Below are 57,671 nucleotides of genomic sequence, written 5' to 3'. Positions count from 1 at the left end.
GGACTACACGAGCTTAGGCTGACGGGCGCACAGCCACCGCATGCCGCCGTACGCCAAGATGGAGGGTGTGAGCAGCCACGTGAGTCCTGACGCCGAACGCATGGGCGCGGACGCCCTGCTGGTGCTGCCCACCTACAACGAGCGCGCCTCGCTCGGCGATGTGGTCGCGAGGCTGCTCCGGGTGGCACCGGCTCTGCGGATCCTGATCGTCGACGACGCGAGCCCCGATGGCACGGGAGCCCTCGCCGATCGACTCGCAGCTGCCGACGAGCGGATCTCCGTCCTGCACCGAGAAGACAAGCTCGGCCTCGGAACGGCCTACGTCGCCGGTTTCCGCCGCGCCATCACTGACGGCTATCAGCGCGTCATCGAGATGGACGCGGACGGCTCTCACCTCCCCGAGGAGCTCCCCCGCCTCCTCGCATCGAACGCCGACCTCGTCATTGGGTCGCGCTGGATCCCCGGCGGCCGCATCGTCGGCTGGCCGCGATACCGGCGCGCCATCTCGCGCACGGGAACCGCAGTCGCCCGGGTCGCGCTGCGCTCGAGGCTGCGCGATATCACCAGCGGGTATCGCGTCTTCCGCGTGGACGCCCTGTCAGGGCTCGAGCTCGAAGAGATCACGTCGCGCGGGTACGGGTTCCAGGTCGAACTCGCGTGGACCCTCGAGCGCACGGGGCACCAGCTCGCCGAAGTGCCGATCACCTTCGTGGAGCGGGCGAGCGGTCACTCCAAGATGACCATCGGGATCGTCTGGGAGGCGCTCGTCGGCGTGCTCGCGTGGGGCGTCGCGCTCAGGCTCGGCGCCAAGGGGATGCGGGGCGCACGCGAACCTCGATAGGTTGGAGGTCATCCAGGGGAGGAACCGAATGATCCAGGTACACGGAGTGTCGCGGAGTTTCGGTGATCGCCTGGTGCTCGACGATGTCGGTTTCGACGTCGCGGGCGGACGCATGACCGGGTTCGTCGGCGGCAACGGTGCGGGCAAAACCACCACCATGCGCATCATCCTCGGCGTCCTGTCGGCCGACCGGGGCTCGGTGCGGTTCGACGGCCGCGAGATCAGCAGGCAGGATCGCGCCCGCTTCGGCTACATGCCAGAGGAGCGGGGGCTGTACCCCAAGATGCAGGTGCTCGAGCAACTCGCCTACCTCGGGCGGCTCCACGGCATGACAGCCCACGCCGCGACGAAGTCGGCCTCAGAACTCCTCGAACGACTCGGTCTCGCTGAGCGCGGGCGCGACACCCTCGAGAGCCTCTCGCTCGGCAACCAGCAGCGGGCACAGATCGCCGCTGCCCTCGTCCACGATCCCGTCGCGCTGGTCCTCGACGAGCCCTTCTCCGGCCTCGACCCGATGGCCGTCGAGGTCGTGCTCGGCGTACTGCGGGACTACGCCGATCGCGGTGCACCGGTCCTCTTCTCCTCGCATCAGCTCGACATCGTGGAGCGCCTCTGCGACGACGTGGTCGTCATCGGAGACGGACGGATCCTCGCCGCGGGGTCGCGGGAAGACCTGCGCGCCGACCACTCGGACCATGAGTTCGAGATCGTGTTCGACGCGAGCGGGGTCCACGGCGACGCCGACGCGAGCGCCGTCACCTCCTGGATCGCCGACGTGCCAGGCGTCGACCTCCGGTCGTCATCGACCCCGCTCACGACGAGGTTCGCCGCGGACTCCGATGACGCCGCCCAGCGCGTCCTGACGGAAGCGGTGCAGCGATCCTCAGCGGGTACCGGCGCTGCCGTCCGCAGTTTCAGCCCGGTCACTCCGACCCTCGCTCAGATATTCAGGGAGGTCGTGCAGTGAACGCGAACCAGGACACGGGGAACTCGTCGGCGCCGGCGTCACCGGGGTCTTCGCTGCCGGAAGGTGCGACCGCGCCGACCGCGGCGCGCGCCATGTGGATCATCGGTCAGCGCGAGATCACCACCCGACTCCGCAGCAAGGCCTTCATCGTCTCGATGTCGATCCTCATCTTCGTCATCCTCGCCGGGGTCGTCGGCGGAGGGATCGCCTCGCAGATCGTCGGCGACGAACCCGCATCCACCAGCGTCGCCATGGTTCCCGACGACAGCGCCACCGTCGATGCCGCCCCGCTCGATGCCGCCGCGCTCGAAGCCGGAGGGTTCGCGGTCACCGAGGTGGCCGACCGGAGCGCCGCCGAACAGCTCGTGCAGGACGAGGAGGTCGACGCCGCCGTCGTGCCCGGCGGCGGCAGCGGCGTCGGGCTCACCGTCATCGCGCTCTCCGAGCCCCCTGCCGACCTTGTGCAGGCACTCTCCTCAGCGCCCACCGTCGAGCTGCTCGGCACCCCCGACGACGACGGCGGATTCAATGTGCTGGGGTACCTCGTGGCCATGGGCTTCGGCATGGTCTTCTACGTCAGCGCACTCACCTTCGGCACGACGATCGCGCAGAGCGTCGTCGAGGAGAAGCAGACCCGCATCGTCGAGATCCTGCTCGCGACGGTCCCGGCACGGATCCTGCTCGCCGGCAAGCTGCTCGGCAACAGCATCCTCGCCATCGGCACCGTCGTGGTCACCCTCGTCCTCGTCGCAATCGCGATGTTCGCCACCGGGCAGGAGATCCTCCTCGGAGACCTCGGGTCGTCGCTCCTCTGGTTCCCGGTCCTCTTCGCGTTCGGATTCGTGCTGCTCGCGACCATGTACGCCGGGGCCGCCTCCCTCGTGTCGAGACAGGAGGACATCGGGTCGGTCACGAGCCCGGTCATGATGCTCGTCATGATCCCGTTCTTCCTCGTCATCTTCTTCTTCGACAACGAGCGCGTGCTCGCGATCATGAGCTACATCCCCTTCTCCGCGCCGGTCGGCATGCCGGTGCGCTTGTTCATGGGCGGGGCCGACTGGTGGGAACCGTTCGTGTCGCTGGCCATCGTCCTCGTGACGATCCTGCTGCTCGTCGGGGTCAGCTCGCGCATCTACAGCAACTCCATCCTCCGCACCGGAGCCCGCGTCTCGCTCAAGGACGCCGTCAAGGGCTAGCTGCGCCGCGACGGGTGGGGACTGTGCAAGAGTAGTCCTCATGCATTCGACCGCCCCCGCGCGCCCCGATCGGACGGCGCGCATCGCCGTCACCGTGTTCCCCCTCCTGGTGCTCATCGCCGGGATCATCGGTTTCGCGCTCCCCGGCCCCTCGTCAACACTCGGTCCGGCGGTTCCGTGGCTGCTCGGCGCGATCATGTTCTGCATGGGCCTCACGCTCACGCTCCCCGACTTCGCACGCATCGCGAAGCGGCCATGGATGGTGCTGGTCGGCGTAGTGCTGCAGTACGGGATCATGCCGTTTCTCGCCTGGGTCATCGCTCTCACGCTGCAGCTGCCCCCCGAGCTGGCGGCCGGCGTGATCCTCGTCGGGTGCGCGCCCGGCGGCACCGCATCAAACGTCGTCACCTACCTCTCGCGCGGAGACACCGCCCTGTCGGTGACGGTGACCACCTGCTCGACGCTGCTCGCGCCGATCGCGACGCCCCTGCTCACGCTCTGGATCGCGGGGGCGATCCTCGAGGTGCCGTTCCAGCCGATGATGATCTCGATCCTCCAGACGGTACTCATCCCCGTCATCGGCGGCATCGTCGTGCGCCTCGTTTTCCGCTCGCTGATCGTGAAGATCCAGGGGGTGTTCCCCTGGCTGTCGACCATCGCGATCTCGCTCATCGTCGCAGCAGTCGTTGCCGGAAGCGCTGACCAGATCGCGCAGGCAGGCCTCATCGTCTTCGTCGCCGTAGTACTGCACAATGGTCTCGGCCTGCTGCTCGGGTACCTCGTCGCGTGGTCGATGCGCATGACCCAGCGGGAGCGCCGCGCCATCAGCGTCGAGGTCGGTATGCAGAACTCAGGGCTCGCCGCCTCGCTCGCCGCCGCCCACTTCTCGCCGCTCGCTGCACTGCCCGCCGCCGTCTTTTCGGTGTGGCACAACCTGTCCGGCGCGGTCTTCGCCATGATCATGGGCCGCAAGCCGATCACCGACGAGCCGAACGAGAACCCGCGCTAGCCTCCCCCCTCTCTGCCCTCTGCCCCTTCCCCGAGATTGCACTTCGTTCGCTTTCACGCGACTTGAAAGGTGACCTGGTGCAGTCTCGGCGGAGGGCCGGTCCGGTTCTCGCGCGAGGCTCGGCAAGATGTCCCGCAGCCATTCGTCACCAGTCGCCTGGCGCGAGCGACACGCGGCGTGTTATCCACACGTTCCGCCTTCGGCTCGGCTTGGCAGCTCCTCCGCCAGAGCATGGAGGAATGCCTCGTCCGCTCACGCCCCTCCCCGAAGATCTGCCGTTCGCGTTCACCACCGCCGAAGGACGCGAACTCGGTCTCGGAACACCTGCACTCCGCCATCGGCGGTTCGAACGCCCGTTTCGCGGAACTCGGGTGCTCGCCGATGCTGAACGTGCGGAACTCTCGAGATCGCAGCACATCGAGTTTCTCGCGAGGTGCTACGCCCCGAAACTCCGACAGGGAGAGGTGTTCAGCCACGTCACGGCCCTGGTGCTTCTGGGATGTCCCGTGCGATCCTCCCCTGTGCTGCACGTCACGTCTCCGCGCCCGCTGACCCCGCCTCGGGCGTTGGGTGTTCGGGGGCACAGCACGAGTTCGACACTCGACGTGGTCGAGGGGAGCTCGCGACTACCTATCTCCGCTCCTGCCCAGGCACTGCAACAGGCAGCTGCGTTGCTCTCGGTCCGCGAACTCGTGGTCGCGATCGACTTCCTCATCACCGACCAACGAACGAATCACGACACGCACTTGGGGGCTCCGCCGCGGATTGCCGAGCTCTCCGAAGTTGCGCGTACCCCGACTCGCGGAGTCCGGAATCTTCGCCGAGCGCTCGGTCTCGCACGCGTCGGGTCTGGTTCGCGGATGGAAACGCTCCTGCGCCTGATACTCGCAGACGTTCACCTCGACCATCACTTCATGCTGCAGCAAGATATCTTCGATGAGCACGGGTGGATCGGTCGATTCGATCTCGTCTGCGAGTCCCGACGACTCATTGTGGAGTACGACGGAGAACAACATCGAACGCACCGAGCGCAGTACGTGCGTGATGAGTACCGTCTCGACCGGGTGCGCGAGGCGGGTTATCGGGTGCTGCGCTTCCGCGCAGACGATGTGCTCCGAGCGCCGCTCGCAGTCGCGCGCCGAGTTGCGGAGGCCATTCGTACCTGATCGTTTCCCCGTCCCTCGCCGAGCCTGCAGTTCGGAGGGGTTCAATCGCCGCGAAGCGACACTTTGCGCTACCTCGGCGCGGGGTCGCGGGACGGCCGGACCCCCGGGGGGGGGGGGGGGACGGGCGGGGACAGAGGGCGGGGGCGGAGGGCGCTGTCGCGCGCACGGGGCCGGACGCGCGAGCGGGGGCCCGGAACCCGGACCCCCGCTGCGAGCCGCTCACCTGAGCAACGCGTCCTCGGCGAGAGGCGCTTCCTCTCGCCGAGCGTGATCACTCCTCGGCGAGGGCGATGACGCCGTAGTTCCAGCCCTTCCGGCGGTAGACCACGCTGGCCTTGTCGGTCTCGGCGTCGACGAAGAGGAAGAAGTCGTGGCCGACGAGCTCCATCTGATCGACCGCAGCGTCCACGGTCATCCGCTCAGACGGGAACTCCTTCTTCCGGATCACGACCGGGCTGTACTGCTCCTCCTGCGACTCCCCGGTCGCGGGAGGGGTATCGCCATTGGCGATGGCCTCGAGCGTCTCCACCGAGGCGGGGGTGATATCGACCCCTTCGAAGTCATTGGCGGCGACCTCGCTCAACGAGGGGAGGGCGCGGCCCTTGTGCACCTTGCGACGATCCTTGGCGCGGCGGATGCGTTCGAGCACGCGCCCATAGGCGAGGTCGAATGCCGAGTACTTGTCGCCTCCGGAGGATTCGGCCCGAATCACGGGGCCTGGTCCGACGACCGTGATCTCCACACGGTCACCGTTCTGCGGGCTGCGCTCGCTGAGCCGGGAGACTCGCACCTCAAACGCTTGAGCCTTCGGCAGGAGCCCCGCCACCTTCTCCGTCTTCGATCCCACGTAGTTCTCGAAACGATCGGTAATCCCGACGTTCCGCCCGCGGATGTTCACGTCCATGGTGACCTCCCTTGTGAGTCAGGCGAGTGCGCCAAAGCGGCGCATCCTCACGCCTTTCGAAAACCATACTCCCTCCGCGCGCACGCTTTCCAGTCGATTTCTCCGGCGGCATCATCTCGCCGATCCGGAGCCCGATCCGGCATCCGCGTCGCGCGTGTCGCGGCGCTCCACCCGGCAGATCGCGACCGCTGCGAAGACCTCCGCTCCTGCCTCGCGCACGGCCTCGCACGCGGCGGCGATCGTCGCGCCGGTGGTCACGACGTCGTCGACGATCACCACTCTCCTTCCACTCAGGCGCCGTCGCGCAGCGCTCCTGATGGCGATCCTCTGGGCGTTGCGCACTCGCTGGGAGGACGTGAGCCCGACCTGACCCGTGCGCCCGGCGAGCGGACGAAGGGCCCGCAGAGGCCGCCTCGGCAGGAGGAATGCCGTGCTCGTGCCCTCGGCACGTTCGCCTCCCCCTGCGTCACCCCGACCGGAGCGCAGCTGCCGCAGGGTGTGGCGCAGAATCTCCTCGACGTGCCGGTAGCCGCGCTGTCTGACGCGTGCGCTGCGGGACGGGACGCACACGATCAGCGGCGCACAGGCCGAACGATCGACAGAGGCTGAACGACCCGCAGACGCCGAACGGTCGGCAGACGCCGCGTCACCGTCACAGGCTTCGGCTGCGGCGAGCGCCTCAGACAACGGCCGCGCGAGGAGCGGCCCGAGTCGTCGGGCGAACCCCACCCGTCCGGCATGCTTCAGCGCGATGAGGAGTTCTCGTGGCATGCCGACGTAGGGCGCGGCTGCGAAGAGCGGCACGATCGGAGGAGGCCGCGCGGTGCCTGCGGCGCCGGCTCCCTCCGGCACGCTCCCGCACAGCAGCGGAGTCGAGGCGGCCCGTCTGGCGAGCGCCGCTCCGCACGCGTCGCAGAGGTCGCGGTCAGGCGCCCCACACCCCACGCACTCCGTGGGCCAGAGCAGGGCGAGGAGATCGAGCCAGACGGCGCGCACGCGGCAGAAGAACGGTGAGAGGCCCATGCATCCAGGGTGCTACGGCAGCGGCGTCGCACGGGCGCTCCCCCGCGCGCTCGGGATGCATCACCACCCGGCACTTCCTGGGGACGACTCCGCCGAGTCAGCCGACCTTGCCGAGAACATCGATACCGCGCTCGCGCTCCTGTCTCTGCCAGGCCTGACCCTGCAGCGCGAACAGGTCGCCGCCGCTGTCGAGCACGCGGACCTGAGAGCGGGCCCCTCCGCCGCTGATCTGGGTGCCGCCGGGAACCGATCCTGTTTCGGTGCTCAGCTGTCCCGGCCCGCCGAATGTCACCTTGCCGCCCTCTCCAACCCGGCTGAGCACGGCGAACTGCTGCTCGTCGATCCAGTCGAAGTCCACGGGTGCCCCCGTGGTCCACAGCTCCTCGAGCACCGTATCGCCGAGTCCGGTGGGTCTGCCGTCGTCGTCGCGGATCACGGGAGCGACGAGTAGGACCGAGTTGTCCCCGTCCGCGACGAGGGCGGCGATCCGCGCCCCGGACGGCGAGAGCCCGATCGCGACGGGGGTTCTGCCGGAGCCCCACGAGGTACCGATCGTGACACCCTCGTCACCGGGGATTCGGACGACGAGGCCGTCGCCTCCCCGGGAGGCGTATGTCCAGACATAACCGAACGCATCGATGGCGGGTGCGATCTGCCCGGCGCGGGAGTCGATGAGGGCCACTCCGGTCTCATCGATCCAGCTGACGCCTCGCGCGCTGAGCACCGCGGCGCTGTCGAGTCCCGGTGAGAGTGCGACGGCGTCGGCATCGAGATCGACGACGGGTTCGTCGAGCGTGTCGAGCAGGTCGACTTCGCCACCGGTGAGCAACCCGAAGGCGCCGTCGCGCTGGACGGCGGTGACCTGCGGCACGTGGTCCACTTCAGGCGCCGAAACTTCGTGGCTGCCCACGCTGATGTTGCCGGCGCTGAGGTCGTAGTTCGTGACGCCGGAGACCCCGTCGAGCGTGGCCGTGAGCTGGCGCGAGACGTCCTCCAGCGTTTGATCGCTGGCCTCGGCGAGCTCGGCCGAGAGCGCGATCTCCGCCGTCCCCTCGATGATCGGCACGGACCCGTTCGCGAGACTCGTTCCCCCGGGGAACGCGGTGTGGAGCGTGTCCTGGTAGGCCTGGGTGGGCCCGTCGAGGAGCTCCTCCACGATCTCGCTCGCCAGGGTCGGCCGGTTGAGGAACCAACGGGTGTCGGGAACGAGCGTGCCGCGCTGATTCAGGAAGTAGAGCTGCTGGCGCGCCCACGTCTGCTCGAACGTGGTCAGCTCGAGGATCACACCGGTCGGAGCCGAAGAGATCCGCCACTGCCCGTCCTGCTCCTCGAGCTCGAAGCGGACGTCAGTCGTGGGCCCTGGCGCTGCGGAGCTCATTACACCGTGGTCGTCCACCGTCGCGACGGTCGAGAGCGAGAGCACCGCGACCCCCTCGTCCTCCTCGCGGTAGGGCCGCGTCCCCTCGTCGATGAGCACGCCGGTCGACGGGTCCCACTGCTCCGAGTACCCGTTGGTGAGGAACTCTCGGGCGACCGCGTAGTCGTCGGCATTCGATGAGGCCGCGTTGATGAACCCGCGCACGATCTCTTGCTGGTCGGCGTCCTCCGCCGGCCCGTTCGGGTTGAACCTGACCTGCCGATCTCCCTGACTGAGTTCGGTGAGGCCTGGCTGCACGGGGCCGGTGTCCGGCACCGCTTGGCAGCCGGTGAGTGCGACGAGTGCGAGCACGGTGCTCGCGAGCGCACCGCGGAGCTTCGAGTGCCGGCTCATTGCGAACGCTCCTTCCACACGCGTCGGAACGGCCGTCGCAGCCAGCCGCCCGTGGTGCCCGGATCGGTCTCCTCGACCGAGACGTCGTCCGGGATGAGCGGCAGTGGTGACACGAAGGCGCTCGCGTCACCGCGCGGCAGGGTCAGGCGGAAGTTCGCGCCCTCGCCCGGACGCGACCAGGCCTCGAGGAGCCCGCCATGGACGGCGGCGTCCTCACGGGCGATCGCGAGACCGAGACCGGTGCCTCCGAAGGTGCGCTTGCGGGCGGGGTCCGCCCGCCAGAATCGGTCGAAGACGCGCTCGATGTCCTCGGTCTTGAGACCGACGCCCCAGTCGCGAACGGTGACCGCGACGGCGGCGGCGTTCGAGTCGATCGTGACGACCACGGGCCTCCCCTCTCCGTGCTCGGCCGCGTTGCCGACGAGATTCGAGATGATGCGTCTGATGCGGCGCGCGTCGACGTCGACGGTGCCGTACCCGCCGATGGGCCGCAGTTCGATCATGCTCTTGGAGAGCGGCTGGATGCCGTCGATGACGTCTCGGGCGAGCGCGACGAGGTTCGTGGGCTCCGTTTCGAGGGTGATACGGCCGGCGTCGTAGCGCGAGATCTCCAAGAGGTCGCCGAGGAGCGTCTCGAATCGGTCGATCTGGGTGCCGAGCACCTCCACGGCGCGCCCCTGGGAGGGGTCCATCGCTTCCTGCTGGCCGCGGAGCACTTCGCTGGCGAGCCGGATCGTGGTCAGCGGGGTGCGCAGCTCGTGGGAGACGTCGGAGACGAAGCGCTGCTGCATATCCGAGAGCTCATCGAGCTCCGTGATCCTTGCCTGCAGCGTCTCGGCCATGTTGTTGAAGTTCCCGGAGAGCACGTCGAAGTGCTCGTCGTTCTGCAGCGGCATGCGGGCCCGGCTGTCGCCTGCGGCGAGTCGATGGCTCGCGTCGGCCGCGGCTCGAATGGGGCGGAAGACGCTGCGCGATATCACCCACACGAGCGAGATGATGAGCGCCAGGAGCCCGATGGTCGTGATGAGGAGCGTGCGCTGGATCGCGTTCAGGGACTCCTCCGTGTCGGAGAAGTTGTACCCGATGAACAGGTCGTAGTTCCCGACTCCGGAGGGGAAGCTGAGGGTCGACCCCACCGCGATGCCTGGCCCCGACACCCCGGTCTCGTTGGGGAGCGAGACCGGCTGCCAGTGCTGGGGCGCATCGGTGTCGGTGAGCGACGCCGAGAGTTCTTCGGTCACGGCGTCGACGAGGGCCTGGGAGGTGTTGGAATCCACCGGAGCATCTGAGACGTCGACCTGCCCGGGTTGCCGTCGCAGGTAGATCATTGAGCTCGACGAGGTGTCGAGCACGGCGCGGCGCACCGAATCGACGAGGGTGGTGAGCCGCGCGCGATCCGTCGCGTTCGAGGAGTCGAGCACGCTCTGCGCCGCCAGGGTCGCTCGCGCGGAGTCGGCGAGCGCCTGGTCGCGGCGCGAGGAGTACAGGTCATCGCCGACGCTCGTCAGGATGAACACCCCGGCGACGAAGATCATCACCGCCGTGATCGCAGCGGTGATGGTCATCGTCCGCAGACGCAGCGAGGATCGCCACCTCGCCCGGAACGGGCCGAGTACCGGCTGGCTGAACCTCAGCCACCACAACCGCAGCCGACGCCGACGCAGGGCGAGCCGCGAGCGGCCGTGGAGCGCGGTCATCGCGGGATCATTCCGCTGGACCGCCCGCGCGGTAGCCGACGCCCCTGACCGTCGTCACGATGGTGGGGTTGTCGGGATCCTGCTCGATCTTCGCCCGGAGGCGCTGCACGTGGACGTTGACGAGTCGGGTGTCCGCCTTGTACTGGTACCCCCATACCTTCTCCAGGAGCACCTCGCGCGTGAAGACCTGCTGCGGCTTCCGCGCGAGAATCGCGAGGAGGTCGAACTCGAGCGGGGTCAGCGAGATCTGGCGGGATCCGCGTCGCACCTCGTGCGCCGCGACATCGATGTCGAGGTCGCCGATGCGCAGCACCTCCGAGACCTCCTGCTGCGGCTCGCGAAGCCGCGCGCGGACGCGGGCGATGAGCTCGGCCGGGTTGAACGGCTTGACGACGTAGTCGTCGGCGCCGGCCTCGAGGCCGCGCACCACGTCAGTCGTATCGGTGCGGGCGGTCAGCATGATGATCGGGACGCCGGACTCGGCGCGGATGCGCGAGCACACCTCGATGCCATCGAGGCCGGGCAGCATGACATCGAGCAGCACGAGATCGGGCCGCATGGAGCGGAAGCGCTCAAGCGCCTCGACCCCGTCGCCCGAGGTCTCGGTCACGAACCCCTCCCCCTCGAGCACCATGCTCAGCATTTCGGCGAGCGGAGTATCGTCGTCGACAACCAGGATTCGTGCACTCATGTCTCTATTATGACCGTTCAGTAGTGATCGAAGCGTCCGGGCAGCAGATCCCAGGGTTCGCGCCCGAGATACTCGCACACGGCGCGGTAGACGCAGTGCTCCACGAAGTACCTGCGGTGCTCGGCGTCGTCGACGTGCAGCACGCGCGCCCGCTGGATCGGCATGCGGAACAGCATGATGGACCGTTTCGCCCGGTCGATCGCGTAGAACTCGGGGTTCTCGCTGGTGCCCTCCTTGCCGAGCGGCACCGTCATGAACCCGATGTGCACGCCGTCGAGTTCGGCGGGGAACTCGCGCTGCAGCAGCTCCACGGCGCCCCTCGCGTCGTTCTCGAAGCGTGTGGCGCGGCTGTCGGGGTCGGGAAGTCCGGCTCCGGTCAGTGCGGAACGTATCGGGCGGCGACCGTGGCGATCGCGCAGCGCGGCTGGCGAACGACGGGACGCTCTACGGGCGAACATGCGCCCAGTCTACGGGCGCGAACCGGGCAGCGGCTCACCGCGTGTAGACCGTGAGCTCCTGGGTCCGGTCGCCGATGGGCAGGATCGGGTACGCCGCGAGAGCTCCGCGTCCGACGACCCGCACCGAGGCGTGCACCTGATCCTCGGTGCGCAGCATCGATCCGCTGCGGATATCTGCGGTGACGGTGGCGCCTCCCGGAACGGTGATCTCGCGGGCGTCGTCGTCTTCGGAGTCGCCCGCGCGCTCCACCCGCACCGTCGCGTCCGACTCGCCAGGGTTCGAGAGCACCAGCTCACCTGAGTCGACGACGGGTGCCGCGACGGCGACCCCGACCGGCAGCTCGGGAGCCGGGGTGAACCACGCGTTGTCGTGGCGCTCGTCGCCATCCACCGATCCGAACGCGCCTCCGACGATCGGGACGTCCGCATCGACGATGATCCCCTGCGCGCGCGTCGGCCACTTGTCCACCTCGAGTTGGCCGGCGACACCAGGCTCGATCGCGATCTCGCCCAGGCTGTAGCTGCGCCCGTTCTCGTCCACGGCGCGCACCGTCGCCGTCCCCTCCTGGTCGCCAGGCGTGAACGCCCGGACCAGCACCGGGAACTGGTCGAGCTCCTGCGCCTCTCCCGTGTGGTTCTCCGCGAGCGTGTTGCGGTTCGTCACTCCGGGGATCACCAGACGCTCGCTGGGGTCGATCTGCCGCGTCACGCTGCCGGCGGAGAACGGATCGATGTCGACCGTCTGCCCGATGCCCATGCCGACGGTCACGGTCGCGCCCGTGCTCACCACGTGGGCGACCAGTCGTTCCCGCTCGGGCGCGTAGCCGTTGAGGGAGACCGTCCGCTCCGACTTCGGCGGCACGAGCACCCCGGTCGTCTGGCCCGAATCCACCGGGCCGTTCTCGTCGTACAGGTCGATGCGCACCGTCGCAGGCACGTCGCCGGGGTTGCCGACCGAGAGCGTGGTCGATGTTCCGGTGAGCGTGTCTCCGCCAACGACCCACTGCTCGTTGACCGGTTCGACGCACGCGCTGGCCGCCGTACCCCTGATGTCCTCGGACGAGACGCGCTGCGACTGGGCCGCACCGAACTGGGCGGTGTCCTGCCCCGTGCGGACGGCAGGAGCACTACCTGAACCGGAGCTGTCGGCGGCGAGCGGGTCGCCACCCTCGGACTCCCCCGCCGTGACGAGGTCGACGTCGCCCGTGAGTCTCGTCGCCTCAGGGTTCTCCGGGTCCAGGCCCAGCTCGGCGAAGGAGCCCTGGCACACCAGCGTCCGCTGCGTCGTCTGCGACGTGTCCACCGAGACGCCGACCGGGTCGGTCGTGACCACCGGCAGCGTCGTGCCGGCGATGATGACGACCGCCGTCGCCGTCACGGCGGTGATCAGGAGCCCGGTCGTCGCTCTGACGCTGCCGAGCAGTACGCGGGATCGCTCCGTCATCGCTGTCCTCCCTCGGGCTCGCCCAGTGCGTCGTCAGGTGCGGTCGGTTCGGGGGCCGGCTCCGCTTCCGGCGCCAGCTCGGGGGTCGGATCAGTTTCCGCGTCCGGCTCCGCTGTTGTTTCCGGCTCCGCTACCTCGTCTGGCGCCCCAACCGTTTCCGGCGCCCCAACCGTTTCCGGCGCCGCATCCGTTTCCGGCACCCCATCCGTTTCCGGCACCGCATCCGTTTCCGGTGCCGCTGCATCTGCATCTGCGGGATCCGCCGTCGGCGCAGTCTCCTGGGCCGTCGCGGCCGCGCCTCCGCCGACCGCGATCCGGGTCTTCGCCGCTCGGCGTCGTGATGGCCGTTTGCGCTTCGGGGGCCGCTCGACGACCTCACCGGTGGGCAGGGCGAGGAGCAGCATGCTGAGCACGAGGATGACCTGCGCCCACCAGAGGGTGTTCGCTCCGAGGGTGGTCCCCTCGAGATCCGTCACCTCGTCGATACCCGCCTGCGATCCGGAATCCCCTGCGGTCGCGCGCCAGAGGAGACCGAAGTCGGTCTGGCCTGTGCTCGTGAGCGCGGCATTCTGATCGAAGACCGCTTGCAGCTCGGCGCGCTCGGCGCTGTCCCCGCCTGGGGACAAGAGCACGAAGCCGACGCCGAGCGCACGCAGGTGGTCGGCGACGTTGACGTCTCCGGTGCTGGCGAGTCCGCCGACGAGTTCCGCGATGGCCTCGTCGGTGGCGTTCCGATCGGGCACGCGCGAGGCGGTCCGGATGTCGTCGAGTCGTTCGCCCGTACCGTCGACGATGCGAGCGCCGACGCTCCGCTCGTCCGACGGGTTCGTGGCCCCCACATCGATGACGAGCGTGCGGGTGCCGGTGGCAGTGCCGCCCGCCGCCTGCACGAGCGCCGGCATCTGGTTGGTTCCTGAGGTGAGGCCGCTGGAGGCGGTCATGAGCTGCACCGCGTTCGGCGCGACCGCGACGGCCGCCGCGACGAGCGCGACCGCGACGACGGGCCCCGCCGCGCGCCTCAGCGTCTGCGCACCGACGACGGCGAGACCGAGGACCGCGATCCAGTAGACCGCGAGCCCTGAGCCCGTCCAGAGAGCGACGGTGTCCGGACCGCTGACGAGGATGCGGAGCTGGCTCGCGGCGACGGCGGTGAGCATGCCGAGGCCGCCCATGAGCGAGCTGAGGATCGTGATGTGGATGCGCCCGGTGTAGAGCCCGAGCAACGCGAGCAGGGCAAGGGGAAGGAGGAGGATGCCCACGAGCACTGTCGTGGGGATCGCGGAAAGCCCGATGTCTTCGAAGATGCCTGACCACCCGGCGAGCCCGAATTCGGGGAACCCGAGGATGAGGTGCCAGGTGTTTCCGGGTTCGTAGACCGGCGTGATGCCCGGGTCGAGGAAGATGTCGAGCGGACGACCGGCCAGCACCGAGGTCACGATCTTGGGCGCGAACAGTGCTGCAGGAGCGATCGCCGTCGAGAGCACGCGGGCAATGCGGCGCGGCGACGTAGCGATGCCCACGATGAGCAGCAGCAGCGCTGCAGGGATGAGGATCGGCGCGCACGCGAGCGCGACGGCGGCGAGCAGCGAAGCCGTGCCAGCCCAGCTCCATGATTCGCGGCACCGCGTCGCGGCGAGCAGCAGCCAGGGGAGCACCACCGAGAGGATGAGCGTCGGCAGCCGGCCGGAATCGAGCGATGCCAGCATGACGGGGCTGATGGCGACGCCGATCCCGAGCAGGGTACGCCCGGCGCGTGAGTCGGTGAGCTGCGCCGACCAGATCCAGCCGCCGAGCGCCGCGAGCGGGATGGCCGCGACGATGAGCAGCACGATCGCGTGCGAGGGGTTCCAGAATGTGAGGGTGCCGAGCACGGCAAGCACCCAGGTGAACGGATCGGCTGGTAGGCCGTCGATCGTGCGGGTGTGGGTCCAGAGCTCGCCAATCGGGCTGAGCGGCGCGAGGGCGCCGCCCGAGAGGCTCACCTGGGTCAGCGCCCACCAGCACAGCGCCGCGGCGATAACGAGGGCGCCGACGAGCACCGCGAGTCCACCGGTCGAGATAAAGTGCATCTCCTTGCGCTGGCGCCCCTGCGCAAGGAGGATCGCTTCGCGGTCGATCATGCGCGCCGTGCGGACGGACTTCGGGTCGATGCGGAGCGGCGTGACCGCCGGCCACCCCGCCGTCATGGTGCGCTTGATGCGCCGGCGTGAGGCAAGGATCGACGCCGGACGGAAGAAGACATACATCGCCGAGGTGAACTCGCCGAGGATCTGGCCCGGCTGCTCGCGGATCAGCGCCCAGAACATGCGCAGGACGGCATATGCCGGCAGGCCAAGCCACAGGAAGAACGCGACGAATGCCGGGGCGTACGCGATCCGGCGATGCATCTGCGCTGCGCGATCGCGCCTGTGCGCGGCGCGCATGACCCCGCGCTTGCGCTCGATGCGGGGGCCGACGACCCCGCTCTGCGCGAACCGCACCCGCGAGGAGGGCGCGACCACCACGCGGTATCCGGCGAGTCGCGCGCGAACGCTGAAGTCGAGACCGTCGTCAACGACGGGAAGCGAGGGGTCGAAGCCGCCGAGCTGCTCCCAGACATCGCGCCTCACGAGCATCCCGGCAGGGCCGACGCCCAGCACGTCTTGCAGGTGGTCGTACTGCTGCTGATCGAGCTCTTGTCTCCGCAGCTTCCAGCGCGATCCGAACCGGGTCAGGCTCTGCCCGAGTTCGATGATGTGCCTCGGGCGGTCCCAGTCGAGGAGCTTCGGCCCCGCGACGGCCACCGACGGTGCGCGCTCGACCGTGCTGAGGATGCGCTGGAGCGCCTCGGGTTCCGGGCACGTGTCTTCGGCGAGCAACCAGATCCACTCGTCGGCCGTCGCCTCGCGTCGCGCATCGGTCTCGGACTCCGCGTCAGCGTCGCCGGCCGTGCCAGGCTGCGTCTCTCCGAGCGTCACGCCTGCGGGGGCCGAATCATCGGGCACCGCGGCCGGCGTGTAGTCGAGCGCTCGCTGCACCGTCTCACCGAAAGGTCGGCGCGTCTCCGCTCCGATCACTCGATCGGGGCTCGCCGCTGCGAGCTGATCGGTCACGTGCTGCGCGCCGCCATTGTTCACCGCGATCACGCGGTCGGGTCGCCGGGTTTGCGCGGCGATGCCCGCAAGGGTTTCTTCGAGCCATTCGCCGCCCTGCTGGGCGACCACGATGGCGGTGACGATGGTGCGCATATCGGGCCTAGCTTATGCGCACCGGCTGGTTCCGAGGTGGAGGCGTGCGCACGGGCACCGAAAAAAGAGGCGGTCGTGTCTCGCTGAGGTCAGACGGCTTCGTTGCGCAGGCGCCGACGCTCGCGCTCGGAGAGGCCGCCCCAGATACCGAAGCGCTCATCGTTCTCGAGAGCGTACTGCAGGCACTCTGAGCGCACCTCGCAGCTCTCGCAGATGCGCTTCGCCTCGCGCGTCGAACCACCCTTCTCGGGAAAGAAAGCCTCGGGATCGGTCTGCGCGCAGAGGGCGTCCGCCTGCCATGCGACCTCTTCCTCATCGGTCTGCCGCACTCCGGGAACACCCAGGAAGACGGGGTCGACGAACCAGTTGCCCGGAACCGGGGCATGTGCGCCCTGCTGCGTCATAGGTTCCTGCTCCTCCCCCGCCGATACCAACGTCTTGATCACACCCAATTACACCGTTGTGATTCGGACAAGTCAAGCCGGGAAGTTTAAACCCTCAACGCCAACTTGAGGCTTAGCGACACACGGGCGTGTCCGCCCGGGGCGCGAACGACTCCCCGACCGTGGCGATGAACGCCTCGCCGTGGCCCCGGATCTGGATCGGCTCACCCGCCGAGACGTAGAGCGACTGGCCGCGCTTCACGACGGCTACTTCGGCGAACTCTGCGGCCGGCCGCTCGATCACGACTCGCCCGGCGGTCGCGATGAGCACCAATGGGTGCGGAGCCGACAGGTCGATCTGCTCGGCCGAACCGACCGCGTCGAAGGCCTCTTCCTCGGCACCGTGCAGGCGCACCCGCATGAGCTGGAAGTCGGGGACTTCGGGGCGCCACGCCACCAGCCCTGGCCGGCACCGCTCCGCGCGGAACTTCGGTTCGTCGAGTTCCGCGGTGTCGACGATTCGGCACACCTCGTCGACGTCGACGTGCTTCACCGTCAGCCCTGCTCTGAGCACGTTGTCGGACGACGCCATGACCTCGACGCCGATACCGCTCAGGTAGGCGTGCAGCTGGCCGGCCCCCAGGAAGATGGCCTCGCCAGGCTGCAATCTGAGCGCGTGCAGGGCGACCGACACGAGAATCCCGGCGTCGCCGGGATGAGCCGCCACCAGATTGCTCAACACCGCGACCCTCAGCGGGTCCAGTTCCAGATCCGCGGCCTGGGACGCGCGCACGATCACCGAGATTCCCTGAACCCCGGCGGCCGCGGCATCGTCGCCGGAGAGCGCCCACTCGATGAACCGCTGGCGCGCGGCAGCGGGGTCCTCACCAGTGAGCAGATCGGCCGCGGTGTGCAGCGCCTCGCGCGACGGCCCGGTCGGCACGGCAGCGGCGAGCATCCGGAGGTCGCGGCGGGCGTCGGCGAGCGGTCGGAACCCGCTCAATGCCGTCATCTCTCCGAGGGCCACCAGCAGCTCCGGTTTGTGGTGCGGATCCCCGTAGTTGCGCTCCGCGGCGTCACGGGGAATCCCGCGCTCCTCCTCCGCGGCGAACCCGGCGGCCGCCTGGGCCGCATTGGGGTGCACCTGCAGCGAGAGGGGTGCCCCGATCGCGAGCACCTTCATGAGGAACGGGAGATCCTTGCCGTCCACACCCCAGCGCTCGGGATCGCTCTCGATGAGATCGATGAGGGTGCGCGGCTGCTTCGTCGCCTTCGCGACCGAAGCGGGGTGGCCGGGATGCGCTCCCAGCCAGAGCTCCGCCTGCGGCTCTCCGGTCGCAGCGGTGCCGAGCATCTCGGGGAGGGCGTCGACTGAACCCCACGCGTACGTTCTGGGGGTGTTCTCGATGAAGATCAGCACGCGCGCACCCCACTCCCACTGCCGTCACTCATGCGGTATGCCCTACCATACCGACTATGGCGGAGAACAAGACGAGGCTCGGCGTCAGCGCCTACGCGATCACCGTCTTCGCCTTCGCGCTGGGCAGCAACGGCGTCAGGATCCTGACGAGCTGGTACGGCTTCGTAGCCGGCGTCGTGATCCTCACGGTGGTCGGCATCGTGCTCTTCGTGAAGCTGAAGCCGGCGCGATTCCGCTGGTACCGGCTCCCGGCGCCCCTCTACTGGTTCCTCGGATTCGCCGCGCTCTCCATCATCTGGTCCCAGTACCGGTTCGAGAGCGTGCTCGGCGTCGTCGCGCAGCTTGTCACCACCGTCATCGCGATCGTCCTCGCCTTCGTGCTCACCTGGCACGAAGTGCTGCGCACGCTCGCCACGGCGCTCCGCATCCTGCTCGCCGTCTCGCTGCTCTTCGAGCTCTTCGTCTCGACGGTCGTGCGGCAGCCGGTCGTGCAGTGGTGGCTCCCGGAGCCCGTCGTCGGTGAACCCGAGTCGAAGCTCCTCTACTGGAGCCGCAACCTGCTGTTCGAGGGCGGCATGATCCAGGGCATCGTCGGGAGCTCCGTAATCCTCGGGTTCATTGCCCTGCTCGCGCTCATCGTGTTCGCCATCCAGCTGCGTGCAGGACTCGTCCGGCCCACGACGGGCTGGTTCTGGGTGGTCGTCGCGGCGGCGACGCTCGTACTGACCCGCAGCGCGACCGTGACGGTCGCGCTCGTCGCCGTCGTGTGCGCTCTCGCACTGGCGCTCTGGGCACGGAGACTCGGACCCGAGCGCCGCACGCCCCTCTACGTATCGGGAGCGGTCCTCATCGCCGCAGCGGTTGCGGTCACCCTGTTCGCACGGGACTTCGTCTTCGGTCTGCTCGGCAAGAGCGGCGATCTCACCGGCCGCCTCGAGACCTGGGTCAAGGTCATCGATCTCGCCGAGCAGCGCCCGTGGTTCGGCTGGGGCTGGATCAGCTACTGGGCGCCCTGGGTCGATCCGTACCGCACCCTCGACGTGCAGGCGAACCTCGCCGTCATGAGCGCCCACAACGCCTGGCTCGACGTCTGGTTGCAGCTCGGCATCGTCGGCGTCCTGCTCTTCGCACCGCTCGTGGTGCTCACGGTCTGGCGCGTCTGGTTCCGAGCCGTCGACCAGCCGCGACGCGGCCCAGGCGCCCCGCTCCCCTACGCGACGAGCGCCCTCTGGCCGTTCCTCGTGATGGTCGCTCTGGTCGTGCAGTCGCTGACCGAGAGCCGCATGCTCATCGAGTGGGGCTGGCTCCTGCTGGTGCTGTTCGCCGTCAAGTCGCGCTTCGACTTCCAGCTCCCTTCGCAGGACGCCGAGCCGACGAAGCAGCCATGGCGCCGCGTGCCGATCCCTCGCGAGCACTCCGCGGAGCCGAGACCGTGAACCTCACCACCGCGCGCCTCGTCGAACTGCGACGCGATGCGCGGATCGAGCGGGATGCACTGCTCGAGCACCGCGGCAGGCTCGGCGAGGATCCCGCTGACGCGCTGAGTGGCACGCCGAGCGTCGACGAGCTCGTCGTCTGCGCGATCCGAGACGAAATGCTTGAGGATCGCGATCAGCTCGCCGAGTTCTCGATGGCGCGCCTCGCCGCGCGAGGCTCCGGTCCGGACGCGGCGGTGCACCGGAGGAATGCGGATCTGGTCGAGTTCGCACTCCTGCGCGAGATCGCCGCTTCGGTGCCGCAGCTCGCGATAGCCGTGTGGGGGGTGGCGCACCACCTCGATGTCGGCGGAGATCCCGAGGGCGGCTCTTCCACGGAAGGCACTACTCCGGGGCCCTGACCGAACACGACAGGTGAGAAAAAGCAGTCCCAGCTTGACAATTTAGGTTTGCCTTACCAACATATGATCTAGACATTTCGTATGAAGGGAACCACTGTGCGTTCACGCCTCCTCGCCGCCGTCGCCGCGGCATCGCTCACCGTCACGCTCGCCGCGTGCTCATCGTCCACCGCAGATGCCGGCGGGAGCGAGGGCGAGATCGAGGTCAAGCACGCGTTCGGCACCACTGTGATCCCGGAGAAGCCGGAGCGCATCGCCACCGTCGCCTGGATGAACCACGAGGTCCCGCTGGCGCTCGGCGTGGTGCCGGTCGGCATGAGCAAGGCCACCTGGGGCGATGACGACGGCGACGGCGTGCTCCCCTGGGTCGAGGACAAGCTCGAGGAACTCGACGCCGACACCCCCGTCCTCTTCGACGAAACCGACGGCATCGACTTCGAGGCCGTCGCCGACACCGAACCCGACGTGATCCTCGCCTCCTACTCGGGGCTCACCGAGGAGGAGTACGAGACTCTGTCGAAGATCGCCCCCACCGTGGCGTACCCGGAGATCGCCTGGGGCACCTCGGTCGAGGACATGGTCCGCATGAACTCGAAGGCCATCGGTATGGCCGAGGAGGGCGAGGCGCTCGTCGAGGATCTCGACGCGCAGATCGCGGAATCGATGGCGGCGCACGACTCCCTCGAGGGCACCAAGCCGTTCTTCGCCTTCATGGATCCCTCAGACTTCAGCACCATCGGGTACTACACGAGCCTCGATACGCGCGTCGGCTTCCTCGAGTCGGCCGGCATGGGCGTCCCGGCGCTCGTCGAGGAGGAGACCGCGGGAACGGACCAGTTCTACCTCGAGGTCAGCGCGGAAGAGGCGGACCAGCTCGAGGACGTCGACGTCTTCATCACGTACGGTGACCCCGACGGCGACCTTGTCAAGCAGATGCAGGCGGACCCGCTGCTCTCGCAGATCCCCGCGATCAAGGAGGGGCGCGTCGCGATCCTCCCCGACGCCACTCCCCTCGCCGCCTCGGCGAACCAGTCGCCGCTGTCGATCCCGTGGGGCATCGACGAGTACTTCGACCTCATCGCGGACGCGGCGGCCCAGGGCCAGTGAGCCGAGCCGCACGGAGCGGCTGGTTCATCGCGGGCCTCGCACTCCTCGCCGCCCTCTTCGCGGCATCGGTCTCGCTCGGCGTGCGCGACGTGTCTCTTGCAGACATCGTCGCCGCGCTGAGCGGACAGGCCGACACCGTCGGAGAGGCCGCCGTTGTGAAGCGGCTCCCCCGCACCGTCCTCGCCATGCTCGTCGGAGCGGCGCTCGCCCTGTCGGGCGCGGCGCTCCAGGCGATCACGCGCAATCCGCTCGCCGACCCGGGGATCCTGGGTATCTCGGCCGGCTCATCGTTCTTCGTCGTCCTCGGCATCACGCTGTTTCAGCTCTCCCGCCCCTACAGCGTCATGGGGGTCGCAATCGCCGGCGCAGCCGTCGCCTCGATCCTCGTCTACCTCATCGGGTCAGCCGGACGCGGAGGAGCCACACCCCTGAAACTCGCGCTCTCAGGTGCGGCGATGTCAGCGGCGCTCGTGTCCCTCACAAGCGCCGCGATCCTGCCCCGCGTCGACGCGGCGCAGTCGTTCCAGTCGTGGCAGGTCGGTGGAGTCGGCGGCGGCACCTGGGACCGGATCGCGACCGTTGCGCCGATCCTCGCCGTCGGCGCCCTCATCTGCTTCGCCTGCTCCCGCGGCATGAACTCGCTCGCTCTCGGCGACGACCTCGCAGTGGGTCTCGGCGAGCACGTCGGCAGGACTCGCGCACTCGCCGGCGTCGGCGCCGTGGTGCTCTGCGGCGCGGCCACCGCCATCGCCGGGCCCATCGGGTTCGTCGGGCTCATCATCCCCCACCTCTGCCGCCTCCTCTTCGGCCCGGACCACCGCTGGCTCCTACCGTTCTCGGCGCTCGCCGGAGCCTCGCTCCTCGTCGCCGCAGACGTCATCGGCCGCGTGATCGCGCGGCCAGACGAAATCCAGGTCGGCATCATCACGGCGATCATCGGAGCCCCCTTCTTCATCTGGATCGTCCGACGACAGCGGGTGCGCGAACTGTGACCTCCTCCACCTCCCCCAGCACCATCGAAGCCGTCGTCACCGGTCGCCGCTCGCGCGCACGCCGCCGGCTCCGCGCGACCGGTCTGCTCGCCGCCGTCGCGATCCTGCTCTTCCTCGTCACCCTCATGGTCGGCAACACGTTCTACGGACTCGACGAGGTCGTTCGCGTGGTCCTCGGCCAGACCGTGCCGGGCGCGTCGTTCACCGTCGGCGAGCTGCGGCTCCCGCGTTCCGTGCTCGCGGTCCTCACCGGATTCGCCTTCGGAGCCGCGGGCGTGACGTTCCAGACGATGCTCCGCAACCCGCTCGCCTCGCCCGACGTGATTGGCATCAGTTTCGGCGCCAGCGCCGCCGCGGTCGTCGGCATCGTGTTCTTCTCGCTCAGCGAGACAGCCGTGTCGCTCGTCGCCTTCGGGTCGGCCCTCGCCACCGCGGCCGCGATCCTGCTCCTCTCGCACCGCGGAGGGTTCTCGGGCGCCAGGCTGATCCTCATCGGCATCGGGATCGCCGCCATGATGCACAGCGTCATCACCTACTCCCTGTCGAAGGCGCCATCGTGGAACTTCCAGGCCGCCATGCAGTGGCTGGCCGGCAGCCTCAATGGCGCCAGCTGGGACCGGGTGCTGCCCCTCGCCGCAGCCGTCGCGGTGTTCGTGCCAGTGCTCCTGCTCTTCGGCCGTGGACTCGGTGCGCTGCGACTCGGCGACGACGCCGCGCAGGCGCTCGGTGTGAGGCCGTTCGCTGTGCGTGTCATCCTCGTCCTCGCGGCCGTCGCGCTCATCGCGTTCGCCACGTCCGCTAGCGGGCCCGTCGCCTTCGTCGCGTTCATGTCTGGGCCCATCGCCGCGCGCCTCGTCGGCCCGGACGCCTCCCTCACCGTCCCCGCGGGACTCGTCGGCGCGATCCTCGTCCTCGGCGGAGACCTGGCCGGGCAGAACCTGCTCGACGGGCGCTACCCAGTCGGCGTCGTCACCGGCGTGCTCGGCGCTCCCTACCTCATGTACCTCCTCGTCAGAATGAACCGATCGGGCAACAGCATATGACCGCGTCCCACACTCTCGCCGGCCGCGACCTCACGCTCTCCTACGGCGAGCGCACCATCATCGACGGGTTCAGCCTCGACCTCGTCCCCGGAACCATCACCTCGGTGGTCGGCGCGAACGGGTGCGGCAAGTCGACGCTGCTCCGCGCGCTCGCGAGACTGCTGCAGCCCCAGTCCGGAGAGGTCCTGCTCGACGGCGAACCGATCCGGTCGAAGCCGTCGCGGGAGGTCGCGCGCACCCTCGGACTGCTCCCCCAGAGCCCCATCGCCCCCGAGGGCATCACCGTCACCGACCTCGTCGGTCGCGGCCGCACCCCCCACCAGAAGCCCTTGTCTCGCTGGAATCAGCACGACTACGAGGCCGTCTCCACAGCACTCGACGCCACCGGCATCGCCGACCTCGCCGACCGGCCCGTCGACGAGCTCTCCGGTGGGCAACGGCAGAGGGTGTGGATCGCGATGGCGCTGGCGCAGGAGACCGACATCCTACTCCTCGACGAGCCGACCACGTTCCTCGACGTCGCCCACCAGGTGGAGGTGCTCGACCTGCTCGTCGACCTCAACCGCGAACGGGGTACCACCGTCGTCATGGTGCTGCACGACCTGAACCTCGCCGCCCGCTACTCGGATACTCTCGTGGCCGTCCGAGCCGGCCGCCTGCACGCCTGCGGAGCCCCCAGCGACATCGTGACGGCCGAGCTCGTCCGCGACGTCTTCGGGCTCGAGAGCCAGATCATCACTGATCCCGTCTCGGGCACGCCCATCATCACCCCCATCGGAAGGCACCATGTCCGCTGACACCACCGACCCCGCACCTTTCCACGTGGTCCGCGCCACCGTGACCGCCGTCGAACGCGTCTCGCCGGTCTTCGTGCGGATCACGTTCGGCGGCCCCGACCTCGACGGGTTCGGCACTCCCGGCCGGACGCTCGACCAGAGGATCAAGCTCATCTTCCCCGCGGCATCCGGCGCGCTCCCCGCCCTCTCCACCGCAGACGCCAACTGGTACCAGGCGTGGCTCGCACTCCCCGAGGATGAGCGCGGCAGCATGCGCACCTACTCGATCCGGCACCTCGCGGTGGACGCGGACGGCGCCACCGCCGTGTCCGTCGACTTCGTCCTCCATCTGGAACCCGGCGGCACGGGGCCCGCCTCCACCTGGGCCAGCCGCGCGTCGGTCGGTGACGAGCTCCTCATCATCGGCCCCCGCCGCGGACGCTTCGACGGCGGCGGCATCGAGTACGACCCGGGACTCGCGCGCGAGGTCATGCTCGTCGGCGACGAGACCGCCGCGCCCGCCATTGCCCGCATCCTCGAAGACGGTGCCGCCTCGCTCAGCGCGGCCGACGGTGGTTCGGGATCCCGGGCCGGCATCGAGCACGCCCCGAACCGGGGCATCGCCTGCATCGAGGTGCCCACCGCCGACGACATTCTGCCGATCGACGCCCCCGAGGGGTTCGAGGTGCGCTGGTTGCTCCGGGGTTCCGCCGCGCCGGGTTCGCAGCTGCTCGACGCCGTGCTCGCGGAGGTCGGGGAGGCGCCCGGAGGTGGCCGCGCCGACGCTGCTGCTGGCGGCGCTGACGCTGCCGCGGCTACTGCCCCCGAGGAGGATCCGGCCATCGCGGCTGACCCCGAGTACATGCCGTGGGAGACACCGCAGTACTCGCAGCTCGGCGAGCAGATCGCAGACCCATCCGAGCGCGCCGATGCCACCGAGCGCTACTACTGGATCGCCGGAGAGAGCCGCGTCGTCACCACCCTGCGCCGCCACCTCGTGAAGGGTCTCGGCGTCGACCGCGCACAGGTCGCCTTCATGGGGTACTGGAAGCAGGGCGTCTCGATGCGGGGGTAGGTTCCGCGGCGCTCTCCCCGCGCGCGGGCGCCTACCCCGTCAGGGACTTCCCGAGAGTCTCCCCCGCCGCGAACCCCGGCAGCATCGCGAACACCGCTGACCCGGTGTGGGTGACCCACTCGTTGAGCATGTCCATCTCGTCGAGACGCCGCTGGATCGGGACGAACTGCCGGTACGGGTCCCGCTGGTAGCACGCGAACAGGAGCCCGGACTCGATTCCGTCGTCGTAGTTCACGGCTCGGCGGAAGATGCGCTCATCCGGGTCGGTGGAGTGGGCGCGACGCACGTGCGCCGCCATCGGGATCACTTTCAGGCCGAGCGCATTCTTCGCGTCGAAGTCGATCGGTGTGTGCTCGTCCCCGCCGGTGAGCGGCGCCCCGTCGTCGAGCTTCCGACCGATCGTGACTTCGCGCCCCGGCCGGTCGATCTGGTCCCAGGTGTCGAGTTCCATGCGGATCCGGCGGAACACGAGCGCGGTTCCGCCCGCGAGCCAACCGCCGTCCGACCCGATCCAGACGAGCGGACCGAAGTCCTCCTCATCGGGGTGCGGGTTCACGGTGCCCTCGACCTGTCCCATGAGATTGCGCATGGTGGTGCCGTCGGCCTCCGAGCCACGAGCCTGCCGAAACCCCTGCTGGGTCCAGTGGTGCTCTGCGAACCCGGTGAGGTCGCGGTGGATCATGCGCGCGGCGTGTGCCAGCGGCAGCGGGTCGTCGGCCTGCAGCACGATGAGCAGGTCGCCGTCGGTGTAGCGCTCCTCGAGGCGATCCTCGCCGAAGGAGGGAAGCGGCCCGAGCCACTCGGGCCGCAGATCCGGATCGACCCGGTCGACGAGCCCCGCGCCGACGCCGACGGTCACGGTGAGGCGGGAAGGCCTGGCGGCGAGCTCCGGTTCGGGGTCCGCGAGCGGTGCAGCACCGGAGGCGAGACCTTCGATGTCCTCGGTCAGGATCCGGAGCAGTCGCCGCACTCCGTCCGCGTCGACCTCCGGCCGGAGCCGATAGGCGACGTAGCGCACGTGCGCCGTCGAGGGCGTCGTGATGCCCGCCTGGTGAGTACCGTGGCAGGGCAGCGCCTCACCGCCGAACCCTGGCAGATCCCCTCCCGCGCCTGCGGAACGGATTGAGCCGTCGTCCGACGGAACGGAAGATCCCGGGTTCGGGCGGAGCGTGGTGAACCCGGCGGCGGAGCCGATGCCGAGCAGCGCGCCGATGCCGGCGCCGGCCGCGCCCCCCGTGAGGAGGGCGCGGCGGCTCATGCCCGAACGCGGGGCCGGGTGCTGATCGGCGGAACGTTCGGCATTGTGCTCTGCATCATGGTGTGGTGTGTGCGTCATGCGTGCGCCTCCTTCCGACGGTGCTGCACGAGACCGATGATCACATCGAGCACGACGAACGCTGCGAGCGTGTAGCCGACGAGCGGCAGGAAGAGTCCGATCGCGATCGCCCCCGCGATAACGGCGGCGACCCCCCACCAAGGGGCTCCCCGGAGCACGCCTCGTGCCGGCGGACGACCGGGTTCGAAGCGAGCGGCGCGAGTCGGCCTTCTCCGCCACCACATCACGTAACCGAGCACCGTCAGGGTTGCGATGCCTGCGGCGAGCAGCACCATCGCGAGCTGGTTCGGCAGCCCGAACATCGACCCCATGTGCAGATCGATGCCCCAGCGGCTGAGCTTCGCAGGCAGCGAGAAGTCGGCGAAGTCCACGCGGTCGACCGTCTCGAGCGTAGTGCCGTCGATCGCGACCGAGTCGACCTCGGTCGGGTAGCTCCGCTGGATCTCCTGCACGACCCAGGCGGTACCGGGCTCGGCGGGAGGCTTGATCTCGACCAGTCCGGTATTGATGTTCTCGCGCTGCGCGACCGTGAGCACCGAGGAGAAGGTCGCCGCGTTCGCCGAGGTCACTTCGGTGTCTCCGTCCTCAGCGGGTGACGAGCCGCCGTGGTGGTGGGCGTGCTCGTCCGCCGGAGCAGCGCCTCCGTCGAGGCTCGTGCTCACCGCGGGCGTCTGCCACCCGAGTGCGGTGCGCAACTCGCTCACGTTCGCCCCGCCGAGCTGCGACCAGGTGATCCCGGTCGCTGACAGGAACAGCGCGCCCACTGCGACCCAGAGCCCGATCGACGTGTGCCAGCTGCGCGCCTTGCGGTATCCCGTGTACCCGCGCTGCGGACGGATCATGTCTCGCTTTGTCCTTGACTTGCGGAAGCGCGCGACCCAGAGTCCCAGCCCCGCCACCGCGACGATGCCGAGCCACGACGCAGCGAGCTCGCTGTACAGACGGCCCGCGTCCCCGAGGTGGAGGCTGCGGTGCAGCTGGGAGATCCAGGTGCGGAGCGGGAGCGACCCGCTCGTGCCGTACACCGTGAGGTCGCCGAGGATCTCCCCCGAAGCGGGGTCGACGAAGATGGCCCGTGACTCGCTCTCGCCGAGCTCGGGATCCGCGAACATGACGCGCGTCGTGGCCCCCGGCTCCGGCGCGGGTCTCACAGCGCTCAGCGTGCCCTCGTCGCCCACCAACTCTTCGGCGGTGACGATCTGGTCGGTGAGACTCACATTCTGCGCCGCGCTCGACGCTTCCAGCTGATCGGCGTACACGACCTTCTCCAAAGACGGAGCGAGCGCGTACAGTCCGCCGGAGATGGCCGCCACCAGAATGAACGGGGCGACCAGGATTCCCGCGAAGAAGTGGAGTCTGAGGAGCAGCGCGGCGAACCATCCGCGCTGTGCGCGCGGCCTCGGCGCAGACGGCGGAGGCGGCGCGCTCTGCCGGGTGAGCGTGGCGGTCATGAGTCGCCCTGCTCGTCGTGGGCGGCGTCACCGTGATCCATGTCGCCGTGATCCATGTCGCCGTGGTCCATGTCCCCGCCGTCGCCCGGCTCGTATTCCTCGTTCGCGCCGGCGTAATCCTTGGCGAGGGCGCTGAACTCCATCGTCGAGTCGTCCGAGAACGTCAGGGTGAATGTCACGTTGTCTCCCGCGAGCACCGGCTCCGGGAGTTCCATCAGCATGATGTGGTTGCCAGCGGGCGAGAGCTCCAGCGATCCGTCTGCGGGAATCGTGAAACCGTTCTCGACCTCGCGCATGACGGACTGGCCTGCCTCATTCTCGAGGGTCTCGTGCAGTTCGAGTGTGGGCGACGCGTCGGACTGGACGGAGACGACCGTCACGTCATCGTCCGAATCATTCGTGAGCGTGCCGAAGGCCGCGGTCATTCCCTCCTCGGCGGTCTTCACCCACGCCCCTTCGACCTCGACCGCATCGGCGGCGGGAGCGGGGTCGGCGTCGGCTCCAGAGGCGCAGCCGGTGAGCGCGAATCCGGTCGCCCCCGCGAGCAGGAGGGCGGTGAGCAGGGTGCCGCCAGAAGGGCGGCGCAGTGATGCAGTGGTGTTCGTCACAGTAAGTGCCTTTCGCACGAATTCCAGCCGTCGCCTCAGCGCAGCTGGCACCGGTCGTCCGCATGTGGGGGGGGGGGGCGACCGGCAGGGGTCAGAAGTGTCCGTGTGAAACGCGACGCGGCGTACTCTCGCCGCCGGTCATGCCGGTGAGCGCGAGGGCGACTCGGCACGCTTCAATCAGCGTGCCGGCGCGGAAGAGCTGAGCCAGTACAGGTGGAAGACGCTCAGCTGCAGAGCGCGTACGCGTTTCGGGCGTCCGCTGGTGGACCGCGGCGCACCTGCACCGTGGTCACTTCACGCGCGAGTACCGTCCAGGCGGGAGCGGTCTCCACCGCACGGGCCGGACGGCGGCGCAGGACGGTGACCGGAACGATCCTCGGCATCCGCACGGGCAGCACGAGCCAGTGCCGCAGCCAGCCGGCGACGCGCACGAGGCGTTCGAGGCTGCGTTCACCCCGGTGCAGCACGGCAACCGTGATCGCGGCGCCGATCGCGTGCCACACCCACATGCCGGCATCCGCCTGGACCGCGGCGATCGTCCCGTCGGAGGCGAGCATCGGCATCGCTGCGTGGTGCGCGTGCGGCGACACCGGAGACCCGCTCGCGCCCGCGGAAACCGACGGTGCTCCCAGCACGAAGAGGGTGTGGAAAAGAGTCTGGCTCACGCCAACGGCGATCGACAGCCGCACGACGGACAGCTGGCGCCCCGCTAGAAGCGTGCTCACGAAGAGCGAGAGCACGAGGGGAACCACGACGCCGAGCATCGCCGGCATCTCGCCACCGCCCACGATGTGCGAGAAGAGCGCCACGAACGTCGCCACGAGCGCCGAAAGGGCGCCTCGTGCGAGCATCGGAGCGCGGGAGGATTCCACAACACCCAGTATCGCAGATGCGCGGGGCCGAGACCGGAGTTCTGCACGAGTCTCGTTCGCGTCTCGCCCGAGTGAACACAATTCGTTGTGAAATATCGCTCCGGAGAACCAACTGCGTTCACTCGATGGGGGCAGGAGGAGGGCAGAGGGGGGGCAGAGGGGGGGCAGAGGGGGGCAGAGGGGGGCAGGGAATCAGGGGCAGGGAATCAGGGGGCGGGGCGACGCGCGAAGCCCTGCGCCCCTACCTCACGCGGTCGATCGCAGGATTGAAGCGGAACCCCTCCCAGAGCTTGCGGTACATCTGCCGACGGAGTTTGCGGGCGACCCTGCCACGGCGCATCCCGACGACCACCTGCGCGGCGAACAGCAGGAAGTGCGGGCAGGACCGGTGATGGCGCTGGTACGACGCCTGATTGCGGACCCCGTAGGCGAACTTCCACGCGTTGCCCTCGTCGATCATGCCGAAGTTGACGCCCTGGTTGATGCCCATGTCGTGCACGGTGACGCTGTCGAGCACCTGGACGCCCGGGGTCTCCCGCGTGATGCGGAAGGTGTACTCGGCGTCGTCGAACCAGATGAAGTACTCCTTGAAGGGGAGCCCGAACTCCTCGAGCACCCACCTTGGAATGAGGACGGAGACGAAGGAGCACTGCTGCACCATGACGGCGTTCTGACCCTTGACGAGGAGTCGGCCCCAGTCCCACGTGGGAGCGGGGTTGTTCATCTCGCAGATGTTGCCATCGGTGAAGACGACGACGGAGCAGGCGAACGGCACGGGTGCGCCGAGTTCGTCGGAGGCCGCCGAGAGGCCGGAGAGCAGTCGTTCGAGGGCGGGCGGCTCGGGGTAGCCGTCGTCGTCCATGATCCACACGAAATCGGCACCGAGTTCGTATCCGCGGCGCATGCCAGCCGAGAAACCCCCGGCACCGCCCGTGTTGGTGGGGAGCGAGACGATGTCGACGGGGATCGGGCTCTCGAGGGTCGCGAGATACTCCCCTGTGCCGTCGGTGGAAGCGTTGTCCACGATGACGAGGTGCGCGGGCGGTGCGCTCTGCGCCTCGATGGCGGCGATGACCTTCTTCAGCTTCGCGAGCCGGTTGAAGGTGACGATGACTGCGGCTACCCCTGCCATTGTGCGAACTGCTCCTTCATCATGTGGTGTGCTTCGTCGTGGCGGGCGAACTCGGCGACCCGGTCGCGCTGTTCCGCCCAGGCGGCCTCCCGCTCGGTTTCCGAGGCGGCGAGCCGGCGGATCTCGGCCTCGGCGCGCCGAGCGAAGACGCCGCCCGGGCGCGGCAGCAGGAGCCGTCCCTGCACGATGGTGCGCTGGGATCCGACGTCCGCGGAGAGCACCGGAATGCCGGCCGCGACCGCTTCGAAGGTCGTGAGCGTGAGCCCCTCGTTGATCGACGTGACGACGAGCAGGTCGCTGTCTGCGAGCGTCTGCGCGACGGCAACGTCTTCGAAGCGCTGCTCGACCACGTCGTGGAGGCGGTAGCGCTCGAGGAGCGCCGAGACGAGGGGGGCGAGTTCGCCGTCACCGTGCAGGATCGCCCGCACCGGCACACCGGCGCGCACGAGGCGGTGCACCAGTGTGAGGAAGACGTCGGGTCGCTTCTGCCTGGACAGACGGCCGACGTACGCGATCGTGAAGACACGGTCGGGTGAGCGAGGAGCGAACTCCTGGGAGGCGTCAACGGTGAGCGCCGTGAGCGGTGCCATCGTGAGCTTGGCCGGGTCGATCCCCTGCACCTCGGTGAGCCAACGGTCCAGCTCTGGCGAGATGGTGTGGTGCCGATCGATGCAGGTATCGAACCGGACGGCGAGCCCCGGATACCCACCGCCGAGGTACTCGACGATGTGCAGCGAGTCGACCACCGGAAGGTCGGGCCGCCAGGCGCGCAGGTACGGCAGTGCCCGGTACAGCCAGTAGCTGTGGTGGATCACGACGCCGCGGAGGTCGAAGTTCTCGACGATGGCGCGGAGCAGGTCGGGGTCCTGCGGCGGCTCTGGACCGTCGAAGCTCGTCGTCACGATCACGCAGTCGGCGAGCTCCGGGCGGGTGAGCCACGGGTGCACCGAGTTCTGGTCGGTGACGACGACGGGGAGGAACCCCTGATCCTTCGCCATCTGCACCGTCTCGACGGCCCAGCGCTCCGCCCCGCCGGTCTGGAGCCAGTGGAGGCCGAAGAGGATCGCCGGCCGATCCGTGTCGGGTGCCGGTGCGGGCGGTGCGGCAGCGGCGACGCCGGCCGCGATCTCCGAATCCGCGGGCCCTTCCGGGTAGCGCGGCAGGGGGACGGAGATCGCCCGCTCTCGGCGCCCCATCACGGTCTCGCGCACCCGGTCGAGCACCGTCGGTGCCGTCCGCTCGAGCGCGCGGTAGACGCGGCGGGCTGGCGAGAGCGGCGCGACGGGCCGCGTCGTGGCGGGGGTGGCGTCGGCGTGCCCGATCCGGATCTGCCGCGGCGCATCTGTGCTGCGGTCCGAGATCGACGGTGCTCGGCCGACGGCGGCGCTCTGCACGCGCACCGTGAACGCCGGGTCAGCCGCTGCGGAGTCGATGGTCGTCATCGGCACCTGCGTGCGGTCGCCGACCGTCACGCCGACGGTGAACTCCTCGCCGGGCGAGCGCAGCGCGTGGTACGCGAGGATCCCGTCGAGCTGCGCACGCTGCAGATCGGTGAGGCGAGCAAAGGGGTCTTCGGGTCCCGAATCGGGGATCACCCGATAGAGCTCCTGCTGCATGCCCCTCCCCTCGCCGTGTTCGGGCCTCCCTCATCCTAGAACACCGCGACGGGGCGGGTACGCTTGGCACCCGCCCCCGTCGCGGAGGATCAGCCCTGCCTACTTGAGGTCCTCGTCCACCCAGTCCATCGACTTCGTGACGGCCTTCCTCCAGAGGCGCAGCTGCCGGTCGCGCTCGGCCTCCTCGAGCTCCGGCTCCCAGCGGCGGTCCTCCTGCCAGTTCGACGAGAGGTCGTCGAGGTCCTTCCAGAACCCGACCGCCAGCCCGGCCGCGTACGCTGCGCCGAGCGCGGTCGTCTCGGCGACGACGGGGCGCACCACCGGCACGCCGAGCACGTCGGCCTGGAACTGCATGAGCGCGTCGTTCGCGACCATGCCGCCATCGACCTTGAGTTCCGCCAGATCGACCCCTGCGTCGGCGTTCACGGCGTCGAGCACGTCCCGCGTCTGGAACGCCACGGCCTCGAGCGCCGCTCGGGCGATGTGGGCCTTCGTCACGTAGCGCGTGAGCCCGACGATCGCACCGCGCGCGTCCGGCCGCCAGTACGGTGCGAACAGCCCCGAGAACGCCGGGACGAAGTAGACGCCGCCGTTGTCGTCGACGGTGTCGGCGAGCGCCTCAACCTCGGGTGCGGAGTTGATGATGCCGAGCTGGTCGCGCAGCCACTGGATGAGCGAGCCGGTGACGGCGATCGATCCTTCGAGCGCATAGTGGGTCGGCCCGTCTCCGAGCTTGTATCCGACGGTGGTGAGCAGCCCGTTCTGAGAGTGGATGATCTCCTCGCCCGTCTGGAAGATCAGGAAGCAGCCGGTGCCGTAGGTGTTCTTGCTCTCGCCCGCGGTGAACGCCGCCTGGCCGAACGTGGCTGACTGCTGATCTCCGAGGATGCCCGAGATCGGGGTCTCCCGGAGCAGCGAGGAGTCCTCGGCGTACCCGTAGACCTCGGAGGAGGACTTGATCTCGGGGAGCATCGAGCGGGGCACGCCGAAGACCTCGAGGATGTCGTCGCGCCACTCGAGCGTCTCCAGGTCCATGAAGAGGGTGCGCGAGGCGTTCGTCACGTCGGTGACGTGGACGCCGCCCTCAACACCGCCGGTGAGGTTCCAGAGCACCCAGCTGTCGGTGGTGCCGAACATGAGGTCGCCACGATCGGCCGCTTCGCGCGCCCCGTCGACGTTCTCGAGGATCCAGGCGATCTTCGTGCCGGAGAAATAAGGCGCGAGCGGGAGCCCGACGATGCTCTTGAACCGCTCGACGCCCCCGTCCTCAGCCAGACGGTCGACGATCGGCTGGGTGCGGATGTCCTGCCAGACGATCGCGTTGTAGATCGGCTTGCCGGTGTTGCGATCCCACACCACGGCGGTCTCGCGCTGGTTCGTGATGCCGATCGCTGCGATGTCGTGCCTGGTGATGTCGGCGCGACCGAGGGCGCTGCCGATGACCTCCTGCACGTTCTGCCAGATCTCGGTCGCGTCGTGCTCGACCCAGCCCGCGTGGGGCATGATCTGCTCGTGCTCCTTCTGGCCGACCGAGACGATCGATCCCGAGCGATCGAAGATGATGGCGCGACTCGAGGTCGTGCCCTGATCGATGGCGATGACGTACTTCGACATGTTGGTGTTCTCCTTCGTCCGTCGTTGGATGGGGATCAGGCTGCGAGCCCGAGTGCGAGTGGTGCGGCGAGCGCGGCGAGCACGCCACCGATCATGGGGCCGACGACCGGCACCCAGGCGTAGCTCCAGTCGCTGGAGCCCTTCCCCTTGATCGGGAGGATCGCGTGCGCGATGCGCGGCCCGAGGTCGCGGGCCGGGTTGATGGCGTACCCGGTGGGTCCGCCGAGCGAGGCGCCGATACCGACGACGAGCAGGGCGACGGGCAGTGCGGTCAGCGGCCCGAGGCCTCCGGGGATCCCGACGTTCACGTCGCCGTAGTCGGCGAACGCCAGGATGATGAAGACCAGGGCGAACGTGCCGATGATCTCGGTGACGAGGTTCGAGCCGTAGCTGCGGATCGCGGGGCCGGTCGAGAACACGCCGAGCTTCGCGGCGGGGTCGGGCTCCTCGTCGAAGTGCTTGCGGTACGCGAGCCAGGCGAGGATCGCGCCCACGATGCCGCCGAGCAGCTGAGCGGGAAGCGCGACGAAGAACATCGGCGCATCGATGGTGCCCTGTACGAGCAGGCCGATCGAGACGGCCGGATTGATCATGGCGCCGGAGTAGGCGGAGGCCATGACACCGACGAAGACCGCGATGCCCCACCCCCAGTTGACCATCAGGAAGCCGCCGTTGTTGCCCTTCGTCTTCGCGAGGGCGACGTTGGCGACGACGCCGCAGCCGAACAGCAGCAGGAACGTCGTTCCCGCGAACTCGGAGAGAAAATACAACCCGAGATTGACATCATTCATGTCCTCATTGACCTTTCATTCGCGCACCGCCGTGGTGCGACTTCTGCGCGCACCGCCGTGGTGCGTCTGAGTGTGCCGACGAGATCGCCGTCGAGCTGTGGGCGGACCGGAACAAGCGACGGATCCGTAGCGGTCCCGTCCGGATTGCGACTAACCGAGCGAAGCGACCCCCTCCTTCCCGAGTTCGACGCGGTGGGCGGAGCGGAGCGTGTCCACTGCCCGATCGATCTCCCGCGCGCGCCGATCCTCGTCCCAGTCCAGCGCCGGGGCGATCGCCGCGGCGGCTGCCTCGAGACCCTGGCGGGTCAGCCCCCCGACGAACGCGAGCGACGTGCGTCGGAGCAGCAGGTCGTCGAGGTGCACGATCTGCTCTGCCTCAGCGAGGTGCGCAAGCTCTTCGACCGAGTACCCCGGGAGCTCCGGGATCTCGGTGGGATCTGCCGGCAGTGCGGCGAGCACCTCGACCGCCCGGGTGCCGTAGCGCTCCAGCAGACGGTCGACGAACTCGGGATCGCGCCCCTCGCCGTTCGCGGCGATCCACGCGGCGCGAGCGGACGGCGTCTGCGGGAAGTCGCGTCCGCCGCCGATGGGCGTGTCAGCCGTGCTCCGCTCGCGCTTCCGGCCCATCTGGGCGAGCACGCGGTCCGAGAGGTTCGCGGCGAGCGCCCGGAAGGTCGTCCACTTGCCGCCGACGAGACTGAGGTGCGGCGTCCCGTCGAGGTCGGACTCGACGATCCGGTAGTCGCGGGAGACGAAGCCGGGGGCCGTGTCATCGTGCTTCGGCAGCGGGCGAATGCCGGAGAACGTGTAGACGATCTGCGAGCGGTCCACCGTGATCCGCGGGAAGACGTGGCCGATGAGGTCGAAGAAGTAGTCGATCTCCTCGTCGGTGCAGATGACCGACTGGGCCGGATCGGCGTCGATGTCGGTCGTGCCGACCATGACGCGATCCTTCAGCGGGTAGATCAGCACGATGCGGCCGTCCGAGTGCTCGAAGAAGATCTCCCTGCCCCGGGTGGCGGCGAGCATCTCGGGGTTGTCGAGCACGATGTGCGAGCCCTTGGTCCCGCCCATGAACGTCGTCTCCTCGCCGAGCGCGGCGTTCGTCAGGTCGGTCCACGGTCCGCTCGCGTTGACGACGACGCGCGCCGCGAAGTCGAACTCGTCGCCGGTCTTCTCGTCGCGCAGACGGACCTGCCCGGCCGTGCTGCCGACCGCTGAGACGTAGTTCGCCGCGCGGGCGCGGTCGCCCGCTGCTCCCGCTGCCACACCGTCGAACAGGACGTCGAGGGCGAGGCGCTCGGGGTCGTGCATCGAGGCGTCGTAGTACGTGGCGGTGTACTTCACGTCGGCGTTCATCTGCGGGAACTCGGCGAGCGACTTCTTGCGTCCGTGGAACCGGTGGCGCGGCACCTGGCCGCCGCCGCGGGAGAAGGTGTCGTAGATCATGAGGCCGACCTTGATGAGCGCCGCCCCGCGCTCATTCGGCTTGCCGCGGCCGTGCGTGATCAGCAGGCGCGCGGGCGCCGAGAGAATGCCGGAGAGGGTCTTGAAGATCGGGATCGTGGTCTTCAGCGGTCGCACGTAGTGGGGGGCGGTGCGCAGCAGACGGTTCCGCTCGGTGACCGATTCGCGCACGAGACGAAACTCGCCGTTCTCGAGGTAGCGCACGCCTCCGTGCACCATGTGGCTCGACGCAGACGATGCGCCTGAGACGTAATCGCCGCGCTCGACGAGCGCGACATCGACGCCCTGGAGCGCGAGGTCGCGGAACGTCGCGATGCCGTTGATGCCGCCCCCGATCACCAGCACGTCGGCTGCCGGGCGCTCGCGGAGCTCGGCGACGGAGGAGCGAGGGACGGACGCGTTCGACACGATATCGACCTTTCATCAACGGTGAGAACTCCACTGTGGACCCCTGGCGCAAAGAATTTCAAACGAACTGCACAAACGTGCAGTATTGCCGTAAGCTGCGGATGTCGGACGCGAGAAGGGGGCCCGCATGGCGAGCACGTCGCGCGAGCAGCGCGCACTCACCGCGGCTCAGCTGTACTACGTGCAGAACATGGGCATGGACGCGATCGCCACCGAGATGCGGGTTTCCCGTTCGTCGGTCTCGCGGCTCCTCACGCTCGCACGCGAAACCGGACTCGTCGAGATCACCGTCCACTCGCCGCGGGCGGCACGGAGCGAGATGGAGGAGCAGTTCTCCCGGCGGTTCGGTGTCACAGCTCACATCGTCCCCGCTCCCGAACGGGCAACGGACCTCGACCGTCTGGAACGCACCGCCAAGGTCGCCGCCCGCATCGTCAGCAGCTCGGCCGACTCGAAACTCACCATCGGCGTCGCCTGGGGCGCCACCGTCTCCGCAATCGCGCGGAACCTGCCGCGCAAGACCGTGCACGACGCGCACGTGGTGCAGATGAACGGAGCAGTCAACCCGCAGACCGCCGGCGTCACCTACGCCGGGGAGCTGCTCGGGCGGTTCGGTCGCGCGTTCAACGCCTCGGTCCACCCCTTCCCCGTACCCGCCCTCTTCGACAACCCTGACACGAAGCGGGCGATGTGGCGGGAGCGGTCGGTCAGACGCGTGCTCGATCTGCAGCGCGGGGCCGGCCTCCTGGTGTTCGGACTCGGATCGCCCCGCGCCGAGGTCGCCTCCCACATTTACTCGGGCGGATACCTCGACGAGCACGATCTCGCCGCAGTCGCCGGATCAGGTGCCGTCGGCGACTGCGCCACCGTGTTCTACCGGAGGGACGGCTCAGACGACGGCATATCGCTCAACGAGCGGTCGAGTGGGCCGCCGCTCGACCAGGTGCGGCACATCCCCCACCGACTCTGCGTCGTTTCGGGAACATCGAAGCGCGACACCCTGCTCGGGTCGCTCGCCGCAGGTCTCGCGACCGAGCTTGTGCTGGATGAGCCCCTCGCCAGAGAGGCCCTCGATCACGTCGGCGACCCGGTCAGATGGTCTCGCTGAGCTTGTTGTTCCACATGGTGAGCGCCGATCCGATCGCCATGTGCATGTCGAGGTACTGGTACGTGCCGAGACGTCCGCCGAAGAGCACGCCGTCCTCGCCCTCCGTGAGTTGACGGTAGGCGAGCAGCCGCTCGCGATCCTCCGGGGTGTTCACCGGGTAGTACGGCTCGTCGTCGCGGTTCGCGAAGCGCGAGAACTCGCGCATGATGACGGTCTTGTCCTTCGGGTAGTCGCGCTCGGGGTGGAAGTGGCGGAACTCGTGGATGCGCGTGTACGGCACGTCCGATCCCGCATAGTTCATGACGCTCGTGCCCTGGAAGTCGCCGGTCTGCAGCACCTCCTGCTCGAAGTCGAGCGTGCGCCACCCGAGCTCGCCCTCCGCATAGTCGAAGTAGCGGTCCACCGGACCGGTGTAGACAACCGGGACGGTGCCGACGACGGCGTCCTTGTTGAGCGGCTGGGAGGTGTCGAAGAAGTCGGTGTCGAGACGGACCTCGATGTTCGGGTGGTCGGCCATGTTCTCGAGCCAGGCCGTGTACCCCTCCGTCGGCAGCCCCTCGTGCGTGTCGTTGAAGTAGCGGTTGTCGTACGTGTAGCGCACTGGCAGGCGGCTGATGACCTCGGCCGGGAGCTCGGTCGTCGGGGTCTGCCACTGCTTCGCGGTGTAGTCGCGGATGAACGCCTCGTACAGCGGACGCCCGATGAGGGAGATGCCCTTCTCCTCCAGGTTCTGCGCCTGCTTGGTGTCGAACTCCTCGGCCTGCTCGGCGATGAGCGCGCGGGCTTCATCCGGCCCGTATGCGGCGCGGAAGAACTGGTTGATGGTGCCCAGGTTGATGGGCAGCGGATAGACCTCGCCGCGGTAGTTCGAGTAGACCTTGTGCTGGTAGTTCGTGAAGCTGGTGAACCGGTTCACGTACTCCCACACCGTCTCGTTCGAGGTGTGGAACAGGTGCGCACCGTAGCGGTGCACCTCGATGCCGGTCTCGGGCTCCGCCTCCGAGTACGCGTTGCCGCCGATGTGCGACCGCCGGTCGATCACGACGACCTTCTTGCCCGCGCTCGCCGCGCGCTCGGCGATCGTGAGACCGAAGAAACCAGAGCCGACTACCAGGAGATCCATGCCCACCAGTCTAGGAGGCGCGGCAGGCGGTCGCGCACAGGCGGTCGGGCGGGGATCCGAACGGCCTCAGGGAGCACCCGTCGGCTCATGAGAATATAGGGCTCATGTCGTTCGCTGTCAGCACCACGGGTGTGGCTTTGCCGACCCTCTCCGACGACGTTCGCTCCGTCGACGTCTTCTTCGGCGAAGACCGGGTCTGGTCCATCGATCTGAACGTGCTGCCTGACCGGGGCGCCTCCGAGGTGGCCTGGCCGGACGCGATCCTCCCCCATCTGCGCGGCAGCACCCGCGTCGAGCTGCACCATTCGGCCACCGGCACCCTGATCGCCGCGACCGATGCGCGATTCACCGACGAGCCGGTGACCACCCGGATCGTCGACGAGGACGGGGTGCCGCTCGCCCTCAACAAGTGGGGGCGGCTCGGCAAGACGCTGGAGGCGGGCAACCCCGGCGTGCAGGAGCGGATCCTCGACCGCACCGCCGAGGTCATCGCCCACCTCGAGGAGATGGGTCTGCGCCCCTTCGTCGTCGGCGGCACCCTCCTCGGCGCGGTCAGGGACCACGCCCTCCTCCCGCACGACGACGACGCCGACGTCGCCTACCTCTCCACGCACACGAACCCCGCCGACGTCGCCCGCGAGGGCTTCGCCATCGGCCGGGCGCTCGAGTCCCTCGGATACGAGCTCGTGCGGCACAGCGCCACGCACATGCAGCTCTACTTCCGCACCCCCGCCGGAGCACTCGATCACTACGTCGACGTCTTCTCCGCGTTCTTCACCGAGGACGGGCGCATCAACCAGCCGTTCCACGTGCGCGGCGAGATGCGCGAGAACCAGATGCTCCCGTTCTCGACCGTCACGATTCAGGATCGCCCCTTCCCGGCTCCCGCCGACCCGGAGCACTGGCTCGTCATCAATTACGACGAGCACTGGCGCACCCCGATCCCCGGCTATCGCCTCGAGACCCCTCGAGCTACCGTGAGGCGCTTCCAGAACTGGTTCGGGTCCTTCCACCGATCCCGCGACTTCTGGAACGACTTCTTCCGCGACGGCACCAGCGCCAGCGCTTCTTCCGAGGGGTCCCACGACGGTTCCTGGAGCTGCGGGGCCGACTGGATCCTGCGCGAGCAGGATCGCCTGACGGCGCCGGCGCTGATCGACCTCGGGAGCGGCGACGGGTGGCTCTCCGCCCGGCTGGCCGAGGGGGGATCCGGATCCGACACGTCGGCCCGCCGCGTCATCGCCGCCGACTACTCGCCCTACGCTCGCGCCCTGGCGGAGGCTACCGGCACCCCGGTCACGACGGCGCACGTGAACCTCTCGCGCGTATCGGCGCTGTCCCTGCCGCGCGAAACCGGCATCGAGGGCGCGTTCGACCTCGTCGCCAACCACCTGCTCGACCATCTCGGACCGCACGCGCGCCCGCAGGCGCTGCGCCTCATCCGCATGGCGCTCCGCTCCGGAGGGGTCGCGCTGGCCACGCTGTACAGCACACCGGACCCGGCGAAGCGCCCGCCGGAACTCGCGAACCCCGGCATCGCACCGGATGCGCTCGCCGAGGAAGCCGCAGCGCTCGGTCTTGACGTCGAGATCGTCCCGCTGACACCGACGAGCGCGGACTGGCATCGCGCTCCGTACGGGGTACGCTTCACGCAGCAGCCGTCCGCCGCGACCGCCCAATCGACCACCCAGACCGCATCGAGGGGATCACGATGAAACAGAGGATCAAGCGCCTGCTGCGGGAGCGCCTGCCGCTCGCCTCGGCCGGCGAACTCCGCGAGGTCAACGCCCGCGTCGAGGCCCTGGAGCGCGAGCTCGACGAGTACCGTCGCGACAGCCTGCGCGTCGCCGAGATGCTCGACCTCGTGGAAGCGAAACTGACGCCGGGTACGACCTCGGAGGAAGGAGCCGACCGTGGCTGAGTCATTCGACGAGGAGCGTCCGAGCACCCGGCCGATCCCGATCGTCACCGAACCGCACGCCTCCGCCCAGAAGGGCACCGTCGCAGCGGTCATCGTGACGTTCAACCGGCTGCCGAAGCTGCCGAAGACGCTCGAGACCGTGCTCGCGCAGACCTACGCCTGCGACCACGTCGTCGTGGTGAACAACAACTCCACCGACGGCACGCGCGAGTACCTCGACGGCCTCGACGACGACCGGCTCGACATCCTCCACCTCGACGAGAACCTCGGCGGCGCAGGGGGATTCGAGCACGGCATGGCTCGCGGGTACAACCTCGGTGCCGACTTCGTGTGGGTCATGGACGACGACTGCTACCCCGAGCCGGACGCGCTCGAGATCCTCCTCGACCAGCGCGAGGAGACCTCCCAGGTGCTCGGGTACGACGTGCCCTTCGCCTGCTCGCTCGTGAAGTTCACCGACGGGTCGCTCTGCGAGATGAACAACCCGATCACCACCTGGGACTGGCCGAGGGCCTACCTCACGGGTCTCAACTCTATGCTCATCACCGAGTGCACCTTCGTCTCAGTGCTGGTTCCTCGCTGGGCGATCGCGGAGCACGGGCTCCCGCTCGGCGAGTACTTCATCTGGTTCGACGACAAGGAGTACACCAAGCGACTCCTGCGCGAGTACGGTGCCGGCATCATCGCGATGGACAGCGTCGTCGTCCACGACATGGGCGTCAACGCCGGCGTGAACTACCGCCACGTCGACGAGACCAACATCTGGAAGTTCGAGAAGGGCACCCGCAACCAGGGCTCCTACCGCCTCCGCAACGAGGGACGCCTCTCCTTCGCGCTCTACTGCCTCCGCGTCTACCGTGAGATGCGCGAGGGCGGCGTCGCCAAGCCGGTCAAGAAGCGGATGTACCAGGCGCTGAAGACCGCGCGCACGTTCAACCCCCAGCCCCGCTTCCCGGACAACCCGAAGTACCGGAGGTAGGGGACGCGAGCCGCTCCTGCCATCGCGCCGGCTTCACGTTCCGCTCGTTTCTGAGGCTCCGCTCGCTCGACACGCCGAGATCAGATCGAGCGGAACGTGAAAAGCGAGCGGATCGTGAACCGCAGGGGGCGGAGACCCCGGTCGGGCTAGCTACCGGCGCCGATCACGATGCGCGGCACGCCCGTCCACTTCGCGGGATCGGTGGCGTTGCGCCCGTCCGCGAACAGCTTGATGCCAGGGAAGTCGGCGGGACCGAGGTCGCGGTACTCGGCGTGATCGGCCTGCAGGATCACGACGTCCGCCGGATCCCCGATCGTGTGCGCGGCGAAACCGTAGCCCGCGAGTTCCTCGTCGGTGAACAGCGGATCGTGCACCGTCACCTCTGCACCACGGGCGACGAGCGCCTCGACGGTCGGGAAGACACCCGAGACCGCGGTCTCCTTCACGCCGCCGCGGTACGCAGCGCCGAGAACGGTGACCTTCGTTCCGGAAAGATCGCCGATGATCTCAGTGACCCGGTCGACGACGTAGGCGGGCATGGTGGCGTTGTAGTTACGGGCGGTGCGCACGATGTCGGCATCGGGATCCGTCGACAGGTACAGGCGCGGGTACACCGGGATGCAGTGCCCGCCGACCGCGATGCCCGGGCGGTGGATGTGGCTGAACGGCTGGGAGTTGCACGCCTCGATCACCTTGTAGACGTCGATGCCGGCGACGTCTGCGTAGCGCGCGAACTGATTGGCGAGGCCGATGTTGACGTCGCGGTAGGTCGTCTCGGCCAGCTTCGCCATCTCGGCGGCCTCAGCGGTACCCATGTCCCAGACGCCGTTCGGACGGGGCAGGTCGTCGCGCTCGTCGAACGTGAGCACCGACTCGTAGAACTCGATCGCCTTCCGGGCGCCCGCCTCGTTGAGCCCCCCGACGAGCTTCGGGTACTTCTTCAGGTCGGCGTAGACGCGGCCCGTGAGCACGCGCTCGGGCGAGAACACGAGGTGGAAATCTTGGCCCTCGGTCAGGCCGGAGACCTCTTCGATCAGCGGCTTCCACCGGTTCCGCGTCGTGCCGACTGGGAGAGTGGTCTCGTAGGACACCAGCGTGCCAGGCGTGAGGTGCTCGGCGAGGGAACGCGTCGCGGCGTCCATCCAGCCGAAGTCGGGCTGCCAGGTCTCCTCATCGACGAGGAGCGGCACGACGAGCACCACGGCGTCGGCACCGGGAATCGCATCGGCGTACTCGGTCGTCGCGCGCAGCGCACCTGACGGCACCTGCTCGGCGAGCTTCTCGGCGAGACCAGCCTCGCCGGGGAACGGCTCTTCGCCACGATTGATGCAGTCGACCAGCGCGCGGTTCACATCGACTCCGACGACCTCGTGCCCCATCGACGCGTACTGCGTCGCGAGCGGCAGACCGATTTTCCCTGTGGCTACTACGGCAATCTTCACGTGGTCATTCTAGCCCGGCGTACGCTGCGCGGTACGCCTCCGCCCTGGCCTCGTGCGAGAAGCGGTCGCGCGCATAGGCGCTGATGCGGTCCCGGCTCCACAGATCCGGTGCGGAGCAGAGCTCTTGCACGGCATCGGCGAGCGGCAGCGCTGATCGCGACTGGACCAGTCGCGATGCCTCGGCAGGCAGAAACTCGACGTGTCCGCCGCTGCCCGTGGTGACCACCGGCAGCCCGTGCGCGAAGGCCTCGGCGATCGCGACGCCGAACGTCTCGGTTTCCACGGGGAGCAGGAAAAGGTCAGCGGTCGACAGCTCCCGCGAGAGTGCGTCGGGATCGAGGTGCCCCGTCAGGCGCAGGGAGCCCCCGGCTCCCGCCCGCTCGGCCGCCGCGCGCATCTGATCGGCGAGCGGGCCTCCGCCCACCCACGTCAGCGAGGCGTCGACGCCCCGCGAACGCAGTTCGACCATCGTCTCGACCGCCGTGACGGGCCCCTTCCGTTCGATCAGGGTACCGACCCCGATGAGGCGCACCGCGGCCCCGTCCGACAGCGCGTCGGGCCGAGGCGGGAGCGGCTCGACCGGCATCATCACCTCGTTCCCGATCACCCTGGTCGGGCTGCGGCGGTAGCGGTCGATAACTGCGGCGAGCGCGCGGCTCACCGCGATCGTGCGCGTCGGTCGACGGAAGAGCGGCTTCAGGACGGCCAGGCTGAGCGCCATGCGCGGTGACGACGGCGGGGTGACGAGCTGCGAGTAGTGCTCGGTGTGCAACCAGGGCACCCGTGGCCGAGCGAGCCGGACCGGCAGCAGACCGGGGAAGGCCATCGAGTGCACGACGTCGAAGTCACGCAAGAGGCGCCGGACGCGGCGGGCCGCCGGGAGGATCGTCCAGGGACGCTCGAAGCTATACGGCACGCGTATCACGCGGAGATCTTCCGGGTCCGTCTCGGTGTCGCTCGCATGCTCGGGCCGGATGAGATGCAGCACCGTGACGTCGTGGTACTCGGCGATGAGGCGCGCGTCGCGCAGATTGAAGACGCCAGAGCCGGGAGCGCGTTCGCTCGGGAACCAGGGGGTGACGACCAGCACACGCATAGGCCCCATGGTACTCACCGAGTATTGCGGAGCCCCTGCGTAGGATGGTCCGCGTGAAGATCATGAGTGTCGTGGGCGCGCGCCCGCAGTTCGTCAAGCTCGCCCCCATCGCTCAGGCGCTGACCGCAGACGGTCACGAACACGTCATCGTGCACACGGGCCAGCACTACGATCCCATGCTCTCGGACGTCTTCTTCCGCGATCTCGGTATCCCTGAACCCGACGCTCACCTGGGCGTCGGTTCGGGGTCGCACGGCGCCCAGACCGGTGCGATGCTCGCGCAGATGGACGAGGTGCTCGAGCGATTCCAGCCGGACTGCGTGCTGGTGTACGGCGATACGAACTCGACACTCGCGGCGGCCGTGAGTGCGGTGAAGCTCCACTACCCTGTCGCCCACCTCGAGGCCGGGCTCAGGTCGTTCAACCGCGCGATGCCCGAGGAGCACAACCGAGTGCTCACCGACCATGCGGCCGACCTCTGCCTCGCTCCGACCGAGGTCGCGGTCGGGCATCTCGCGCACGAGGGGCTCGCGGAGCGCACCGTTCTCGTCGGGGATGTGATGACCGACGTCCTGTTCCAGGTGCGGGATGCGGTGCGGACCTCGGATGCGTCGAATCCCCTCGCAGATCTCGACGCCGCGGACGGCTACTACGTGGCCACCATCCACCGCGCTGAGAACACCGATGACCCCGAGCGCCTGCGCGAGGTCGTCGATGCGCTCGCCGAGGTCGATCGCCCCGTCGTTCTGCTCGCCCACCCGCGGGTGCGCGCCAAGGCGCAAGAGCACGGCATCGACCTGGATACCGGTGCACTCACCACGCGCGATCCACTCGCCTACCCCGAACTCATCGCTGCGGTGCTCGACAGCGCCGGAGTGATCACGGACTCCGGTGGTCTGCAGAAAGAGGCGTTCCTGCTGCGCGTCCCCTGCACGACCGTGCGTCGGGAGACCGAATGGGTCGAGACCGTCGAACTCGGCTGGAACGTACTCGCCAACACCTCATCGGAGATCACCGCTGCGGTCACGCGCCCGGCACCCCGACCGACCGACGAGGCGCCCTACGGCGACGGCCACGCCGCAGTCCGTGCGGTGTCGGCCATCGTGGAAGGTCTGAGCCGGTAGCAGCCGCGCGGCGAGCCCGCAGACCGGTATTGATTCGAGACACACTGTTGCCCATTCCGGGTTACTATTTCCCCCGGGGACGAACACAGGGGACAACAGGATATGCGTGCAACCATTCGGGCATCGATCGGCGGTGCCCTGGCGCTGCTGCTCATCATCAGCGGCGCTCCGGCACTCGCTCAAGACACTGGCGAGCCGTCGACGGCACCCGTCGAGACACCGGTTCCCGGTTCCGATGAGGCCGAGTCCGGGGGTGACACCAGCGCTTCCATAACCGAAGAACCGGAGACCGGCACGGCTGATGCAGATGCCGAGGGCGCGGATGCCGATGGCACCGAACCGGAGTCCACCGACGACGCGAATGGTGCATCGACGCCCGACGACACGGCGGATGACAGTGACGTCTCCGACGGGCCGACCGATGCCCCGGAAACGCTCGACATCTCTGGCGTCATCCTGATGACGCCGAACGAGCCCCATCACGACGGCGACGAGGGCGTGCACACCGAGAGCGGTGCCGGCGCGGCGATCGCCACGGAAGAGGGCCCGATCGTCCCGATAGATCCCGAATCCGTCGAGGGAGTCCTCGAGCCGGGTGCGACCTTCACCGGAACCGTCGCCCTCCCGGACGACATTCACGACGAGGTCGTCGATGCCCTCGATGCGACGGTCGCTCGAGACACCCCGACGGACGACGAGGTACTCGAGGCAGTGAGCGATGTCGCGATCGCCGCACAGGCCGAGCTGCCCGCTGCGGGAGCACTCAGCGCGGCGCCGCAGATCGCGCAGCAGAAGCACCTCGTCGACATCGCCTGGGTGAACGGGGGCACGTCTCCCGGACACGCCGCCCTGCAGAACATGGTGCGGTCGTCATCGAGCTACTGGAGCTCGCAGACGGGGCGAGCCATCGATGGACTCTCGATCACCAGCACCAAGTCGTTCTCGTACGCGGACAAGTGCAACTTCTGGGGCGTGTGGGACGCCGCGGCTCGGCAGTTCGGGCGCACCGCATACGACTACCAGGGACGCAATGCCGGCCGTCACCTCGTCGTGTTCACCCAGTCCGCAGGGTGCGGGTGGGCCGGAATGGGCACCCTCGGCTCACTGCACAGCGGCGGAATGGTGTGGACCGATGTCGCGATCCGACCCGGCGGAACGGCAGTCGGGCGCGCGCAGCCCACGCTCGACCACGAGTTCGGCCACAATTTCGGACTCGGACACTCCCACGCGAGGCAGTGCAGCGGAACGACGACGGATTCCGCAACGCAGGCGAAGTACTGGCCCGACACCGGTGGCACCAGGCAGACCCCGGTATCTCCCTGCTCCGATGTCGAGTACGGCGATCACTGGAGTCCCATGGGGTTCGACAACTCGCTCCGCACCACGAAGAGCCCGGCGCTCACCATTCCGCAGAAGCAGGCGCTCGGCGTGCTTCCCTCGGGTTCGCTGCGCACGGTGTCGGCTTCCTCTGGACTCACGCAGACGATCAGCATCCGGTCTGCCGACCAGGCCTCAGGACTCCGCGGATTGAAGGTCACGAGTCCGACGTCCGGCGGCGACTTCTTCGTTGAGTACCGCTCGGGTGCGGGTCAGGACTCCGGTGCGCCCTGGTCGAACGGTGCCGTCTGGAACGCACCGAACGTTCCTGGCAGCTACGTCGGAACCGGGTTGCGCGTCGTCAAGAGCTATCCGGAGAGCTGGTCGGGCGGCCGCGAACTGCGCACGTCCGTGGTGGCGCAGAACCTCACTTCGGGCAACTTGCGCGGCAAGCATTACACCATGGCCGCTGGCCAGTCGAACACCCCGTACGGGAGCACCGTTCGCATCACCAACGTGTCGTCGACGGCGACCGCTTCGACGGTGCGAGTGGAGTTCCGCGGCTTCCGCGCCGGTGGCAAGCAGGTCACGACCGAGGTCGTGAGCGGCGGTGCCCCGGTCCCAGGGAGAGATATCCGTGCGCGTCTCTCCGGCTCGTGGTCGACACAGCTCGGCACCCCGTCGAAGGTCACCGAGTCGTACCAGTGGATGCGGAACGGTACGGCGATCTCGGGCGCCACGAAGTCCACCTACCGGCTGACCAATAGCGACCTCGGCAAGAAGATCTCGGTGCGCGTGAAGCCGAGCGCATCGGGTTACGTCACCGGCAGCGGCTCCGTCTCAGCGGCCGAAACGGTGCAGGCGAGCGACTACCCGACAACCCGCAGTCGGATCTCGGGCAAGGATCGCTATGCCACCGCAGCGGCGGTCTCGAAGCACGCATTCCCCAAGACGTCGGGCGGCACCGCCGTGGTTGCGCTCGGCCTGGACTACCCCGACGCCCTGAGCGCCGCTCCCCTCGCTGCGAAGCTGGGGGGACCGCTGCTGCTCACCCAGAAGAACGGGGTGCCGCAGGCCACGCTGAACGAGATCTCGAGGCTGAAGCCGAAGCGAGTCATCGTCGTCGGCGGCACCGGCGCGGTGAGCGACACGGCGCTGCGTCAGTTGCGCGCCAACGGACGCACCGTCGAGAGGATCTCGGGCAAGGATCGGTACGCCACGTCTCTGGCCATCATGAAGCGCGGGTGGGGCACGTCCGCGCCACGCGCCTTCGTCGCGACGGGCACCGACTTCGCCGACGCGCTCTCGGCGAGTGCCGCCGCCGGCTCGGTCAACGCGCCGGTGGTGCTGGTACCGGGGGCCGCGAGCAGTATGCCCGCAGCGACCGGGACTGCCTTGAGGAATGCGGGGGTGACCCGAGTATCCATCGCGGGCGGCACTGGTGCCGTCTCGGCAGGCATCGAGCGTTCACTCAAGCAGCGCCACACGGTGACACGGTTCGCCGGCAAGAACCGGTACGAGACCTCCGCGCTCATCGCACGCGCGCACCACACGGCACGCGGGGACGCCTACGTCGCCGCCGGCCTCGATTTCCCCGACGCGCTCTCCGGTGCGGTCGCCGCGGGCACGAAGAAAGCGCCACTGGTGCTGGCGCAGCAGATCTGCGTACCCCGGGTCGTCGATAGCGCACTCAACACCGTGAAGCCTGCGCGCATCCACGTGCTCGGTGGTACGGGAGTGCTCACCGAATCGGTGAGACTCGGTTCCCGCTGCGCGAGCTGACGCACGAGCCCGGGTTCGCGCACAGCGAGCCCGGGCTGCCGGTTGAAGTTACTTGAGACCGGTGCCGACGTAGATCGTGGCGTAGCTATAGGGGTTTGCCGACGCGAACCCGATGCTGACGAAGGTGCGCGATCCGTTCGTCTTGCGCAGGATCCACTTCTTGGCCTTCGCGTCCTTCGTGAAGTGGCTGTATGCACCGGCGACACGATCGTTCTTCGTGCTGCTGCGTCCGGTGCCCTCGTACCGGACCCACGGCTGCTGCGACTTCAAGCTGTTGTTGAACGCGACGGTCTTCCGGTTCGCCCACGAGTAGGCGGGTGTGCCGCGCGGTCCGTCAGCCAAGCGCGCAGCGGCGAGTCCGGCCGAATAGCGCTCCTGGTTGATGCGCGCGTAGAGCTTCTGCGTGCCCGACCAGCTGGCGTTGCTGATCCCCGAGGGCTTGCGCATGCACTCGTTGCCGTTGCGGACACCGTTCGTCAGTACACCGGTGCCGCCGAGCAGGAAGGTGCGATTCGGGTTGCGACGGTCGCTCGCCGCATACACCGGAGTCGGGATGCAGGTGTCACGCGCGAGCAGCAACGGGGACCCTTCGACTCCCGCGGCTGCGGCACCGGTGAGTGCATCGGCGAACCCGAGCCCATAGGCGAGGTAGGTGCCTCGTGAAGCACCCGAGAAGATGCCGTCGGAAATGCGGGCAGAGGTCTCGTACCGGTCGGCACCGGCGTAGCGAGTCACCGCTCTGCCGTTTGCGATCGACTTCTGCATCGCGGAAGTGATGACCCCCGTGCCGCCCGCGATGTAGATCCGGCTCGGCTTCAACCGGGTGATCTCGCTGCGCAGAACCGCCGGAGCCGTTGACGCGTTCCCGGGCACCAGGATGACGGGAACACCGAGACGGCCGGCTGCCGCACCGGCTGCCAGCGCGTCGGCGTAGTCGCGGCCGGTCGCGATAAAGGCGCTCGGTGCCGTCTTCGTCCACCCGCGCTTGGATACCGCCACTGAAGTGGCGTACCGGTCCTTGCCGCTGATGCGCTCAACTTTGCCGGCGAGACCATTGAGGGAGCGCTGCACGGCGCTGCTCACGGCACCCGTGCCACCGATGATGATGATGGTCTTCGGCTTCAGCCGCTGGATCTCGGATCGCGTGGCCGCGGGCAGGCCCCCGGGCTGCGTCAGCAGAAGCGGAGCACGCAGCTTGGCCGCGAGCGGCGCGGCGCTCAGCGAATCCGGGAAGTCGAGGCCCGTCGCGACGATCACGGTATCGGCACGACTATACGCGTGCTTCGATACGGCAACGGCGGTCGCATAGCGATCAGCCCCGGCAAGACGACCGTTGCGCTGATCCGCGAGCGAGCCGAGCGCCGCCATCTCACCCCGGAGCGTGACCGAGAGCGGGCTCGCGAGCAGCTCGGGGAGCTCTGCGTCAGCCTCGTCCGTGGGCTCGGGCTCCTCGGTGGGAGCGGGCTCCTCGGTCGGCTCCGGCTCTTCCTCCGCCGTGGCGTCCGCATTCGCCTCGGGGCCCTCTGTCGACGCGTCCGCGTCCACATCCGCCTCGGTGCCGTCGGCGGTACCGCCAGCATCGGTGGACGGATCTTCGGTCGGCTCTGGCGTGGGGGCGTCCGCGTCACCCGACTCGGGCGGAGCCGTCGGGTCGGTCTCGGCGTCGGCCGGGGTCTGCTCGACCGCCGGGCGCAGAGGAATGCCCCACGATGGGGCAGCGAGGCCGAAGACGAGCACCCCGGTCAGGAGGGCGGCGCTGACGCCCACTCGGCGATCCATTCGCGCCATTGGCGAACCCCCTTCAGAGACGACGACTCACCCCATACTACGGGAACACCCGTCGCATCGATCAGCGATCGCTCGCATCACTCCCGGTGAGCGCGACCGCGGCCTGACGCGCACGCGCCTCCCACGAATGCTCAGCACGCACCTCACGCGCACGCACCGCGCACCGCTCCACCTCGCCACGATCCGCAGACAACCGCTCCAGCACCGCACGCAACGCATCCTCGCGATACGGCACCGTCCACCCGATCCCCTCGGACTCCACCACACGCCCCGCAAGCGTCCCTTCGCTCGCCAGCACCGGCTTGCCGTACCCCAGGTACTCGTACAACTTCATCGGCGACGCGAAATCCCAATACACGATCGGCTTCACCGCCAACACGCACACATCCGCAGCCGCATACAACTCACGCAGCTCCTCACCACTGCGATGCACCACACGCACCCGATCCCCCACGAACTCCCCATACTCCGCGGAGCGCTGCTCCCACTCTGCAGGGCGGGTGCAGATCGTGAGCTCGACGTCTGGAACCTCGGACACGGCGCGGACGGTCTCGTGGAGTTGGTAATTGCTGCCGAGCCCGCCGACGTAGAGCAGCCGGAGCCGGTCCGCCGTCGCGGTCGTCGCGGCGTCGCGGATCTCTCCGCCGGGCGGCAGCGCCCGCATCCGGGTGCGCGGCAGAATCGGGATCCATCGTCCCATCTCGAGCGAGGGGAGGAAGAGCCGCAGGCCGGCGACCCGATAGGCTGCGAGCTCGAACCGGTAGAGCAGTCGCATCGCCTGGGCGATCGGCGCGCGCACCGATTCACGGTAGATCGGGAACCGCCAGTAGATGTCGCGGTAGAAGAGCCCCACGCGGATCCCGCGGCGTTCGCAGAATCGGAAGAACGCGGCATCGACGAACGGGTGGCGCGGCAGATGATCGGGGTCCGTCATGAACGCCGGCATCGTCGAGGATTCGGAGTAGACGAATTCGGGTCGGATCTCTCCGCGGGCGATCGCGCCCCTGATGCGTCTGATCTCTCGTGCGCGCTCACTGCTCGTGCCGACGACCTGATGGACTCGGTACCCGAGCTCGGTGAACGCGCGCAGCATGCGGACGGGACGTAGCCCGCTCGCCGACGTCGCCTCGGGATTCAAACGGTACGGCGCATGGAAGATCATCTCGGGTTGCGGGCTCATGATGCCTCTCGTTCCCCCGATGTCGCGAGAGGATCGCTTCCGGTGAGCGCGACCGCAGCCTGACGCGCACGCGCCTCCCACGAATGCTCAGCACGCACCTCACGCGCACGCACCGCGCACCGCTCCACCTCGCCACGATCCGCAGACAACCGCTCCAGCACCGCACGCAACGCATCCTCGCGATACGGCACCGTCCACCCGATCCCCTCGGACTCCACCACACGCCCCGCAAGCGTCCCCTCGCTCGCCAGCACCGGCTTGCCGTACCCCAGGTACTCGTACAACTTCATCGGCGACGCGAAATCCCAATACACGATCGGCTTCACCGCCAACACGCACACATCCGCAGCCGCATACAACTCACGCAGCTCCTCACCACTGCGATGCACCACACGCACCCGATCCCCCACGAACTCCCCATACTCCGCGGCGGCCGCAGCCCAGTCGGCCTCGCGCGTGCAGATCGTGAGACGCGCGTGCTCGACGCGGGTGAACGCGCGCGCGGTCTCGTGCAGCTGGTAGTTCTTGCCGAGCCCGCCGACGTACAGCACCTCGAGCGGTGCGGCGTCGTCCGGCGCCGCACCGGCATCCGTCGCCGTCGGGGTCGACGGTTTGGCATCGCGAATTTCCGCGCCGGGCGGCAGCGGAACGAAGCGGTCAGCCGGAACGATGGGCACCCACTCCCCCATCCGTTCCGATGGCAGGAAGACCGTGAGGCCACCGCGCCGGTACCGGCGCAGATCGGCGCGGTAGAACTGCCGCATGATCGCGGCACGGAACCGACCGATGAGCTGCGCGTAGATCGGAAAGCGCCAATAGATGTCGCGGTAGAAGACACCGACCGGGATGCCAGCACGCTGACACCCGATGAGGAACGAGAGGTCGCGCCGCAGACTGGTCGCGCGGGTCACCGGTTCGCCGAGGCCGGTCGGCTGCGTCGAAGCCTCGGAGTAGACGAAGTCGACTCTCAACCCCTCGGCGATCCGCTCGGTGAGGTCGCGGATCCGATCCCGGCGTTCGGCGTGGGTGCCGCTCACCTCGAGCACCTCGTACCCCAGGTCGGTGAAGGCCCGCAGCATGCGCTGCGGCCTGATACCGCTCGCACTCTTCGCCTGAGGATCCAGGCGATAGGCGGCGTGGAAGATCATCGTGGGCCGACCGGTCACGGCGTGCCCTTCGCGGGCGGCGCGATCCGTGCGATCGCCCGCGCCCAGCCGACGTTCTGCTGCTCGGAGGAGAGGGCATCCGCCGCCGCGTGCGCGTTCGCGCGATATCGATCGGCGCTCGCGGGGTCCAGGGCCTCGACCGCCCTCGCGATCTGCTCGGGCTCGAACCCCTCGCTGACGACCCCGAGATCGTGTTCGGCGAGCAGGTCGGCCATGGAGGCGGTCGGCCCGATGAGCATCGCGAGTCGCGCCTGAACGTAGTCGAAGAACTTGTTCGGCAGCGCCAGCGCATTGTTTGTATTCGTCGGCGGGAGCACGTGGATGCCGATGTCGTACTGGTTCAGCGTTGCGAGCAGTTCGTCGTGCGCCACCGGTGGTAGCAACCGCACCCGGTCGCCGAGCTCATCGGCGAGCCGCTGCAGACTCTCATAGTATGGTGTCCCCGCCCCGACGAGGTAGAGGTCGAGCGTCGCACCGTTCTGCGCCGAGGCGACGCCGCGCATAATGTTCTCGACTCGTCGACTCACGAGGCTCGCTCCGGAGTGCACGATGCGTGGCGGATCGGCCGTGGGGTGCGGCTCGAACGCGCGCAGCGGACTGGCGTTCGTAACGACCCCGGCGTCGATGCCGAATTCCTCAGCGTACCGACGGGCGATGGTAGAGCTCACAGTGGTTGCCGAGCGCGCACGAACGGCCCGTCGACGGAGCTGCCAAAGATAGTAGGGCAGACGGATGCGCACCCACGCCGGGTTCTGATCCTCACGGCCCGGCCAGTACTCGTGGAGGTCGAGGTGGATCCGGTCTCCAGGCACCACCGTGAGCGCGAGGCCGACGGTGTCGAGGTCGTTCGCGAGCACCGCATCGAAGTCACGACCGCGCAGCCCACGCTTCGCCTGTCGCACCGCCGGAGTGACGGCGTAGGCGACACCGAACAGGCGCAGCCGGATGCATGCGGCGCGGGCCAGGACGACGGCGCGCGGCTCGTCCGGACTCACTTCGATGTGATCGACGACGCCCTCGGGCCGCGGTCCGTACCCGCAGGTCGTGACCGCGTACTCAGGCGCGAAGAGCGCGATCTGCTTGAGCAGCCGCGCATCGGTCGAGATGCGTGAGAACGACAGAATCAGCAGTCTCGGCCGCGCATCGCTGCGCATCGGTTGCTGCGTCATATGAGTCCCGCCAATTCCGCCTGCACCTTGAACGCCGGCACCTGGGCGACGACCTCCTGGAAGGTCCCCTGTCCCTGAATACGTCCGCCGTCGAGGTAGCAGATCTGGTCGTAGTTGCGCACGGTCGCGAGGCGGTGCGCAACCGTGATGAAGGTGACCTCGCCCCGCAGCTCCTGCATGGACTCGGTGACGCGGTTCTCCGTGGCCGTGTCGAGCGAGCTCGTCGCCTCGTCCATGACCATGACCAGCGGATCGGAGTAGAGCGCTCGCGCGATGCCCATGCGCTGCTGCTGCCCACCGGAGATGGAGGCGCCGCGCTCGCCGATGTGCGCTTCGATCCCCTCGCCGCGCGATGCCAGTTCGCCGAGGTGCGCGCGCTCGAGCGCATCGCGCACGCGCTCGGCGTCGTAGTCCTGCTCCCAGGTGAGCGCGACGTTCTGCGCGATGGAGGCGTCGAACAGCGCCACGCGCTGCGGCACGTAGCCGACACTGGCCCGCCACTGCCGAAGCACGTCGGTGAGATCTTGTCCGTCGATCGCGAGCGCGCCGGCGGTGGGGACGCTGAGACCGAGCAGAATGTCGATCAGCGTCGACTTCCCAGCACCCGACGGGCCGACGACGGCCAGGCTCGAACCGAACGGGATCGACAGCGAGAGCCCCTCGAGCACGTCGCGCTCACCGCCCGGGTATCTGAAGTGGACGTCGCGGAGCTCCAGCACCTTCGGGCGATCCGGCAGCGTCCCGCGATCCGCTGCCTGCGCCGCGGCTACCGAGTCGTCGCTACGCGCTTCGGTGAGCTGACGGATCACGTCACGGGCGTAGACCTCGTTCGCTCCGGCGGTGGTGAACGAGGACTGCACCGTGGTCATGGCAGGGATCATGCGGAACCCGGTCGCCGCGAAGAGCGCGACCGCGGTCATCGCCTCGGCGATGCCGCCGATGAGGTAGGCGCTACCGCCGATGATCAGGAAGCCGCCAATCAGGGCGCTCTCGAACGCGTACTTCGGAACGATGCCGAGGAAGGAGATGTTCGCTCGCGCGCGTGTGGCGACCGCGCGATTGCGCGAGACCACCCGCCCGATCTCGTCGAGCTTGCCGCGGAGCACCACCTCCTTCAGGGCATCGACCATCTCCGTCATGATCGTCGCAACGCGGTACGCGTATCCGCGGTTGTCGTTGCCGGCGCGCCTCGCTCGTCTGGCGATCACGAACAGCATGATGGCCGAGAACGAAGAGAGGTAGACGAGCGCCACCGCAGCCGTCGCGGGCTGGGCGACGACCAGCACCGCAAGCACGGAGACGAACGTCAGCGCGTTGCCCGGCACCTGCGAGAGCGGCAGGATGAAACCGAGGTTGGTGTTGGCCATCGAGCTGTCGACGATGCGCGTTACCTCGGCGGTGCTGAGACGCGAGCGCTTCTCCCAGCTGGAGTGCGTGTAAGCCCGGAAGAGCGCGTCGCCGACCTCGAGTTCGTAGCGGGCGAAGCGCCGGGTCGCGAACCAGTGGAGCGTGATTGCGAGCGCACCCTTCAGCAGGAAGAGCCCGCAGATGAGCACCACGATCCACACCGGAGCGGTGCCTCCGACCTCGCCGATCACGGGCAGCGAGATCGGCTCACCACTGGCGAGCGGCGTCACCACGGCGACGATCAAGGCCAGCGCGACCGTGTCGAGGATCGCCAGCGCTCCCGTGACGATCGAGTACCAGATGTAGAAGGGTTTGGCTCCCTTCGGCAGCACGTCGAATAGATCGACGAGCGTCCGCCACAGTCCCTTCATCGCCGCTCCTCACTCAGTGATTCCAGCCAGTCGGCAATGACTCGTCCGCTCCTTCGCCCGTCGTGGTGGGCCGCCGAGAATGCGGGGCCGCCCCGAGCTCGCGCCAGGAACGGCTCCGGTCGTTCGACGATCTCCCTCAGCACACCCTCGAGCGTAGCCGCGTCGGCCTGAACGATCGGCAGATCATCTCCGGTCAGCCGAGCGGTCAGGTCTCTCACGCGCTTCGCGACGTGCGACACCACGATCCTTCCAGCGGCGAGCGCCTCGCAGGCCGCGACCCCGTAGATTCCCGCGCGCATCTGGTCGATCACGATATCCGCCTGACCGTACAGCATGGGCATCTCGGAGTGCGGGACCCCGGCGACCGGGACGTACTCGATCATCCGCTCCTTCGCGAGGCGCTCCAGCACCGGAGTGATCAACTCGCTCCCCTTGATGCTCGAGCTCGATGGAACATGCACGACGCGCGGCACGCCGCCGTGCGCGAGCGGCGGTTCAGGGGCCGCCCACCGCTCCACGTCGATCACGACGGGCAGCCACCTGGCCTCCGGCACGTCGAACAGCAAGTCGGGGGTCGAGACGAAGACCTCGCACCCCGCAGATGCGATGAGTTCGCGGTTGCGTCGAGTGGTCCCGCGGAGCGCATCAGCGAGCACCGGATCTGCCGCGAAGTGCGAGTCCGGCTCCGCTCCGAGGTGCGCGTCCGGGTCCCGGATGTCGCTGCCGTGGAAGACCAGTGCCGTGCGTACCCCCGCGCGTCGCAACTCCGCGATCTCGGCGAGCGGCCCCGTTCCGCGGTATCCGGCGAACAGCGGCTTCCCAGACTCGAGCAGGACGGCTTCGAAGCGGGAGACTGCGCTCCACTGGCGACGCTGCCAGGCGCGGCTGTGGGCGCCGTAGGCAGACGGCACGGCGAGATCGACGGCGAACGCGAATCGCTGATCGCGGGTGAACGCCATGCTCGTCGCGACGAGCGGCGGGTTCTCACGCTCGGCAGCTCGAGCCCAGGCGTTGCCCTGGCCCGCGCTATTCGTCGGACCGACGAGGAGGGTCCGCTGCCCGGGCTCCGGGTCGGCGACCGGAGGGAACGGGACACCCGCCCGCTTGAGGCGGGCGACCGAGAGGATGTCGAATGCCACCTGTTTCGGAGTGCGCCTCGTCATCGTGAAAGCTCCGACGAGACGCTGCGGACGACGGTGTCCGCGACGGAAGTCAGGCTCACGTGGTCGACCGCCCACGTACGGACGGCGTCGCGACGCTCGGGCCTGGTGCCCTCCGCTCGGTAGCGCTCAGCAGCGCGAACGAGAGCCGCCGCGACCGCCTCGGGGTCGTATGGCACGGCTTCGCCGAGCGGTTCTCCATCCACCTCGGTCCGTACGAAGGCGGCAGCCGGCCCCGGCCCGACGTGGATCAGGGGAGCGCCGCACGCGGCGGACGACCACAGCTTCGTCGGAAACGCGAAGTCGTAACCTGCGCCCGGGCGCAGGGTCGCGACTGCGGCGACGCTCTCGGCGAGCACCGGCCCGATGTCCTCAGCGGGAAGTGCTCGCGAGAAGCTCACCGATTCCGTGAGACCGAGTTCATCGACGCGGTGTTCGAGCCGATCCCGTTCGGCTCCACCCCCGATGAACATGAGGGGGATCCCGGCGAGCCTCCCGCGGGCACGCGCGTATGCCTCGATCAGAATGTCTGCGCCGTGCCACTCCGACGCGGTGCCCGCGTAGACGAAGCCGGCCGCTGGCGCGCCCCGCAGCGGTGCGTCGCCGCTCGTGTCGATGCGTTTCTGGAATCTCGCGACGTCTACCCCGTTGCCGACCGTGACCGGATCGACTCTGGGCTCGAGCACGCGCAGGCGGTCGGTCACCTCGGGCGACACCGAGATGATGCGACGCGCTCCTCGCCAGGCCAGCCGTTCGACGACCCCGAGTATCGCGATCACCGCGCGGTGAGCACCGGTCTGGCTCGCAGCATCTGACCAGACGTCAGCGGCGTAGTAGACGTACGGGGTGCGCCGCACTGCGGCAGCGATGCGCACGAAGAAGCCGGTGGTCGGCGGGGGTTCAGCGATGATCACATCGCGCTTCGGACCGAACAGGATACGCAGGCACAGCGGGACGTCGAAGGTCAGATAGGGCAGATATCCGCGAACGTAGCCCGACCGGTCTCGGAGCACCGGGAACCGAAGGACACGATAGGGCCGCGCATCGTCGCCAGCCTGATCGGCCGTCCCGGTCGAACTCCGAGCGTCCCCCGCCTCCGCAGGCGGCCGGACGGTGAGCACCGCGACATCGTGCCCGTGCCGCGCGAACGCCTCGGCGAGCGCGGCGAGGCGGAACGATGCCGCACTCGGTTCGGGCTCGAAGATGCGGCTGGCGA

The 57,671-nt window shown here is 68.7% G+C and carries 48 protein-coding genes (2 of these 48 only partly in view); 19 read left to right on the top strand and 29 right to left on the bottom strand.

Annotation, left to right across the window (positions count from 1 at the left end; translation table 11 throughout):
- The 6 genes from K8P10_RS02100 to K8P10_RS02075 all read left to right on the top strand — a co-directional run.
- Positions 1 to 22, top strand: the 3' portion of a protein-coding gene (locus tag K8P10_RS02100) for an Lrp/AsnC family transcriptional regulator (protein ID WP_224780162.1). Its footprint begins 899 nt before the window's first position; the window shows 22 of its 921 coding nt (coding positions 900-921); the start codon falls outside the window, past its left edge; the stop codon is at positions 20 to 22.
- 45 nt (positions 23 to 67) lie between these two features.
- Complete coding sequence (locus K8P10_RS02095) at positions 68 to 841, top strand: polyprenol monophosphomannose synthase (RefSeq protein ID WP_370631934.1); 774 nt, start codon at positions 68 to 70, stop codon at positions 839 to 841.
- 28 nt (positions 842 to 869) lie between these two features.
- Positions 870 to 1,808: an ABC transporter ATP-binding protein gene (locus tag K8P10_RS02090; RefSeq protein WP_224780161.1), complete on the top strand. Its 939-nt coding sequence runs from the start codon at positions 870 to 872 to the stop codon at positions 1,806 to 1,808.
- A complete protein-coding gene (locus tag K8P10_RS02085; protein ID WP_224780160.1) occupies positions 1,805 to 3,004 on the top strand; it encodes an ABC transporter permease in 1,200 nt (399 codons plus the stop codon). Before K8P10_RS02090 ends, K8P10_RS02085 begins: the two co-directional genes overlap by 4 nt.
- Before the next feature lie 40 nt (positions 3,005 to 3,044).
- Positions 3,045 to 4,013: a bile acid:sodium symporter family protein gene (locus K8P10_RS02080; protein ID WP_224780159.1), complete on the top strand. Its 969-nt coding sequence runs from the start codon at positions 3,045 to 3,047 to the stop codon at positions 4,011 to 4,013.
- 914 nt (positions 4,014 to 4,927) lie between these two features.
- Positions 4,928 to 5,179, top strand: a complete 252-nt coding sequence (locus K8P10_RS02075; RefSeq protein WP_224780158.1) for an endonuclease domain-containing protein — start codon at positions 4,928 to 4,930, stop codon at positions 5,177 to 5,179.
- 271 nt (positions 5,180 to 5,450) lie between these two features.
- On the opposite strand, the gene hpf is transcribed toward K8P10_RS02075, so the two are convergent.
- The 10 genes from hpf to manA all read right to left on the bottom strand — a co-directional run bounded on the left by hpf (position 5,451) and on the right by manA (position 18,197).
- Positions 5,451 to 6,083 carry a ribosome hibernation-promoting factor, HPF/YfiA family gene (gene hpf, locus K8P10_RS02070; protein WP_224780157.1) on the bottom strand — a complete coding sequence of 211 codons (633 nt, stop codon included), beginning with the start codon at positions 6,081 to 6,083 and terminating at the stop codon, positions 5,451 to 5,453.
- Between the two features lie 111 nt (positions 6,084 to 6,194).
- The gene (locus tag K8P10_RS02065; protein ID WP_224780156.1) at positions 6,195 to 7,106 is read right to left on the bottom strand and encodes a ComF family protein; all 912 of its coding nucleotides are present in this window, start codon (positions 7,104 to 7,106) and stop codon (positions 6,195 to 6,197) included.
- A gap of 97 nt (positions 7,107 to 7,203) precedes the next feature.
- Positions 7,204 to 8,877 carry a GerMN domain-containing protein gene (locus K8P10_RS02060; protein WP_224780155.1) on the bottom strand — a complete coding sequence of 558 codons (1,674 nt, stop codon included), beginning with the start codon at positions 8,875 to 8,877 and terminating at the stop codon, positions 7,204 to 7,206.
- Positions 8,874 to 10,574, bottom strand: a complete 1,701-nt coding sequence (gene mtrB, locus K8P10_RS02055) for an MtrAB system histidine kinase MtrB (protein WP_224780154.1) — start codon at positions 10,572 to 10,574, stop codon at positions 8,874 to 8,876. The genes K8P10_RS02060 and mtrB overlap by 4 nt, the downstream gene beginning before the upstream one ends.
- A gap of 7 nt (positions 10,575 to 10,581) precedes the next feature.
- Positions 10,582 to 11,265: an MtrAB system response regulator MtrA gene (mtrA, locus tag K8P10_RS02050; protein WP_224780153.1), complete on the bottom strand. Its 684-nt coding sequence runs from the start codon at positions 11,263 to 11,265 to the stop codon at positions 10,582 to 10,584.
- Between the two features lie 17 nt (positions 11,266 to 11,282).
- Complete coding sequence (locus K8P10_RS02045) at positions 11,283 to 11,723, bottom strand: hypothetical protein (RefSeq protein ID WP_224780152.1); 441 nt, start codon at positions 11,721 to 11,723, stop codon at positions 11,283 to 11,285.
- A gap of 34 nt (positions 11,724 to 11,757) precedes the next feature.
- A complete protein-coding gene (locus K8P10_RS02040) occupies positions 11,758 to 13,167 on the bottom strand; it encodes a DUF5719 family protein (RefSeq protein WP_224780151.1) in 1,410 nt (469 codons plus the stop codon).
- Entirely contained in the window at positions 13,164 to 16,394 is a 3,231-nt protein-coding gene (locus K8P10_RS02035) for a glycosyltransferase family 2 protein (protein ID WP_224780150.1), read from the bottom strand. Before K8P10_RS02035 ends, K8P10_RS02040 begins: the two co-directional genes overlap by 4 nt.
- Positions 16,395 to 16,483: 89 nt before the next feature.
- Positions 16,484 to 16,798 carry a WhiB family transcriptional regulator gene (locus K8P10_RS02030; RefSeq protein ID WP_224780149.1) on the bottom strand — a complete coding sequence of 105 codons (315 nt, stop codon included), beginning with the start codon at positions 16,796 to 16,798 and terminating at the stop codon, positions 16,484 to 16,486.
- Between the two features lie 112 nt (positions 16,799 to 16,910).
- Positions 16,911 to 18,197, bottom strand: a complete 1,287-nt coding sequence (gene manA / locus K8P10_RS02025) for a mannose-6-phosphate isomerase, class I (protein WP_224780148.1) — start codon at positions 18,195 to 18,197, stop codon at positions 16,911 to 16,913.
- Positions 18,198 to 18,253: 56 nt separating this feature from the next.
- Here manA and K8P10_RS02020 point away from each other — a divergent pair, with 56 nt between their 5' ends.
- The 7 genes from K8P10_RS02020 to K8P10_RS01990 all read left to right on the top strand — a co-directional run bounded on the left by K8P10_RS02020 (position 18,254) and on the right by K8P10_RS01990 (position 25,027).
- Positions 18,254 to 19,633 (top strand): O-antigen ligase, encoded by a 1,380-nt coding sequence (locus tag K8P10_RS02020; protein ID WP_224780147.1) that lies wholly within the window; start codon positions 18,254 to 18,256, stop codon positions 19,631 to 19,633.
- Positions 19,630 to 20,034: a hypothetical protein gene (locus tag K8P10_RS02015; protein ID WP_224780146.1), complete on the top strand. Its 405-nt coding sequence runs from the start codon at positions 19,630 to 19,632 to the stop codon at positions 20,032 to 20,034. Before K8P10_RS02020 ends, K8P10_RS02015 begins: the two co-directional genes overlap by 4 nt.
- Before the next feature lie 81 nt (positions 20,035 to 20,115).
- A complete protein-coding gene (locus K8P10_RS02010) occupies positions 20,116 to 21,141 on the top strand; it encodes an iron-siderophore ABC transporter substrate-binding protein (RefSeq protein WP_224780145.1) in 1,026 nt (341 codons plus the stop codon).
- Positions 21,138 to 22,133 (top strand): iron ABC transporter permease, encoded by a 996-nt coding sequence (locus tag K8P10_RS02005; RefSeq protein WP_224780144.1) that lies wholly within the window; start codon positions 21,138 to 21,140, stop codon positions 22,131 to 22,133. Before K8P10_RS02010 ends, K8P10_RS02005 begins: the two co-directional genes overlap by 4 nt.
- Positions 22,130 to 23,176, top strand: coding sequence for an iron chelate uptake ABC transporter family permease subunit (locus K8P10_RS02000; RefSeq protein WP_224780143.1), 1,047 nt, complete (start codon positions 22,130 to 22,132; stop codon positions 23,174 to 23,176). The genes K8P10_RS02005 and K8P10_RS02000 overlap by 4 nt, the downstream gene beginning before the upstream one ends.
- Entirely contained in the window at positions 23,173 to 23,973 is an 801-nt protein-coding gene (locus tag K8P10_RS01995; protein ID WP_224780142.1) for an ABC transporter ATP-binding protein, read from the top strand. The genes K8P10_RS02000 and K8P10_RS01995 overlap by 4 nt, the downstream gene beginning before the upstream one ends.
- Complete coding sequence (locus K8P10_RS01990; protein ID WP_224780141.1) at positions 23,963 to 25,027, top strand: siderophore-interacting protein; 1,065 nt, start codon at positions 23,963 to 23,965, stop codon at positions 25,025 to 25,027. The genes K8P10_RS01995 and K8P10_RS01990 overlap by 11 nt, the downstream gene beginning before the upstream one ends.
- Before the next feature lie 31 nt (positions 25,028 to 25,058).
- Here the strand turns inward: K8P10_RS01990 and K8P10_RS01985 are convergent, their stop codons facing one another.
- The 9 genes from K8P10_RS01985 to K8P10_RS01945 form a co-directional block, all read right to left on the bottom strand.
- A complete protein-coding gene (locus K8P10_RS01985) occupies positions 25,059 to 26,363 on the bottom strand; it encodes a Dyp-type peroxidase (RefSeq protein ID WP_224780140.1) in 1,305 nt (434 codons plus the stop codon).
- Positions 26,360 to 27,814 (bottom strand): PepSY domain-containing protein, encoded by a 1,455-nt coding sequence (locus K8P10_RS01980; RefSeq protein WP_224780139.1) that lies wholly within the window; start codon positions 27,812 to 27,814, stop codon positions 26,360 to 26,362. Before K8P10_RS01980 ends, K8P10_RS01985 begins: the two co-directional genes overlap by 4 nt.
- Positions 27,811 to 28,422, bottom strand: a complete 612-nt coding sequence (locus K8P10_RS01975; RefSeq protein ID WP_224780138.1) for a copper chaperone PCu(A)C — start codon at positions 28,420 to 28,422, stop codon at positions 27,811 to 27,813. Before K8P10_RS01975 ends, K8P10_RS01980 begins: the two co-directional genes overlap by 4 nt.
- Positions 28,423 to 28,646: 224 nt before the next feature.
- Positions 28,647 to 29,294, bottom strand: a complete 648-nt coding sequence (locus K8P10_RS01970; RefSeq protein ID WP_224780137.1) for a hypothetical protein — start codon at positions 29,292 to 29,294, stop codon at positions 28,647 to 28,649.
- Positions 29,295 to 29,535: 241 nt separating this feature from the next.
- Positions 29,536 to 30,426 (bottom strand): glycosyltransferase family 2 protein, encoded by an 891-nt coding sequence (locus tag K8P10_RS01965; protein WP_224780136.1) that lies wholly within the window; start codon positions 30,424 to 30,426, stop codon positions 29,536 to 29,538.
- The gene (locus tag K8P10_RS01960) at positions 30,414 to 32,042 is read right to left on the bottom strand and encodes a glycosyltransferase (protein ID WP_224780135.1); all 1,629 of its coding nucleotides are present in this window, start codon (positions 32,040 to 32,042) and stop codon (positions 30,414 to 30,416) included. Before K8P10_RS01960 ends, K8P10_RS01965 begins: the two co-directional genes overlap by 13 nt.
- A gap of 99 nt (positions 32,043 to 32,141) precedes the next feature.
- Positions 32,142 to 33,656, bottom strand: a complete 1,515-nt coding sequence (glpK, locus tag K8P10_RS01955; protein ID WP_224780134.1) for a glycerol kinase GlpK — start codon at positions 33,654 to 33,656, stop codon at positions 32,142 to 32,144.
- A 35-nt stretch (positions 33,657 to 33,691) separates the two neighbouring features.
- The gene (locus tag K8P10_RS01950; RefSeq protein WP_224780133.1) at positions 33,692 to 34,447 is read right to left on the bottom strand and encodes an MIP/aquaporin family protein; all 756 of its coding nucleotides are present in this window, start codon (positions 34,445 to 34,447) and stop codon (positions 33,692 to 33,694) included.
- Between the two features lie 150 nt (positions 34,448 to 34,597).
- A complete protein-coding gene (locus K8P10_RS01945) occupies positions 34,598 to 36,325 on the bottom strand; it encodes an FAD-dependent oxidoreductase (protein ID WP_370631996.1) in 1,728 nt (575 codons plus the stop codon).
- 124 nt (positions 36,326 to 36,449) lie between these two features.
- Here K8P10_RS01945 and K8P10_RS01940 point away from each other — a divergent pair, with 124 nt between their 5' ends.
- Positions 36,450 to 37,430: a sugar-binding transcriptional regulator gene (locus K8P10_RS01940; protein WP_224780131.1), complete on the top strand. Its 981-nt coding sequence runs from the start codon at positions 36,450 to 36,452 to the stop codon at positions 37,428 to 37,430.
- Here the strand turns inward: K8P10_RS01940 and glf are convergent.
- Complete coding sequence (gene glf, locus K8P10_RS01935; RefSeq protein ID WP_224780130.1) at positions 37,414 to 38,553, bottom strand: UDP-galactopyranose mutase; 1,140 nt, start codon at positions 38,551 to 38,553, stop codon at positions 37,414 to 37,416. The genes K8P10_RS01940 and glf overlap by 17 nt on opposite strands.
- A 104-nt stretch (positions 38,554 to 38,657) precedes the next feature.
- Here glf and K8P10_RS01930 point away from each other — a divergent pair, with 104 nt between their 5' ends.
- From K8P10_RS01930 to K8P10_RS01920, 3 genes are read left to right on the top strand one after another with little or no spacing between them, the layout of a single operon-like run.
- Complete coding sequence (locus K8P10_RS01930) at positions 38,658 to 40,268, top strand: class I SAM-dependent methyltransferase (RefSeq protein WP_224780129.1); 1,611 nt, start codon at positions 38,658 to 38,660, stop codon at positions 40,266 to 40,268.
- Positions 40,265 to 40,474, top strand: coding sequence for a DUF6752 domain-containing protein (locus K8P10_RS01925; protein WP_224780128.1), 210 nt, complete (start codon positions 40,265 to 40,267; stop codon positions 40,472 to 40,474). The genes K8P10_RS01930 and K8P10_RS01925 overlap by 4 nt, the downstream gene beginning before the upstream one ends.
- Complete coding sequence (locus tag K8P10_RS01920) at positions 40,467 to 41,453, top strand: glycosyltransferase family 2 protein (RefSeq protein WP_224780127.1); 987 nt, start codon at positions 40,467 to 40,469, stop codon at positions 41,451 to 41,453. The genes K8P10_RS01925 and K8P10_RS01920 overlap by 8 nt, the downstream gene beginning before the upstream one ends.
- A gap of 146 nt (positions 41,454 to 41,599) precedes the next feature.
- Here the strand turns inward: K8P10_RS01920 and K8P10_RS01915 are convergent, their stop codons facing one another.
- A complete protein-coding gene (locus K8P10_RS01915; protein ID WP_224780126.1) occupies positions 41,600 to 42,895 on the bottom strand; it encodes a nucleotide sugar dehydrogenase in 1,296 nt (431 codons plus the stop codon).
- 4 nt (positions 42,896 to 42,899) lie between these two features.
- Complete coding sequence (locus K8P10_RS01910) at positions 42,900 to 43,991, bottom strand: glycosyltransferase family 4 protein (protein WP_224780125.1); 1,092 nt, start codon at positions 43,989 to 43,991, stop codon at positions 42,900 to 42,902.
- Between the two features lie 53 nt (positions 43,992 to 44,044).
- Here K8P10_RS01910 and wecB point away from each other — a divergent pair, with 53 nt between their 5' ends.
- Both wecB and K8P10_RS01900 read left to right on the top strand, forming a co-directional pair.
- On the top strand, positions 44,045 to 45,115 hold the full coding sequence (wecB, locus tag K8P10_RS01905) for a non-hydrolyzing UDP-N-acetylglucosamine 2-epimerase (protein WP_224780124.1): 1,071 nt from the start codon (positions 44,045 to 44,047) through the stop codon (positions 45,113 to 45,115).
- A 102-nt stretch (positions 45,116 to 45,217) separates the two neighbouring features.
- The gene (locus tag K8P10_RS01900; protein ID WP_224780123.1) at positions 45,218 to 48,214 is read left to right on the top strand and encodes a cell wall-binding repeat-containing protein; all 2,997 of its coding nucleotides are present in this window, start codon (positions 45,218 to 45,220) and stop codon (positions 48,212 to 48,214) included.
- A 48-nt stretch (positions 48,215 to 48,262) separates the two neighbouring features.
- Here the strand turns inward: K8P10_RS01900 and K8P10_RS01895 are convergent, their stop codons facing one another.
- From K8P10_RS01895 to K8P10_RS01865, 7 genes are all read right to left on the bottom strand, one after another.
- Entirely contained in the window at positions 48,263 to 50,002 is a 1,740-nt protein-coding gene (locus tag K8P10_RS01895) for a cell wall-binding repeat-containing protein (RefSeq protein WP_224780122.1), read from the bottom strand.
- A gap of 61 nt (positions 50,003 to 50,063) precedes the next feature.
- Positions 50,064 to 51,182: a glycosyltransferase family 4 protein gene (locus K8P10_RS01890; protein ID WP_224780121.1), complete on the bottom strand. Its 1,119-nt coding sequence runs from the start codon at positions 51,180 to 51,182 to the stop codon at positions 50,064 to 50,066.
- On the bottom strand, positions 51,179 to 52,348 hold the full coding sequence (locus K8P10_RS01885) for a glycosyltransferase family 4 protein (protein WP_224780120.1): 1,170 nt from the start codon (positions 52,346 to 52,348) through the stop codon (positions 51,179 to 51,181). Before K8P10_RS01885 ends, K8P10_RS01890 begins: the two co-directional genes overlap by 4 nt.
- Positions 52,345 to 53,517 (bottom strand): glycosyltransferase family 1 protein, encoded by a 1,173-nt coding sequence (locus K8P10_RS01880; protein WP_224780119.1) that lies wholly within the window; start codon positions 53,515 to 53,517, stop codon positions 52,345 to 52,347. The genes K8P10_RS01885 and K8P10_RS01880 overlap by 4 nt, the downstream gene beginning before the upstream one ends.
- The gene (locus tag K8P10_RS01875; RefSeq protein WP_224780118.1) at positions 53,514 to 55,295 is read right to left on the bottom strand and encodes an ABC transporter ATP-binding protein; all 1,782 of its coding nucleotides are present in this window, start codon (positions 55,293 to 55,295) and stop codon (positions 53,514 to 53,516) included. The genes K8P10_RS01880 and K8P10_RS01875 overlap by 4 nt, the downstream gene beginning before the upstream one ends.
- On the bottom strand, positions 55,292 to 56,458 hold the full coding sequence (locus K8P10_RS01870; RefSeq protein WP_224780117.1) for a glycosyltransferase: 1,167 nt from the start codon (positions 56,456 to 56,458) through the stop codon (positions 55,292 to 55,294). Before K8P10_RS01870 ends, K8P10_RS01875 begins: the two co-directional genes overlap by 4 nt.
- Positions 56,455 to 57,671, bottom strand: partial view of a glycosyltransferase family 4 protein gene (locus tag K8P10_RS01865; RefSeq protein WP_224780116.1) — the 3' portion only. It continues 13 nt past the right edge of the window; the window shows 1,217 of its 1,230 coding nt (coding positions 14-1,230); its start codon lies off the right edge, out of view; its stop codon occupies positions 56,455 to 56,457. Before K8P10_RS01865 ends, K8P10_RS01870 begins: the two co-directional genes overlap by 4 nt.

The organism is Leucobacter sp. Psy1 (assembly GCF_020096995.1).
Classification (GTDB): Bacteria; Actinomycetota; Actinomycetes; order Actinomycetales; family Microbacteriaceae; genus Leucobacter.
This window is presented reverse-complemented; position numbering and strand designations above follow the sequence as displayed.

Excerpts from the sequence above, each read along its gene's own strand:
- mtrA (WP_224780153.1), bottom strand. The coding sequence starts at position 11,265 with ATGAGTGCACGAATCCTGGTTGTCGACGACGATACTCCGCTCGCCGAA.
- K8P10_RS01990 (WP_224780141.1), top strand. The coding sequence starts at position 23,963 with ATGTCCGCTGACACCACCGACCCCGCACCTTTCCACGTGGTCCGCGCC.
- K8P10_RS01925 (WP_224780128.1), top strand. The coding sequence starts at position 40,265 with ATGAAACAGAGGATCAAGCGCCTGCTGCGGGAGCGCCTGCCGCTCGCC.
- K8P10_RS01870 (WP_224780117.1), bottom strand. The coding sequence starts at position 56,458 with ATGACGAGGCGCACTCCGAAACAGGTGGCATTCGACATCCTCTCGGTC.
- K8P10_RS01930 (WP_224780129.1), top strand. The coding sequence starts at position 38,658 with ATGTCGTTCGCTGTCAGCACCACGGGTGTGGCTTTGCCGACCCTCTCC.
- mtrB (WP_224780154.1), bottom strand. The coding sequence starts at position 10,574 with ATGACCGCGCTCCACGGCCGCTCGCGGCTCGCCCTGCGTCGGCGTCGG.
- K8P10_RS02080 (WP_224780159.1), top strand. The coding sequence starts at position 3,045 with ATGCATTCGACCGCCCCCGCGCGCCCCGATCGGACGGCGCGCATCGCC.
- K8P10_RS02090 (WP_224780161.1), top strand. The coding sequence starts at position 870 with ATGATCCAGGTACACGGAGTGTCGCGGAGTTTCGGTGATCGCCTGGTG.
- K8P10_RS02045 (WP_224780152.1), bottom strand. The coding sequence starts at position 11,723 with ATGTTCGCCCGTAGAGCGTCCCGTCGTTCGCCAGCCGCGCTGCGCGAT.
- K8P10_RS02060 (WP_224780155.1), bottom strand. The coding sequence starts at position 8,877 with ATGAGCCGGCACTCGAAGCTCCGCGGTGCGCTCGCGAGCACCGTGCTC.
- glpK (WP_224780134.1), bottom strand. The coding sequence starts at position 33,656 with ATGTCGAAGTACGTCATCGCCATCGATCAGGGCACGACCTCGAGTCGC.
- K8P10_RS01985 (WP_224780140.1), bottom strand. The coding sequence starts at position 26,363 with ATGACGCACACACCACACCATGATGCAGAGCACAATGCCGAACGTTCC.
- glf (WP_224780130.1), bottom strand. The coding sequence starts at position 38,553 with ATGGATCTCCTGGTAGTCGGCTCTGGTTTCTTCGGTCTCACGATCGCC.
- K8P10_RS02030 (WP_224780149.1), bottom strand. The coding sequence starts at position 16,798 with ATGACGCAGCAGGGCGCACATGCCCCGGTTCCGGGCAACTGGTTCGTC.
- K8P10_RS01890 (WP_224780121.1), bottom strand. The coding sequence starts at position 51,182 with ATGAGCCCGCAACCCGAGATGATCTTCCATGCGCCGTACCGTTTGAAT.
- K8P10_RS01895 (WP_224780122.1), bottom strand. The coding sequence starts at position 50,002 with ATGGCGCGAATGGATCGCCGAGTGGGCGTCAGCGCCGCCCTCCTGACC.
- K8P10_RS01940 (WP_224780131.1), top strand. The coding sequence starts at position 36,450 with ATGGCGAGCACGTCGCGCGAGCAGCGCGCACTCACCGCGGCTCAGCTG.
- K8P10_RS01910 (WP_224780125.1), bottom strand. The coding sequence starts at position 43,991 with ATGCGTGTGCTGGTCGTCACCCCCTGGTTCCCGAGCGAACGCGCTCCC.
- K8P10_RS01980 (WP_224780139.1), bottom strand. The coding sequence starts at position 27,814 with ATGACCGCCACGCTCACCCGGCAGAGCGCGCCGCCTCCGCCGTCTGCG.
- K8P10_RS01995 (WP_224780142.1), top strand. The coding sequence starts at position 23,173 with ATGACCGCGTCCCACACTCTCGCCGGCCGCGACCTCACGCTCTCCTAC.
- K8P10_RS02075 (WP_224780158.1), top strand. The coding sequence starts at position 4,928 with ATGCTGCAGCAAGATATCTTCGATGAGCACGGGTGGATCGGTCGATTC.
- K8P10_RS02065 (WP_224780156.1), bottom strand. The coding sequence starts at position 7,106 with ATGGGCCTCTCACCGTTCTTCTGCCGCGTGCGCGCCGTCTGGCTCGAT.
- K8P10_RS01960 (WP_224780135.1), bottom strand. The coding sequence starts at position 32,042 with ATGCAGCAGGAGCTCTATCGGGTGATCCCCGATTCGGGACCCGAAGAC.
- K8P10_RS01965 (WP_224780136.1), bottom strand. The coding sequence starts at position 30,426 with ATGGCAGGGGTAGCCGCAGTCATCGTCACCTTCAACCGGCTCGCGAAG.
- K8P10_RS02010 (WP_224780145.1), top strand. The coding sequence starts at position 20,116 with ATGAAGGGAACCACTGTGCGTTCACGCCTCCTCGCCGCCGTCGCCGCG.
- K8P10_RS02020 (WP_224780147.1), top strand. The coding sequence starts at position 18,254 with ATGGCGGAGAACAAGACGAGGCTCGGCGTCAGCGCCTACGCGATCACC.
- K8P10_RS01880 (WP_224780119.1), bottom strand. The coding sequence starts at position 53,517 with ATGACGCAGCAACCGATGCGCAGCGATGCGCGGCCGAGACTGCTGATT.
- K8P10_RS01875 (WP_224780118.1), bottom strand. The coding sequence starts at position 55,295 with ATGAAGGGACTGTGGCGGACGCTCGTCGATCTATTCGACGTGCTGCCG.
- K8P10_RS02040 (WP_224780151.1), bottom strand. The coding sequence starts at position 13,167 with ATGACGGAGCGATCCCGCGTACTGCTCGGCAGCGTCAGAGCGACGACC.
- hpf (WP_224780157.1), bottom strand. The coding sequence starts at position 6,083 with ATGGACGTGAACATCCGCGGGCGGAACGTCGGGATTACCGATCGTTTC.
- K8P10_RS01950 (WP_224780133.1), bottom strand. The coding sequence starts at position 34,447 with ATGAATGATGTCAATCTCGGGTTGTATTTTCTCTCCGAGTTCGCGGGA.
- K8P10_RS01900 (WP_224780123.1), top strand. The coding sequence starts at position 45,218 with ATGCGTGCAACCATTCGGGCATCGATCGGCGGTGCCCTGGCGCTGCTG.
- K8P10_RS02035 (WP_224780150.1), bottom strand. The coding sequence starts at position 16,394 with ATGCGCACCATCGTCACCGCCATCGTGGTCGCCCAGCAGGGCGGCGAA.